The 55,782-nt window shown below is 65.9% G+C and carries 56 protein-coding genes and 1 pseudogene; 34 read left to right on the forward strand and 23 right to left on the reverse strand.

The features are described from left to right. Positions 1-463 precede the first annotated feature (463 nt). The 5 genes from QM685_RS21875 (at position 464) to QM685_RS21895 (ending at position 4,351) form a co-directional block, all read left to right on the forward strand. Positions 464-1,078, forward strand: a complete 615-nt coding sequence (locus tag QM685_RS21875; RefSeq protein ID WP_415119232.1) for a copper-binding protein — start codon at positions 464-466, stop codon at positions 1,076-1,078. A gap of 40 nt (positions 1,079-1,118) precedes the next feature. After that, positions 1,119-1,355, forward strand: coding sequence for a DUF2964 family protein (locus tag QM685_RS21880; RefSeq protein ID WP_415119234.1), 237 nt, complete (start codon positions 1,119-1,121; stop codon positions 1,353-1,355). A gap of 173 nt (positions 1,356-1,528) precedes the next feature. Then, complete coding sequence (locus QM685_RS21885; RefSeq protein ID WP_415119236.1) at positions 1,529-2,281, forward strand: SDR family NAD(P)-dependent oxidoreductase; 753 nt, start codon at positions 1,529-1,531, stop codon at positions 2,279-2,281. Positions 2,282-2,332: 51 nt separating this feature from the next. Beyond that, positions 2,333-3,511, forward strand: coding sequence for an L-rhamnonate dehydratase (rhmD, locus tag QM685_RS21890; protein ID WP_415119238.1), 1,179 nt, complete (start codon positions 2,333-2,335; stop codon positions 3,509-3,511). Positions 3,512-3,568: 57 nt separating this feature from the next. Next, a complete protein-coding gene (locus tag QM685_RS21895) occupies positions 3,569-4,351 on the forward strand; it encodes an SDR family NAD(P)-dependent oxidoreductase (protein WP_415119240.1) in 783 nt (260 codons plus the stop codon). Positions 4,352-4,370: 19 nt separating this feature from the next. Here the strand turns inward: QM685_RS21895 and QM685_RS21900 are convergent, their stop codons facing one another. Next, positions 4,371-5,372: a LysR family transcriptional regulator gene (locus tag QM685_RS21900; RefSeq protein ID WP_415119242.1), complete on the reverse strand. Its 1,002-nt coding sequence runs from the start codon at positions 5,370-5,372 to the stop codon at positions 4,371-4,373. A 142-nt stretch (positions 5,373-5,514) separates the two neighbouring features. On the opposite strand from QM685_RS21900, the gene rhaM reads away from it, so the two are divergent. The 6 genes from rhaM (at position 5,515) to rhaS (ending at position 11,631) form a co-directional block, all read left to right on the forward strand. Then, complete coding sequence (rhaM, locus tag QM685_RS21905) at positions 5,515-5,838, forward strand: L-rhamnose mutarotase (protein ID WP_415119244.1); 324 nt, start codon at positions 5,515-5,517, stop codon at positions 5,836-5,838. 114 nt (positions 5,839-5,952) lie between these two features. Then, the gene (locus tag QM685_RS21910; protein ID WP_415119246.1) at positions 5,953-6,846 is read left to right on the forward strand and encodes an amidohydrolase family protein; all 894 of its coding nucleotides are present in this window, start codon (positions 5,953-5,955) and stop codon (positions 6,844-6,846) included. Positions 6,847-6,951: 105 nt separating this feature from the next. Next, positions 6,952-8,481, forward strand: a complete 1,530-nt coding sequence (locus tag QM685_RS21915; RefSeq protein ID WP_415119248.1) for a sugar ABC transporter ATP-binding protein — start codon at positions 6,952-6,954, stop codon at positions 8,479-8,481. After that, positions 8,478-9,536 carry an ABC transporter permease gene (locus QM685_RS21920; RefSeq protein WP_415119250.1) on the forward strand — a complete coding sequence of 353 codons (1,059 nt, stop codon included), beginning with the start codon at positions 8,478-8,480 and terminating at the stop codon, positions 9,534-9,536. The genes QM685_RS21915 and QM685_RS21920 overlap by 4 nt, the downstream gene beginning before the upstream one ends. Next, positions 9,529-10,560, forward strand: a complete 1,032-nt coding sequence (locus QM685_RS21925; protein WP_415119252.1) for an ABC transporter permease — start codon at positions 9,529-9,531, stop codon at positions 10,558-10,560. The genes QM685_RS21920 and QM685_RS21925 overlap by 8 nt, the downstream gene beginning before the upstream one ends. 60 nt (positions 10,561-10,620) lie before the next feature. After that, a complete protein-coding gene (gene rhaS / locus QM685_RS21930; protein ID WP_415119254.1) occupies positions 10,621-11,631 on the forward strand; it encodes a rhamnose ABC transporter substrate-binding protein in 1,011 nt (336 codons plus the stop codon). A 1-nt stretch (position 11,632) separates the two neighbouring features. Here rhaS and QM685_RS21935 read toward each other — a convergent pair whose 3' ends face one another. The 3 genes from QM685_RS21935 to QM685_RS21945 form a co-directional block, all read right to left on the reverse strand. Continuing rightward, positions 11,633-12,832, reverse strand: a complete 1,200-nt coding sequence (locus QM685_RS21935) for a CmpA/NrtA family ABC transporter substrate-binding protein (protein WP_415119256.1) — start codon at positions 12,830-12,832, stop codon at positions 11,633-11,635. A gap of 7 nt (positions 12,833-12,839) precedes the next feature. Beyond that, positions 12,840-13,415 (reverse strand): ANTAR domain-containing response regulator, encoded by a 576-nt coding sequence (locus QM685_RS21940; RefSeq protein ID WP_415119258.1) that lies wholly within the window; start codon positions 13,413-13,415, stop codon positions 12,840-12,842. A gap of 211 nt (positions 13,416-13,626) precedes the next feature. Further along, on the reverse strand, positions 13,627-14,877 hold the full coding sequence (locus tag QM685_RS21945) for a cyanate transporter (protein ID WP_415119260.1): 1,251 nt from the start codon (positions 14,875-14,877) through the stop codon (positions 13,627-13,629). Positions 14,878-15,207: 330 nt separating this feature from the next. Here QM685_RS21945 and QM685_RS21950 point away from each other — a divergent pair, with 330 nt between their 5' ends. Beyond that, a complete protein-coding gene (locus QM685_RS21950) occupies positions 15,208-15,951 on the forward strand; it encodes a GntR family transcriptional regulator (RefSeq protein ID WP_415119262.1) in 744 nt (247 codons plus the stop codon). 118 nt (positions 15,952-16,069) lie between these two features. After that, a complete protein-coding gene (locus tag QM685_RS21955) occupies positions 16,070-16,198 on the forward strand; it encodes a hypothetical protein (RefSeq protein WP_415119264.1) in 129 nt (42 codons plus the stop codon). A 211-nt stretch (positions 16,199-16,409) separates the two neighbouring features. Here the strand turns inward: QM685_RS21955 and infA are convergent, their stop codons facing one another. The 3 genes from infA to QM685_RS21970 all read right to left on the reverse strand — a co-directional run bounded on the left by infA (position 16,410) and on the right by QM685_RS21970 (position 17,914). After that, positions 16,410-16,688, reverse strand: coding sequence for a translation initiation factor IF-1 (gene infA / locus QM685_RS21960; protein ID WP_415119266.1), 279 nt, complete (start codon positions 16,686-16,688; stop codon positions 16,410-16,412). A 147-nt stretch (positions 16,689-16,835) separates the two neighbouring features. Then, positions 16,836-17,117, reverse strand: a complete 282-nt coding sequence (locus QM685_RS21965) for a hypothetical protein (protein ID WP_415119268.1) — start codon at positions 17,115-17,117, stop codon at positions 16,836-16,838. A 578-nt stretch (positions 17,118-17,695) separates the two neighbouring features. Then, positions 17,696-17,914, reverse strand: a complete 219-nt coding sequence (locus QM685_RS21970) for a hypothetical protein (protein ID WP_415119270.1) — start codon at positions 17,912-17,914, stop codon at positions 17,696-17,698. 293 nt (positions 17,915-18,207) lie between these two features. Here QM685_RS21970 and QM685_RS21975 point away from each other — a divergent pair, with 293 nt between their 5' ends. The 3 genes from QM685_RS21975 to QM685_RS21985 all read left to right on the forward strand — a co-directional run bounded on the left by QM685_RS21975 (position 18,208) and on the right by QM685_RS21985 (position 19,360). Further along, entirely contained in the window at positions 18,208-18,852 is a 645-nt protein-coding gene (locus tag QM685_RS21975) for a helix-turn-helix transcriptional regulator (protein WP_415119272.1), read from the forward strand. 32 nt (positions 18,853-18,884) lie between these two features. After that, positions 18,885-19,094: a DUF1653 domain-containing protein gene (locus QM685_RS21980; RefSeq protein ID WP_415119274.1), complete on the forward strand. Its 210-nt coding sequence runs from the start codon at positions 18,885-18,887 to the stop codon at positions 19,092-19,094. A 71-nt stretch (positions 19,095-19,165) separates the two neighbouring features. Continuing rightward, a complete protein-coding gene (locus tag QM685_RS21985; RefSeq protein WP_415119276.1) occupies positions 19,166-19,360 on the forward strand; it encodes a YqaE/Pmp3 family membrane protein in 195 nt (64 codons plus the stop codon). Positions 19,361-19,397: 37 nt separating this feature from the next. Here the strand turns inward: QM685_RS21985 and QM685_RS21990 are convergent, their stop codons facing one another. The 3 genes from QM685_RS21990 to QM685_RS22000 are packed head-to-tail and all read right to left on the reverse strand — an operon-like array spanning position 19,398 to position 20,758. Next, positions 19,398-19,697 (reverse strand): 2Fe-2S iron-sulfur cluster-binding protein, encoded by a 300-nt coding sequence (locus QM685_RS21990; RefSeq protein ID WP_415119278.1) that lies wholly within the window; start codon positions 19,695-19,697, stop codon positions 19,398-19,400. Positions 19,698-19,704: 7 nt separating this feature from the next. After that, on the reverse strand, positions 19,705-20,286 hold the full coding sequence (locus QM685_RS21995) for a PIN domain-containing protein (protein WP_415119280.1): 582 nt from the start codon (positions 20,284-20,286) through the stop codon (positions 19,705-19,707). Between the two features lies 1 nt (position 20,287). Further along, positions 20,288-20,758: a helix-turn-helix domain-containing protein gene (locus QM685_RS22000; RefSeq protein WP_415119282.1), complete on the reverse strand. Its 471-nt coding sequence runs from the start codon at positions 20,756-20,758 to the stop codon at positions 20,288-20,290. A gap of 440 nt (positions 20,759-21,198) precedes the next feature. Here QM685_RS22000 and QM685_RS22005 point away from each other — a divergent pair, with 440 nt between their 5' ends. Beyond that, positions 21,199-21,489: a DUF1488 domain-containing protein gene (locus tag QM685_RS22005; RefSeq protein WP_415119422.1), complete on the forward strand. Its 291-nt coding sequence runs from the start codon at positions 21,199-21,201 to the stop codon at positions 21,487-21,489. Positions 21,490-21,689: 200 nt separating this feature from the next. On the opposite strand, the gene QM685_RS22010 is transcribed toward QM685_RS22005, so the two are convergent. From QM685_RS22010 to QM685_RS22040, 7 genes and pseudogenes are all read right to left on the reverse strand, one after another. Next, positions 21,690-22,223: a cytochrome b gene (locus QM685_RS22010; RefSeq protein WP_415119284.1), complete on the reverse strand. Its 534-nt coding sequence runs from the start codon at positions 22,221-22,223 to the stop codon at positions 21,690-21,692. A gap of 149 nt (positions 22,224-22,372) precedes the next feature. Continuing rightward, positions 22,373-23,674: an NCS2 family permease gene (locus tag QM685_RS22015; RefSeq protein ID WP_415119286.1), complete on the reverse strand. Its 1,302-nt coding sequence runs from the start codon at positions 23,672-23,674 to the stop codon at positions 22,373-22,375. A 174-nt stretch (positions 23,675-23,848) separates the two neighbouring features. Further along, complete coding sequence (locus QM685_RS22020; protein WP_415119288.1) at positions 23,849-24,343, reverse strand: YaiI/YqxD family protein; 495 nt, start codon at positions 24,341-24,343, stop codon at positions 23,849-23,851. Positions 24,344-24,549: 206 nt separating this feature from the next. Continuing rightward, positions 24,550-24,810 carry a DUF4148 domain-containing protein gene (locus QM685_RS22025; protein ID WP_415119290.1) on the reverse strand — a complete coding sequence of 87 codons (261 nt, stop codon included), beginning with the start codon at positions 24,808-24,810 and terminating at the stop codon, positions 24,550-24,552. Positions 24,811-24,995: 185 nt separating this feature from the next. Next, a complete protein-coding gene (locus QM685_RS22030) occupies positions 24,996-25,769 on the reverse strand; it encodes a slipin family protein (protein ID WP_415119292.1) in 774 nt (257 codons plus the stop codon). Beyond that, a pseudogene (locus QM685_RS22035) lies at positions 25,766-27,407 on the reverse strand (NfeD family protein). The gene QM685_RS22030 and the pseudogene QM685_RS22035 overlap by 4 nt, the downstream one beginning before the upstream one ends. Positions 27,408-27,491: 84 nt before the next feature. Further along, complete coding sequence (locus tag QM685_RS22040; RefSeq protein WP_415119294.1) at positions 27,492-28,550, reverse strand: AraC family transcriptional regulator; 1,059 nt, start codon at positions 28,548-28,550, stop codon at positions 27,492-27,494. A 234-nt stretch (positions 28,551-28,784) separates the two neighbouring features. Between QM685_RS22040 and QM685_RS22045 the strand changes: the two genes are divergently transcribed. From QM685_RS22045 to QM685_RS22080, 8 genes are all read left to right on the forward strand, one after another. Continuing rightward, positions 28,785-29,918, forward strand: a complete 1,134-nt coding sequence (locus tag QM685_RS22045) for an acyl-CoA dehydrogenase family protein (RefSeq protein ID WP_415119296.1) — start codon at positions 28,785-28,787, stop codon at positions 29,916-29,918. A gap of 181 nt (positions 29,919-30,099) precedes the next feature. Beyond that, complete coding sequence (locus QM685_RS22050; RefSeq protein WP_415119298.1) at positions 30,100-31,788, forward strand: AMP-binding protein; 1,689 nt, start codon at positions 30,100-30,102, stop codon at positions 31,786-31,788. A gap of 106 nt (positions 31,789-31,894) precedes the next feature. Beyond that, positions 31,895-33,424 carry a CoA-acylating methylmalonate-semialdehyde dehydrogenase gene (locus QM685_RS22055; RefSeq protein ID WP_415119300.1) on the forward strand — a complete coding sequence of 510 codons (1,530 nt, stop codon included), beginning with the start codon at positions 31,895-31,897 and terminating at the stop codon, positions 33,422-33,424. 46 nt (positions 33,425-33,470) lie between these two features. Next, positions 33,471-34,385 (forward strand): 3-hydroxyisobutyrate dehydrogenase, encoded by a 915-nt coding sequence (gene mmsB / locus QM685_RS22060; RefSeq protein ID WP_415119302.1) that lies wholly within the window; start codon positions 33,471-33,473, stop codon positions 34,383-34,385. Next, a complete protein-coding gene (locus tag QM685_RS22065; RefSeq protein WP_415119304.1) occupies positions 34,382-35,179 on the forward strand; it encodes an enoyl-CoA hydratase in 798 nt (265 codons plus the stop codon). Before mmsB ends, QM685_RS22065 begins: the two co-directional genes overlap by 4 nt. Beyond that, complete coding sequence (locus tag QM685_RS22070; RefSeq protein ID WP_415119306.1) at positions 35,176-36,336, forward strand: enoyl-CoA hydratase/isomerase family protein; 1,161 nt, start codon at positions 35,176-35,178, stop codon at positions 36,334-36,336. Before QM685_RS22065 ends, QM685_RS22070 begins: the two co-directional genes overlap by 4 nt. 198 nt (positions 36,337-36,534) lie before the next feature. Next, on the forward strand, positions 36,535-36,717 hold the full coding sequence (locus QM685_RS22075) for a CsbD family protein (protein ID WP_415119424.1): 183 nt from the start codon (positions 36,535-36,537) through the stop codon (positions 36,715-36,717). A 223-nt stretch (positions 36,718-36,940) separates the two neighbouring features. Next, positions 36,941-38,035, forward strand: a complete 1,095-nt coding sequence (locus QM685_RS22080) for an AI-2E family transporter (protein WP_415119308.1) — start codon at positions 36,941-36,943, stop codon at positions 38,033-38,035. A 34-nt stretch (positions 38,036-38,069) separates the two neighbouring features. Here QM685_RS22080 and QM685_RS22085 read toward each other — a convergent pair whose 3' ends face one another. The 4 genes from QM685_RS22085 to QM685_RS22100 form a co-directional block, all read right to left on the reverse strand. After that, a complete protein-coding gene (locus QM685_RS22085; protein WP_415119310.1) occupies positions 38,070-39,353 on the reverse strand; it encodes an MFS transporter in 1,284 nt (427 codons plus the stop codon). An 80-nt stretch (positions 39,354-39,433) separates the two neighbouring features. Next, the gene (locus tag QM685_RS22090) at positions 39,434-40,270 is read right to left on the reverse strand and encodes a siderophore-interacting protein (protein WP_415119312.1); all 837 of its coding nucleotides are present in this window, start codon (positions 40,268-40,270) and stop codon (positions 39,434-39,436) included. 64 nt (positions 40,271-40,334) lie between these two features. Next, positions 40,335-41,261, reverse strand: coding sequence for a PadR family transcriptional regulator (locus tag QM685_RS22095; RefSeq protein WP_415119313.1), 927 nt, complete (start codon positions 41,259-41,261; stop codon positions 40,335-40,337). 104 nt (positions 41,262-41,365) lie between these two features. After that, positions 41,366-42,292, reverse strand: a complete 927-nt coding sequence (locus QM685_RS22100) for a LysR family transcriptional regulator (protein WP_415119315.1) — start codon at positions 42,290-42,292, stop codon at positions 41,366-41,368. A 207-nt stretch (positions 42,293-42,499) separates the two neighbouring features. Between QM685_RS22100 and QM685_RS22105 the strand changes: the two genes are divergently transcribed. The 5 genes from QM685_RS22105 to QM685_RS22125 all read left to right on the forward strand — a co-directional run bounded on the left by QM685_RS22105 (position 42,500) and on the right by QM685_RS22125 (position 48,250). After that, positions 42,500-43,618 carry a porin gene (locus tag QM685_RS22105; protein WP_415119317.1) on the forward strand — a complete coding sequence of 373 codons (1,119 nt, stop codon included), beginning with the start codon at positions 42,500-42,502 and terminating at the stop codon, positions 43,616-43,618. A gap of 79 nt (positions 43,619-43,697) precedes the next feature. After that, positions 43,698-44,849, forward strand: a complete 1,152-nt coding sequence (locus tag QM685_RS22110; protein ID WP_415119319.1) for an alpha/beta hydrolase — start codon at positions 43,698-43,700, stop codon at positions 44,847-44,849. Positions 44,850-44,893: 44 nt separating this feature from the next. After that, a complete protein-coding gene (locus QM685_RS22115; protein ID WP_415119426.1) occupies positions 44,894-46,264 on the forward strand; it encodes an MFS transporter in 1,371 nt (456 codons plus the stop codon). Further along, positions 46,261-47,337, forward strand: a complete 1,077-nt coding sequence (locus tag QM685_RS22120; protein WP_415119321.1) for an alpha/beta hydrolase — start codon at positions 46,261-46,263, stop codon at positions 47,335-47,337. The genes QM685_RS22115 and QM685_RS22120 overlap by 4 nt, the downstream gene beginning before the upstream one ends. Before the next feature lie 154 nt (positions 47,338-47,491). Next, positions 47,492-48,250 (forward strand): AraC family transcriptional regulator, encoded by a 759-nt coding sequence (locus QM685_RS22125; protein WP_415119323.1) that lies wholly within the window; start codon positions 47,492-47,494, stop codon positions 48,248-48,250. 151 nt (positions 48,251-48,401) lie between these two features. Here QM685_RS22125 and QM685_RS22130 read toward each other — a convergent pair whose 3' ends face one another. Beyond that, positions 48,402-50,012, reverse strand: a complete 1,611-nt coding sequence (locus QM685_RS22130; RefSeq protein ID WP_415119325.1) for a DHA2 family efflux MFS transporter permease subunit — start codon at positions 50,010-50,012, stop codon at positions 48,402-48,404. Positions 50,013-50,343: 331 nt separating this feature from the next. Between QM685_RS22130 and QM685_RS22135 the strand changes: the two genes are divergently transcribed. From QM685_RS22135 to QM685_RS22145, 3 genes are all read left to right on the forward strand, one after another. Then, on the forward strand, positions 50,344-51,006 hold the full coding sequence (locus QM685_RS22135) for an alpha/beta hydrolase (protein WP_415119327.1): 663 nt from the start codon (positions 50,344-50,346) through the stop codon (positions 51,004-51,006). A 187-nt stretch (positions 51,007-51,193) separates the two neighbouring features. Next, positions 51,194-52,246 carry a rod shape-determining protein gene (locus tag QM685_RS22140; RefSeq protein WP_415119329.1) on the forward strand — a complete coding sequence of 351 codons (1,053 nt, stop codon included), beginning with the start codon at positions 51,194-51,196 and terminating at the stop codon, positions 52,244-52,246. Positions 52,247-52,500: 254 nt separating this feature from the next. Beyond that, positions 52,501-53,289 (forward strand): alpha/beta fold hydrolase, encoded by a 789-nt coding sequence (locus QM685_RS22145; protein ID WP_415119428.1) that lies wholly within the window; start codon positions 52,501-52,503, stop codon positions 53,287-53,289. 59 nt (positions 53,290-53,348) lie between these two features. Here QM685_RS22145 and QM685_RS22150 read toward each other — a convergent pair whose 3' ends face one another. Then, complete coding sequence (locus tag QM685_RS22150; RefSeq protein ID WP_415119331.1) at positions 53,349-53,750, reverse strand: hypothetical protein; 402 nt, start codon at positions 53,748-53,750, stop codon at positions 53,349-53,351. A gap of 465 nt (positions 53,751-54,215) precedes the next feature. Between QM685_RS22150 and gltA the strand changes: the two genes are divergently transcribed. Continuing rightward, a complete protein-coding gene (gene gltA, locus QM685_RS22155) occupies positions 54,216-55,514 on the forward strand; it encodes a citrate synthase (RefSeq protein ID WP_415119333.1) in 1,299 nt (432 codons plus the stop codon). Positions 55,515-55,782: the final 268 nt, after the last annotated feature.

Below are 55,782 nucleotides of genomic sequence, written 5' to 3' on the forward strand. Positions count from 1 at the left end.
GGCCCATCGTGGCTTCCCTTGCCATTCCTTTACACGTTTGCTAGCATCCCCGAGACAGTTCGAAATAGCCATAACGTCGTCAATTTCCGGGCTTGCATCACGCGGGCCGTGCGGTACATATCCTTGCGAGGAACGTGTTATGGCGAGTCACCTACCCGTCCACTGAACATCACTGAACATCCATCCAGGGTCGTTCACGGCCAGTCCGCTCAGCTATTGCAGCGGGCATCAGAGCATGCGTTTTCAAGTTTTTTCATCACGATTATCCGGCACGTCATGCAAAACCCGCCTTTGTGTTTTGGGTTCAAAGCGAAGGCGGATTCGATAAAAACGATTAGCTGGCCGTTCCTTTCCTGATAGCAGTACTGTGCCGTTTTCCGAGTCATTGTTTTAAGCCGTCCGGTTTCCGGGAGGCGGGCGCGCGGCCCGCCAATACCAACGACGCAATCAAAAGGAGAATTCCATGGCTTGCAATACATCGGGTTCGGGGCGCGTGCGAATGAAGGCCATCACGATGGCGCTGGGGATTCTCGTCGCGGCGGCGGGTCCGGCCGTCGCGCAGGTGAGCGCCGCGCCGGCCTCGGAACCGCAGGCGATCGGCGCGGCGGCATTGCTGCACGTGCGGGCGCGCGTCGTCGCCATCGATCCCGCGACGAACAGCGTGACGCTGCGCGGTCCCCGGGGCGGCGAGGAAACCTTCGACGTGAACCCGCAGGCCGCGGACGTAAGCAAGCTGCACATCGGCGATATCGTGACGATCGCATACAAGAAGGCGGTGTTGATCGGGGTCGACAAACTTGCGCCGAATGGTATCCGTCAGCGCGTCGATACTGAAGTGACGCAGCCGGCGTCCAACGGCGTCGTTGCATCGGCGCGTCGCGTCGAGGTGGTGGCGACGGTGCGCAAGATCGACCGGAAGAATCGCACGGTCACGCTGCGCGGTCCGACGCGCACCGAAACGCTCGACGTGGCGCCTGAGATTCCGTTGGAAAAGCTCAAGGTGGGCGACTCGGTTCGGGCCGTGTTCGTTTCCGCGGCGGCGTCGTCGGTGTCGCGGGGCGGCGCCGAGGTCAAGTGAAGTTCCAGCGCGGTCACTGCGTCGCGCGAAGGAGCAGGGAATGGAACAGAAGGAATCGAAATCCACTGCCGAATCGGAGCGCAGGAGACTCATTCGCAGCAAGATCCACGTCGGCCTCGCCGCGTTAGGCACATTATCGGCGGTCGCGGGAATCGGCGTGGTGATCAACGGCGGCCTGTACTTCAACCGGACCAAGGTGCTGGTCGGTGTCGGCATCATCGTCGTGTCGACCATTCTTTATATCTCGATGCTTTTCGTTGCGGCCGATGATGATTGATGGCGGCCTGCGAGGCCAGCCAGATCAATCGATCCACTTTTGCTATCGCCTCCTCCGATACTCGAATTGTTGGCGCATCGCAGCGCCCGTATATTGACTGGACAGTCAGCACGGACAGCAGCGATACAACAACCCGATGGCGCGCCGCAACGGCCGTCCACAGGAGCACAGCAATGAATCGGATCGATCTGGAGGGGCGCACGGTCGTCATTACCGGCGGCGCGCGCGGCATCGGCTACGCGGTCGCGCAGCGCGCGTTGAACTCGGGTGCGTCGGTTGCGTTATGGGACGTCGATGGCGAACGCCTCGCGCGCAGCCAGCGCGAGCTCGGCGAACTCGGCAAGGTCAGCGCCGTCACGGTCGAGCTGACCAGCGAAGCCGCGGTCGCGCAGGCGACCGCGCAAACCGTCGCCGGGCATGGCGCGATCGACGTGCTGATCAACTGCGCGGGCATTACCGGCGGCAACGGCACGACGTGGGAGCTCGAGCCCGACGTGTGGCGCCGCGTGATCGACGTGAACCTGATCGGCCCTTATCTGACCTGTCGGGCAGTCGTGCCGCAGATGCTGAAGCAGGGCTATGGCCGCATCGTCAATATCGCGTCGGTGGCGGGCAAGGAGGGCAATCCGAATGCCTCGCACTACAGCGCCTCGAAAGCGGGCTTGATCGGCCTGACCAAATCGCTCGGCAAGGAACTCGCGACGAAGAACATTCTCGTCAATGCGGTCACGCCGGCCGCGGCCAAAACCGAGATCTTCGATTCGATGTCGCAGCAGCATATCGACTACATGCTGTCGAAGATTCCGATGAATCGTTTTCTTCTGCCGGAAGAAGCGGCGTCGCTGATTCTGTGGCTGGCTTCCGAAGACTGCGCGTTCAGCACCGGTTCGGTGTTCGACCTGTCCGGCGGTCGCGCCACCTATTGAGCGACCGCGCATAGTCGAGCTGCTTCGACGCATCCTTCACGGAGCCCATTCATGGCCATGCCTACCATCCGGCACGTGCGTGCCTTCATCGTTCGCGGCGGCGGCGCGGACTATCACGACCAGCCCGGCGGACACTGGATCGACGATCACATCGCGACGCCGATGGCGCGTTATCCCGAGTATCGCCAGAGCCGCCAGTCGTTCGGCATCAACGTGCTCGGCACGCTGGTCGTCGAGATCGAGGCGAGCGACGGCACGGTCGGCTTTGCGGTGACGACCGGCGGCGAAATCGGCGCGTTCATCGTCGAGAAGCATCTCGCGCGCTTTCTCGAAGGGCAGCTCGTGACCGACATCGAGAAGATGTGGGATCAGATGTACTTTGCGACGCTCTACTATGGGCGCAAGGGCGTCGTGCTCAATACGATTTCCGGTGTCGATCTCGCGCTGTGGGATCTGCTCGCGAAAGTGCGCAAGGAACCCGTGTACCAGCTATTGGGCGGTCCCGTGCGCGACGAGCTGGAGTTCTATGCGACCGGCGCGCGCCCCGATCTCGCGAAGAAAATGGGCTTCATCGGCGGCAAGCTGCCGTTGCGGCACGGTCCCGCCGAGGGCGACGCCGGCCTGCGGCAGAACCTCGACAGGCTTGCCGACATGCGCGGCCGCGTCGGCGACGACTTCTGGCTGATGTACGACTGCTGGATGAGCCTCGACGTGCGCTATGCGACGCGGCTCGCGCAAGGCGCGCATGAATACGGCCTCAAGTGGATCGAGGAATGCCTGCCGCCCGACGATTACTGGGGTTACGCCGAACTGCGCCGCAACGTGCCGCGCGGCATGATGGTGTCCACCGGCGAGCACGAGGCGACGCGCTGGGGCTTCAGGCTGCTGCTCGAAATGCAGTGCTGCGATCTGATCCAGCCGGACGTGGGCTGGTGCGGCGGCATCACCGAGCTGATCAAGATTTCCGCGCTCGCCGATGCGCACAATGTGATGGTGGTGCCGCACGGATCGTCGGTGTACAGCTATCACTTCGTCGTGACGCGTCACAACTCGCCGTTCTCCGAGTTCCTGATGATGGCGCCGAACGCCGACCAGGTCGTGCCGATGTTCAATCCGCTGCTGCTCGATGAACCGGTGCCGGTGAACGGCCGGATGAAGGTGCCGGACACGCCGGGTTTCGGCGTGCGGCTCAATCCCGAATGCACGCTGATGCGGCCGTATCAGCACTGAACACGTCGAGCGCATCGACCCTGCGCCGAACGGCGAACCCCCGCAAAGGAGAATGACGTGCTGCTCAAGGACAAGGTCGTGATCGTCACCGGCGGCTCGCGCGGCATCGGCCGCGCAATCGCGGTGGCCTGCGCGCGCGAGGGCGCGGACGTGGCGATCAACTACTGGGGCGATAACGACGCATCCTATGGACGCCGCCCGGCCATCGCGGAAGTGGTCGGCGAAATCGAGGCGTTGGGGCGGCGCGTGATCGCGGTGGAAGGCAACGTCGCCGCGCGCGACACGGGTCAGGAACTGGTGCGCCGCGCGGTCGACGCGTTCGGCAAGGTCGACGTGCTCGCGAGCAATGCCGGCATCTGTCCGTTTCACGCGTTTCTCGACATGCCGCCGGACGTGCTCGAATCGACGGTGGCGGTCAATCTGAACGGCGCGTTCTACGTGACGCAGGCCGCCGCGCAGCAGATGAAAAAACAGGGCACCGGCGGTGCGATCGTCGCGACGAGTTCGATCAGCGCGCTGGTTGGCGGCGCGATGCAGACGCATTACACGCCGACCAAGGCCGGCGTGCATTCGCTGATGCAGTCGTGCGCGATTGCCTTGGGGCCGTTCGGCATCCGCTGCAATTCGGTAATGCCGGGCACGATCGCGACGGACCTCAATGCCGAAGATCTCGCCGACGAGGCGAAGAAAGCCTACTTCGAGAAGCGCATTCCGCTCGGCCGCCTGGGCCGGCCGGACGACGTCGCCGATTGCGTGGTGTTTCTCGCGTCGGACCGTGCGCGCTATGTAACAGGCGCCGCGCTGCTGGTGGACGGCGGCCTGTTCGTGAACCTGCAATAAGCGGCGCGCGATGCCGCCGTCAATTGATCGTTGCGGGCGAGGCCGGCGTATCCGGCGTGGAAGTGTCGATCAGGTTGTCGCGCGTGAGATTGCGCGAGAAGCCGCGCAGCAGTTCGATCAGACGCAGCGCCGGTTCGGCGAGCGGTTCTTCCTTGCGCGTGAGAATGCCGAACCCCGCGAGGCTCTTGCCGATTTCGAGCGGCAATGCGACGAGCAATCCGCCGCGCACGTGATCGCGCACGACCGATTCCGGCAGCATCGCAACCGCATCGTAATTTTCGAGCAGTTGCAGCGTCGCGAAGATCGACGCGCATTCGGTCAGATTGACCGGCGTCGCGAGCCCCGCGCGTGCGAGTTCTTCCTCGAACAGCACGCGCGCCGGACTCGTCACCGGTTGCGCGACCCACGGCCAGTCGACCAGTTCGCGCAACGTGATGCGTGTGCGCCGCGTGAGCGGATGCACGGCGCGTACGACGAGCAGCAGCGTTTCGCGCGCGAGCGGTTCGAAACTGAAATCGTTGTGCTGGAGGGGACTGGTCAGGCGCCCGAGCGCGAGATCCACTTCGCGGCGATGCAGCAATTGCACGACCTGATCGCTGGTTTCGCCGAGAATGCGCACGTTGAGCAGCGGGCTTTCGGTCTTCAATGCGGCGACGGACATCGCGAGCAGATCGGGTGCGGCGCCCATGATCGCGCCGACGGTCAACTGACCATGCCCGCCGCGGCGCTTGACTTCGAGGTCTTCGGCGAAGCGCGTCAGCTCGGCCAGCGCGCGCCGCGCGTAAGCGAGCGTAACGACGCCGAGCGGCGTGGGTGTCATGCCGCGCGCATTGCGCTCGAACAGCAGGAAGCCGAAGGCTTCCTCGATATCGCCGAGCATGCGGCTCGCGCTGGGCTGCGCGACGTTGACGGCCTCGGCGGCCTGGTGGAGATTGCGGGTGTCGTCGAGCGCGACGAGCAGGGCGAGGTGCTTGAACTTGAGCCGGTTGACGAGTGCGACGGCGGCTGAATGTTGGCTCATGGTCCCGGTGCGATTCGGTTTGTGGATCGCCCAATCCCAACAACGGATTGAGATGCTATCGATGGCGGAATTATAGTCATTCCAGCCGCTTCACCGGGAAAGCGACGAATAGTCAGAACTACCATCTTGGAGACAGGCCGCAATGGAGACAATCGCTTTCCGGATGGTGCTCAACCCCGGCATGCGCGAGGAATACGAACGGCGTCACGCGCAGATCTGGCCCGAGCTCGTTGACGCGTTGCACAACGCCGGGGTGCGCGATTACAGGATCTTCTTCGACCCGGACACCCACCATCTTTTCGCGGTGCTCGCGCGCACCAGCAATCACACAATGGACCAGTTGCCGCAACTCGAGGTAATGCGCAAATGGTGGGATTACATGGCCGACATCATGCAGACCGCGCCGGATCATACGCCGCTCTCGCAGACGCTCGAACCGGTCTTTCATCTGAAGTCGCTGCGCTGACGGATTGCCGGCGGTTGGCTGACAGCCGCCGAATGGCGGTCCGCGAGGCGCCGCAAGAACGAACAAATCTCACGAACAAAGCTCGAAACGCTTTTCACCCGACGAAGGTGCCGCATGCAGGTTGTCGATTCGCATATCCATTTGTGGGATCTGAAAACGCATCGCTATCCGTGGCTGGAGAACCCCGGTGTGTCGTTCGTCGGCGATGCGCGCGATCTGCAGCACGACTATCTGCTCGACGATCTGCTTGGTGAAGCGGGCGATATCGACGTGCTGAAACTCGTGCATGTCGAGGCGAATCACGATCCCGCCGACCCAGTCGAGGAAACACGCTGGCTGCAATCGATTGCCGATCGCGATGGAGCGCGCGGCATGCCGAATGCAATCGTCGCCGCGGTGGATCTTGCCGCGCCGAATGCGCCCGCGCTGCTCGAAGCGCACGCGTCGTTCGCGAATACGCGCGGCATCCGGCAGATCCTCAACGTGCACGAGAACAAACTGTTCGATTACGTCGGCCGCCATTTCATGCGCGAGCCGCAATGGCGCGAGCATTTCGCGCTGCTGCGCCGCCATGACCTGTCGTTCGATCTGCAACTGTATCCGTCGCAGATGGACGAGGCGGCCGCGCTCGCGCGCGAGCATGCCGACACGCTTTTCATCGTCAACCATGCAGGCATGTTCGTCGACCGCAATAGCGTCGCCGGTTATCGCGCGTGGCGCGACGGCATGCGCACGCTCGCGGCTTGCCCTAACGTCGTGGTGAAGATCAGCGGCCTCGCGATGTTCGATCATCGCTGGACTGTCGAAAGCTTGCGGCCCTATGTGCTCGAAACGATCGACACGTTCGGCGTGGAGCGTGCAATGTTCGCGTCGAACTTTCCGGTCGACCGGCTGTTCGGCTCGTACACGGACTTGTGGCGCGCGTATGCGGCGATCGTCGGCGATGCGAGCGACGCCGAGAAAGAAGCGCTGTTTCGCCGCAACGCGGAACGTTATTACCGCATCTGACGCGGCACGCGAACGTGGACCGACAAGCAACCGCATAAGAGAGACCGCAAGCGCTAACCCGGATCGGCATCTGAAATATTCACTCCGACCGACAGGAGACAGGCAGTGCAGCAATCCCCATCCGCGACGCCGAGACTCGAATTACGGCACGCGAGCAAATCATTCGGCCGCGTGCGCGCGCTGTCCGACGGCGACCTCATCCTGTGGCCGGGCGAAGTGCATGCGCTGCTCGGCGAGAACGGCGCCGGTAAATCGACCGTCGTGAAAATTCTCGCCGGCGTGCATCAACCCGATGCCGGCGAACTGCTCGTGGACGGCACGCCGCGCCGCTTCGCGACACCGGCCGAGGCGCGCGATGCCGGACTCGCCGTGATCTATCAGGAACCGACGCTGTTCTTCGATCTGTCGATCGCGGAAAACATCTTCATGGGCAGGCAGCCGGTCGATCGCTTCGGCCGCATCCAGTACGACGCGATGCATCGCGAAGTGGACGGGCTGCTTTCATCGCTCGGCGTCGAGTTGCACGCCGGTCAACTGGTGCGCGGTCTGTCGATTGCGGACCAGCAGGTGATCGAAATCGCGAAGGCGCTGTCGCTGAACGCGAACGTGCTGATCATGGACGAGCCGACCGCCGCGTTGTCGCTGCCCGAAGTGGAGCGGCTCTTCGCGATCGTGCGCAAGCTGCGCGAGCGCGACGTCGCGATTCTCTTCATCACGCATCGGCTCGACGAAGTGTTCGCGCTGACGCAGCGCGTGACGATCATGCGCGACGGCGCAAAGGTATTCGACGCATTGACCGCCGATCTGAGCACCGATGCGATCGTCGCGAAGATGGTCGGCCGCGATCTGGAAACGTTCTATCCGAAGGCTGATTGCGCGCCGGGCGACGTGCGTCTGTCGGTGCGGGGCCTCACCCGCATCGGCGTGTTCAAGGACGTGTCGTTCGATGTGCGCGCGGGCGAGATCGTCGCGCTTGCGGGCCTCGTCGGCGCGGGGCGCAGCGAAGTCGCGCGCGCGATCTTCGGTATCGATCCGCTCGATGCCGGCGAAGTCTGGCTGGCCGGCAAGCGTCTCGAAACCGGCAAGCCCGCCGCCGCGGTGCGCGCGGGACTCGCGCTGGTGCCGGAGGATCGCCGCCAGCAGGGGCTTGCGCTCGAGCTGAGCATCGCGCGCAACGCGTCGATGACGGTGCTCGGCCGGCTCGTCAGGCACGGCCTGATTTCGACGCGCAGCGAAACGCAGCTCGCGAATCAATGGGGCACGCGCCTGCGCCTGAAGGCGGGCGATCCGAACGCGCCGGTCGGCACGCTCTCGGGCGGCAATCAGCAGAAGGTCGTGCTCGGCAAGTGGCTCGCGACCGGTCCGAAAGTGCTGATCATCGACGAACCGACGCGCGGCATCGACGTCGGCGCGAAAGCCGAGCTGTACAGCGCGCTCGCCGAACTCGTGCGCGAAGGCATGGCGGTGCTGATGATTTCGAGCGAGCTGCCTGAAGTGCTCGGCATGGCCGATCGCGTGCTCGTGATGCACGAAGGCCGTATCAGCGCGGAGATCGCGCGCGCCGACGCGAACGAGGAGCGCATCATGGGCGCCGCGCTCGGTCAATCGCTTTCATCGTTGGGACGGGCAGCATGATGCGCCATTCGTCGACCCATCCCGCGCCGGTCCAGCAGTCGCTCGTGAAGCGCTCCACCGGCGCATCGGGCGGTCTCGTCGCGAGCATCGCGAAGAGCCGCGAGACCACGTTGTTCGTCGTGCTGATTCTGCTGATCGCCGGCACGGGGCTCGCGAAACCGCAGTTCCTGAATCTGCAGAATCTGCGCGACGTGCTGCTGAACGTGTCGATCATCAGCCTGCTGACGGCCGGCATGACGGTCGTGATTCTGATGCGGCACATCGATCTGTCGGTCGGCTCGACGGTCGGTATCAGCGCGTATGCGGTGGGCAGCCTGTATGTCGCGTTTCCGCATATGCCGGTGCCCGTCGCCCTGGTAGCCGGGCTCGCAATCGGACTCGTCGCGGGCGGCATCAATGCGCTGCTCGTCGCGGTGGGGCGCGTGCCGTCGCTGGTCGCGACGCTCTCCACGCTGTACATCTTTCGCGGCGCCGACTACGCGTGGGTGCACGGCGGCCAGATCAACGCGACCAGCCTGCCCGACGCGTATTCGCGCCTGGCGACCGGCACGCTGCTCGGTATCCCGACGCTCGCGCTGATGGCCGTCGTCGTGCTCGCGGGTCTATCGGTGTATCTCAGGCAGTTTCGCGCCGGCCGCGAGCACTACGCGATCGGTTCGAACCCGGAGGCCGCGCGGCTCGCGGGCGTGAACGTCGAGCGTCGCGTGATGGCGGGCTTTCTGCTGTCGGGCGCGATTGCGGGTTTCGCGGGCGCGTTGTGGCTCGCGCGCTTCGGCACCGTCGACGCGAGCACCGCGAAGGGCATCGAATTGCAGGTGGTCGCGGCGGCCGTGGTCGGCAGCGTCGCGATCACCGGCGGCGTCGGCACGATTCTCGGCGCGACGCTCGGCGCGCTGGTGCTCGGCGTGATCAGCATCGCGCTCGTCGTGCTGCACGTGTCGCCGTTCTGGGAGCAGGCGATTCAGGGCGCGCTGATCGTCGCCGCGATCGCCGCCGATACGTTGCTCGCCCGCTCCGTCGCCAAACGCATGATGAGGAAACGCGATCATGGCTAAACCCGATTCCGCGCTGCTCACGCGCAAACGCGAAACGCCGCTGCAATGGGAAGCATTGCTCGTGATCGTGCTGATCGTGTCGCTCGTGCTCGGGCGCTGGCTGTCGCCGGTGTTTCTGAGCGGCGCGAATCTGAGCAACGTGCTCGCCGATCTGACTGAAATCGCGTTGATGGCGCTGCCGATGACGCTGATCATCGTCGCCGCCGAAATCGATCTGTCGGTGGCGTCGGTGCTCGGTGCGTCCAGTGCGTTGATGGGCGTGCTGTGGCACATGGGCCTGCCGATGCCGGTCGTGCTCGTGCTCGTGCTGATCGCCGGCGCACTGGCCGGCTTGCTGAACGGGCTCGTGATCGTCAAGCTCCATCTGCCTTCGCTTGCGGTCACGATCGGTACGCTCGCGCTGTTTCGCGGCCTCGCCTACGTGTTGCTCGGCGATCAGGCGGTCGCGGATTTTCCGGCCGGGTATACGGCGTTCGGCATGAACACGCTCGGCGCGAGCTTCATTCCGTTGCCGTTCGTGATCGTGATCGTCGCGGCGGTGCTGTTCACGGTGCTGCTGCAAGCCACCGCGTTTGGCCGCAGCCTCTACGCGATCGGCGCGAATCCGACCGCCGCCGCGTTTTCCGGCATCGAGGTCGCGAAGATCCGGCTGCGTCTGTTTGTACTGTCGGGCTTCATGAGCGCGCTCGCGGGCATCGTCTACACGCTGCGTTTCACCAGCGCGCGCGGCGATAACGGCGAGGGCTTCGAGCTGTCGGTGATTGCCGCGGTGCTGTTCGGCGGCGTGAGCATTTTCGGCGGACGCGGCTCGATGATCGGCGTGCTGCTGTCGCTGCTGATTATCGGCGTGCTGAAAAACGCGTTGACGCTCGACGACGTGTCGAGCGAAACGCTGACCATCGTGACCGGCGCGCTGCTGCTCGCATCGGTGCTGATACCGAATCTCGTCGCGCGCTGGCGCGCGGCGCGTGACCGGCGTTTCATCGCGAAGTCCGCCGCGGCTTCTTCCTCGTCACCTTCCTGAGTTTCCAACGACCGGCAAGCCGGACCACTCTCTGTCCAACAACAACGCAGGAGACACGTCATGTTCAAACCTCTACGTCACACCGGCACGGTTGCGCTTTGCGCCGCGTTGCTCGCGATAAGCTGCGGCGGCGCGTTCGCCGCGGACCTCAAGAGCGGCCTGAAGATCGCGTTCGTGCCGAAACAGATCAACAACCCGTATGAAGTGATCGCCGACGACGGCGGGCTCGCCGCGATCAAGGAGTTCGGCGGCGTGGGCAAGGCGGTGGGGCCGTCGGATGCGGGCGCGTCGTCGCAGGTGTCGTACATCAACACGCTGATTACGCAGCACCAGGACGCGATCGTGATCGCCGCGAACGACGCGAATGCCGTGGTGCCGTATCTGAAGAAGGCGATGAGCCAAGGCATCAAGGTCGTGACGTTCGACTCGGATACCGCGCCTGAAGGCCGGCAACTGTTCGTCAATCAGGCGAACGCCGAGGGCATCGGCCGGGGCCAGGTGCAACTGGTTTCGAAGCTGATGGGCGGCGAGGGCGAATTCGCGATCCTGTCGGCGACGCCGAATGCAACCAACCAGAACACGTGGATCAAGTGGATGCAGGAGGAACTGAAAAAGCCCGAGTACTCGAAGATCAAGCTCGTCAAGATCGCGTACGGCAACGATGACGATCAGAAGTCGTTCGTCGAAACGCAGGGGCTGTTGCAGGCGTATCCGAATCTGAAGGCGATCGTCGCGCCGACCACGGTCGGGATCGCGGCGGCGGCGCGCTATATCTCGTCGTCGTCGAGCAAGGGCAAGGTCGTGGTGACCGGTCTCGGTACGCCGAACCAGATGCGCGCGTTCGTGAAGAACGGCACCGTGCAGGCGTTCCAGTTGTGGGATCCGAACCAGCTCGGCTATCTCGCCGCGTATGCGGCGGCCGCGCTCGCGTCGGGCCAGATCACGGGTAAGGAGGGTGAAACGTTCGATGCCGGCAAGCTCGGCAAACGCACGATCGGCGCGCAGGGCGAAATCATTCTCGGACCGCCGACCACCTTCGATGCGAGCAATATCGACAAATTCAACTTCTAGGCTATCTCCTGATCGCAAAGCGCCGCGCATAAGCGGCGGACTGCGAACCGCTGCCCCACGTTTCGCCGTCGATCAACCTGCGTTCGATATCCTCGCGAGGCACCGCCACGTTCACCCGCGCGGCGGCCTCGCGATACAACTGCGTCTGATTGATGCGCGCGGCAATCTCGTCGTAATCGCCGCGTGCGTCGATCATCCCCCAGCGCTCGAACTGCGTGAGAAACCACGCGCCTTCGAACGGATGCGGATAGTTGACCGCGCCGCCGTCGAAGAAGCGCATCGGCAGGCGGCGCGGATTCTCCGCATCGGTCTGGTCGCCAAGCCGCGCCGCAATCAGCTTTGCGTCGATGTCGATGTAGTCTGGCCGCGCGAGCCAGTGCGCAATCTCTTCCCGATGTCCCGCGCCGTCGAGCCAGCGGCACGCTTCGAGCACGGTCTGCACGAGCGCGCGCGTCGCGTGCGGATGCGCGTCGACGAAATCGCGCCGGCACGCGAGCACCTTCTCCGGATGCTCGGGCCACACCTCGCTCGTATAAGCGACCGTTCTGCCGACGCCGTGCGCCTCGGCCATCGCATTCCACGGTTCGCCGACACACAGACCGTCGAGCCGGTCGCCGGCGAGCGCGGCGACCATCTGCGGCGGCGGAATCGCGACGCTCTCGACGTCGCGCAGCGGATCGACGCCGTGCGCGGCGAGCCAGTAGTACAGCCACATCGCGTGCGTGCCGGTCGGGAAGGTCTGCGCGAACACCGGCTTGCGGCCGAGCGTCGCGAGCGCGGCGCGTAATGACGCACCTGCGGACCCACCTGCGGACCCGCCTGCGGAATCACCCGCGGCGCCCCGTTCGGCGAGCGCATCGGCGAGACGGTTCGATAGCGTGATCGCCTGGCCGTTGCGGTTGAGCACCATCAGCACGGCCATGTCGGTGCGCGGGCCGCCGAGGCCGAGCTGCACGCCGTAGACGAGACCGTACAGCGTGTGCGCCGCGTCGAGATCGCCGGACAGCAGCTTGTCGCGCACGGCGGCCCATGACGGTTGGCGGCACAGCTCGAGCGTGAGCCCGTGCGCGTGGCCGAATTCGAGCAGCTTCGCGGCGACGAGCGGCGCGGCATCGGCGAGCGCGACGAAGCCGAGCCGCAGATGGGTCTTTTCAGGCGGCCTCGCCAGGGTCGGCGCGGTGACGGAAGTGGCTGGGTTCATGAGCGCTTCATTTGAGCGAGCCGGCCGACGCGACGACCGCGCGCGCGACCTCGGCGAGTTTGACGCCCTGGTTCATCGCGCGTTTGCGCAGACTGGCATAGGCGGCGGGTTCGGTGAGTTTCTGCTGATCCATCAGCAGGCGTTTCGCGCGATCGATCAGCTTGCGCTCCGCGAGCTCGTTCTCCGCTTGCGCGAGGCGCTCGCGCAATTGCGATTCCTGCGCGAAGCGCGCGAGCGCGACTTCGAGGATCGGCGCGAGCCGTCCGATCGCGAGTCCTTCGACGAGATACGCGGTGACGCCCGCGTTGACCGCGTCGCGGATCAACTGCTGGTTCGCGTCGTGGCTGAACATCAGCACGGGACGCGGCGCGGTCGCGTTCATCACCGCAAGCTGTTCGAGCGTGTCGCGCGACGGCGATTCGGTGTCGATGATGATCACGTCGGGCCGCTCGTCCTGCACCGCGCGATGCAGCGCGTCCGGCGTCGCCGTGCCGGCGAGCATCTCGCAGCCTAGCCGGGCGAGGGCGTCGCGCAGATCGCCGATGGGTTTGTCGGTGTCGGTGACAAGGAGAACACGCAGCATGGAGTAAGGGGGAGCGGCAACCGGCTGAGGTAAAGCAATGGCTGTGCCAGTCGGTGTGTTGCAGTGCCTGCCCTGTGGTTGCGATGCTGCTGGCGGGCGCCGCTCGGTCGCACTCGTGGCGCTGCACCGGCACGGGGCACGCAAGTCCTGCGCCGCCCGATGCACCGAAGCGGCGCATCGGGCGATGATGCTTGCCACACTTCCCCGCCCCTCAATGCCCGCGAAGCCAGCGTGAATAACTCCGCGGCGAAAACAGCAGCGTCACCGCGATCATCGCGGCGATGCAACCCGCGAGCATGATCCACGCGGCAACGAAGCCGCCGCTCCAGCTGCGCACGCCGCCGGCCACGAGCGGCGCGACGGCCGCGACGACGAAGCCGATGCCTTGCGTGAACGCAACCAGTTGACCGGTCACGCGATGGTCGGCCGAGTGATCCATCGCGGTCACGAGCGTCAGCGAAAACACGCCGCCGAGCCCCGCGCCCGCGACGCCGACCCACAGCAGCGGCGCGGCATCGGGCAAAACGATCAGACCGAGTACGCCGGCGAGTTGCGCGAGCAACCCGAGCATCAGCCACGGCCGGCGATCGCGGAACGGCGCCGCGGCAAGCGGCAGCAGCAACGCCGAGGCGGCCTGAAATACCGTCATCGCCGCGAGCAGCGAGCCGCTGGCCTCGACGCTCGCGCCGCGCTGCTGATAGAACGCCGGCAGCCACGCGACGAGACTCGTATAGCCGCCGTTGACGATGCCGAAGTACAGGCCGAGCGTCCACGCGCGCCGCGTGATCCACGGCGAGAAAGCCGGCGCGGGCGACACGGCGGAGCCGCCCGTCGCACGGCTATCCGGATGCCGGCGCACCAGCAGCCACCAGCATGCGAGCGCGGCGCAGGCCGGCAGCGCCCACACCGCGAGCCCCGCATGCCACGAATTCGCCGCGCGGCTTACCCACGGACTGAGCCTCGCGCCGAGGCCGCCGCCGCCCATGATCGACGCGGAAAACACGCCCATCGCGAGCGGCACGCGCGCGGGAAAGCGCTGCTTGATGACGGCGGGCAGCAGCGCCTGGATCGCGGCGACGCCGGCGCCCGCGAGCAGCGCCGTCGCGAGCAGCGTGAAGCCGCTCGACGCAACCCAGCGCGCCGCGCAGGCGAGCGCGATCGCGAGCAGGCCGATCGCGACGCCACGCTTTTCGCCGACGCCGCGCGTGAGCGCCGCCGCGCCGAATGCCCCGACGCCCATCGCGACGACCGGCAGACTGGTCAACAGCGACGCGCCGTAGAAGCTGAGGCCGGTGGCGTTGCGAATCGTCGGCATCAGGGGACTGATCGACGTCAGCAACGGGCGCAGATTGATGCCGATCACGACGATCGCGCCGAGCCACACGACGTCGTGCCACGTCAGCGCGGAGCGGACGTGGTCCGCGGAGGGATGGGACGGGCTGGCACTGGGAGGCGAATTCACGGGGGACCTGAAAGTGAAAGAGGGATGCCGTTTTGCGGAGGCGTTGGCGCGGACGTCGAATGAACCGGCGCGCGGAGAACCGGCACTCGCGCTTCCGGATGCCCGACAGACGCGCGGGACATGGACCGGGAAACTTTGCGCAGCCCTTTGCATAACTGGTTTTGGTCAACCATAATAACTTAAAATGGTTAACCATTTTCTCGAATGACCAGTATAAGCGCTGGCGCGCGCGGATTGGCGCCGTGCGCGGGCCGTCGCTAGAATGCTGCGGCGCCGCGCCGTTTTTGCTCGTTTCGTTCTGTTTCCACCCGCTTTCCGGTCACCGAATTCATGGCTTCACGTTCCCGCCGTCCGTCGCCCGTCGAACCCGGTACGTCCGCTTCCATTGCAAGCGACGACACCTCGCCCAGCGTCGAAGACCGCCTTTACGCGTCGATCACCGCGGCCTTGCTGCAAGGCCGCTTGCGGCCGGGCGCGCAACTGGTCGAGCGCGATCTCGCGGCCGCGTTCGGCTGCACGCGCGGCGCGCTGCGCAAGGTGCTCGCGCGACTAGGCTTCGAGGGCAAGCTCGTGCTCGAGGCGAATCGCGGCGCGTTCGTGCCGTCGCCGTCGGAGGAGGACATTCGTCAGGTGTATCGCGCGCGGCAGATCGTCGAGGCGGGCATCGTCGCGTCGCTGTGCGGCAAGTTGAGCGCCGCGCACAAACGGCGCCTGCGCGCGCACGTGCGCGGCGAGGAGAAGGCGCTGCGCGCGGGCGCCATCGACGAGTCCGTGCGCCTCGCCGGCCAGTTTCACGTGCTGCTGACGGAACTGGCGGGCGGCACCGAACTGCTTGGCCTCGTCGGGCAACTGGTCGCGAAGACCGAGCTGTACAAGGCGCTGTTCGATCCGTCGAAAGGTTCGAGCTGTTCCGCCGACGAGCACGCGCGGATCATCGACGCGCTCGATGCCGGCGACCTGCAGGCGGCTTTGACGACGATGCGCGAACATCTGTCCGAGCTCGAGGAGCGGGTCGTCGGGCAGGTGCGGAAAAGCGCGGACGGGGAGGATTTGGGAGCGGTGTTCGGGGGGTAGGAGAGCGGCGCCTGCGCAGGCCATCTGACCGTTCGACAAGGTGTGATAGCATCCCTCGCCGAAAGGAACTGGCTCGCGCCGGTCGTATCAAAAAATAATGGAATTGAGGTTAGAAACCATGTTTAAACGTGCCACAGCGGTGCTGTTGCTGGCAGGAAGCCTGGTCATGCTGGCGGGCTGCAATACGGTTGCCGGCGCGGGTAAGGACATTTCCGACTCGGCGCACGCCGTGCAACGCGCGCTGTAATCGAGCGAGCCGCCGTCGCGGCGGCGCAGCCGTCGGAAATCGAGACTATGGCACCGGCTCGGGTGACATGGATGTCGTCACCGTACGAGCGGGTCCAGACGGACTATGCACCACCGCCCGCCTTCTCAATACGTTCCACGAAAGTAGTGGCCGGGCGCTCCACATTCCACATTGCAATGCACGCCCAGCTTCGCCGAAACGCGCGCTTGTCTTAACGGCGCCGCGCGCCTTGTGACGCCGGACGCGGAGCACCGCCGCCGCCTGGGCGTTCATCCTTATGGCGGAAATTGATCCGGCCTTTGGTCAGGTCGTAGACCGACATTTCGAGCGTCACACGATCGCCCGCGAGAATGCGGATATGGTTCTTGCGCATGCGTCCGGACGCATAGGCGCCGACCACGACGCCGTTGTCGAGCGTCACGCGGTAGCGGCTATCCGGAAGCACTTCGTCGACGATGCCGTCAAGTTCAATCAGTTCTTCTTTCGCCATGCATAACTCCTGGTCGATGGGATAAAGGGGATGCCGGCCGCCGGCGAAGCGGGCGGCGCGACAGTGGATTCAGTGATTGGCGGCGCCGATGAGCAGCGGCGCCTGCGAGCGCGCCGCGCGGCGCGGGTGACATGCCGATGACGCTGCTCAAAGATCGGCGATCGACTGGCCGTTCACCTGACCGTCGATCAGTCGTTCGGCATGCGCCATGCACGCGATGCGCGCCTTGCCCATGCCGTCGAACGGAAACAGATACTGCAGGCGGAATACCCGGCCTTCGGCCGCCGGATTCGCGCCGACGCGGCAGATGCGCACCGACGCGTCGTAGCCGGCGCCGGTATCGCGGGTCGTCTGCGCGCCCGGCGGACGGCGCGGATAAACGAGCGGGTGAATTTCGTAGCCTTTGTAGGTCTTGACTGCTGGATTCATAAAATACGTGTCCTGTATGGCATGGTCCGCGTATCGCTGATGGCGTTGCGCGTGTCGTGCGCGTCGACGCGGACCGGGCGGCGCGGCACCGAAGGGCGCGCCGCGATGAAAATGGTTGGCACAGGTCTGGCGGACCTGGCGGGCTCAATGGCAATGGCTCGAGCGGCCGCGCGAAAGCACGGATTCGACCGAAAACGCTGAAGCGGCGCGGGAATCGCGCAGCGGACGTATGAAGCTGAACCGCTCAGTTGTACCTCAGTTGTACAACTCGCGACGGCGAATGCATGCAGCGCATTGCCGGGGTGACGGGATCGCCGACGCGCGGCGGTCGAACAGTCGGGGGTGGTGCGGAGAAGCCGGTTTGAGACTGCCTGGTGCTGCCAGTGCTATATGAGTGCGGAATGCAACAATTGCAATATTTTGCCTTAAACGAGGCCGATTGGATAGTGCCTGGTTCCGCGCGTGGCTGAAACGCCCGGCTGGCGGGGCGTGGCGAGCAGGTGGGAGAGGGGGGATTACGCCCGCGCGGCGCGCTCAGCGCGACAGGTAAGGCAGGCGTGGGTGGAGGCGCGAGTGCTTCAGCGCGACGTTTCGGCGACGCGCTTGTGCAACTCCCGCGCGGCCGCGAGCGGCAGGCGCGCGTCGTTCCAGCCGGCCAGCCATTCGACTTCCTTCGCCGTGAAGACCTGCCCGTAGTTGCGCAGCGCGTATTGCAGCGAATCGATGATGTGATTGCGGATGATCTCCGGGGTGCGCGTATCGTCGAGCACGGCGCGAAACGCTTCGAGTGTGGCCATCGGTTTTGCTCCTTCGGTTGAATAAGCATTTATCGCACGAAAAAAATGGGCTCGCGAGGCGGACAAAAATCGTCGTGCGGCATCGCGTGGCGAGGTGGCCGCGTTGGGCGGAGGCTATCGGCGGCCGGCCGATCAGTGCACCAACCGGCCGCCCAGTCGCGACACCCGCCCCGTATCGCTACAATGCCGAGTTGCGCGGCCCGAGCGTGCGGGCTCGCGTGGTCATCGAACCGCATTGCCGTATCACCCGCATCGTGCACGACCGCCGCTCCTTCGAACTTCGCGTTTTTCCCATGCGCAACCCGAACGTGTCTCCTGTCAAAGACCTGCTGCTCAAGCGCTACGCGCCGATCGCCGACGGCATCGCGGCGCTGCTCTATCCGTGCGCCGAAGTGGTGATTCACGACCTGCGCGATCAGACCATCGCGTATCTGGTGAACAATCTGTCCAAGCTCGAAGTCGGCGGCCCGTCGGTGCTCGACGATGCGCACTTCGCGGCGCGCGGCCAGACCATCGGCCCGTACGAGAAGCTGAACTGGGACGGCCGCCGCATGCGCTGCGTGAGCAACATCCTGTTCGACGACGACGGCAAGCCGGCCGGCATGCTGTGCGTGAACTTCAACATCGCGGTGTTCGAGGACGTGCGCTCGACGCTCGATCTGTTCATCAAGGGCGGCTCGATGACGAACGCCCCCGCCGACGATCTGTTCCGCGACGACTGGCAGGACCGCATCAACACGTATCTGCACACGTGGTTGCGCGAGCGGCAGATCGGCATCAACGCGCTCACGCGTGAACACAAGCGCGAAATCGTCGAGGCGCTGCACGCGCAGGGCGCGTTTCGCGGCCGCAGCTCGGCGAACTACGTGGCCGCCGTGCTGACGATGGGCCGCGCGACCGTCTACAAGATCCTGAAGCAGATGAAAGAGGGCGGCTAACCGCGCTTGCAAACGCTTCGATGAAGCCCGACATGAGGACACCCACCGTGCGCTACCGGCACTACAAAGGCGGCATTTACGAATTGATCTGCGAGGCCACGCTCGAATCCGATCCGACGATCACGATGATCGTCTACAAGGCGGCCAATGGTACGATCTGGACCCGGCCGGCGACGGTGTTTTTCGAACTGGTCGAGTGTGAAGGCGTCGAGGTGCCGCGCTTCGCACCGATCACCGGCTAACGCTCAACGCGGCAGATGCGTCCCACGCGGATCGACGCAGGCTGCCGCAACGACAGGAACAGGAAAACCGAATGCGTCTATTGCTTGCCATCATTCTGCCGTGGTTGCAGTTCTTCACGATTGGCCGCCCGTTTGCCGGCATCATCTGCCTGATTTTGCAGGTGACGCTGATCGGCTGGATCCCGGCCGCGATCTGGTCGGTGTATGCGCTGAGCCAGTACAACACGGACAAGAAGATCGCCCGCGCGATGGGCAATCAGCGTTGACTCGCAGGCGTCAAAAGCTCATGCATTAGAGGCCGCATCAAACCTCGATCGCGTCCGGCACTTCGATCACCACGTCGGTTTCCGCGATCGCGACGCACGGCAGGATATAGCCCTGCGCTTTTTCCTCGCGGCTCACGCCCGGCCATTCGATCGTGTAGCGCACGCGGCCGGCCGTCATCCGGCACAGACAGGTGCGGCACGTGCCGTTGCGGCACGAGCGCGGCAAGCGCAGATTCGCGAAACCGGCGGCTTCGAGAATCGTCAGCGAATCGGGGGCATCGAAGGTGAGGCCGAGCGGTTCGACGCGGACCAGAGGCGGGCGGGTGGAATCGGACATTGACTGCTTATATGAGATCCGCCGCATCCAGGATGCGTTGAGCCGTCGCGGGAAGGCCACTGCGCTCCAGTGCCAGGGCGAAATCTTCGACCGAGGCTTCGGGCTTTTTCCGCCGGGCGCGCATGCGCTTGAACGCGGCCATCGTGACGAGCGGGTCCAGGTCCCATTGATTGATGATGAATCGGTCTGGATCGACGATTTCAATATCGTATCTGGCCACGATCTCGGCCGGGAAGTCACGACGGTTCGCCGTGACGATGCAATCCGCGTGACCCGCAATTGCGGCCGCAAGGACGTGTCGGTCGTCAGGATCGGGGAGAACGAAGCTTCCGGCAAAAGGCGTCCAGGCGGCCTCCTGAACTTCCCAGCCTGGGACGGCTTCACGCATGCAGTCCCTTCTCGTTCCAAGCTTGCCTTTGAGATCGGGACGTTGTTCCTCGAGCGCCGCTATCCATTCGCTCTCGATTTTGCGAGTCCATTTCGCGGCAAAAAGTCCCGCGGTGGCGAGACTCATCAACGCGTCGGTGATAGCGAGCGGAAACAGGACGCATGCATCGAGCAGAGCTGTATAGCGTGCGTATCCCGCCATCTCAGTAATCCAGACCTAGTTCGCGAGCATTGTCGGCCATGCGATCCAGCGCGCTGGTCTGCTTCTCTCGCATACGGTTCGCGTAGGCGACCAGATCGTCGAAAGAGATTCGTCGATGTGTTCCGACCATGCGATGCGGCAATCGTCCTTCCTCGATTTCCTTTATGACGAACGGACGCGAGACGTTCAGGAAATGAGCCGCCTCCACGGTAGTAAATTCGCGATTTGCCGGAGTAACCAGAATCGAGCGGCCTTCGCTCATTGCCCCCAGCAACTGGCCGATGAGTTTTAATGCCGCAGGAGGAACGTCGACGAACGGCTTTTCGCCCTTGTCGGTTGTGAGCATGATCGCCGCGGCGCGGGAGTGATCAAGTGCCTCCATGATGCAGCGCTGCGCAACGCGGGCCATTTCCATTTCACGCTCTGTCATCGGCGGAGGGGTGACCTCGCGGAATCGATCTACGGTTCGCATGTCAGTGTTTCCTTTTTAGAACGCGAAAGCGCCGTCAGCTAAGCGGCTGATGCCAGTCTAGCTGGTGGCATGATTAAATGCAATAAGTGCAACAAGTGAATTTAATGAATGGATAAAGGAAGGGCGTCTGGTTGATCGCCAGGCCTGACGCACCACAGCGGTACCGCGCGCGCACCGTAAAAACACATGGCGCGCAAGTTTCAGGAAAGCTCGAGTTACCCCCGCTCAGCCCACGGCGAAGTAAAACTTGCGCCTTGTCCGAACTCGTCTAAAGTGAATCAATTCACCTCCGCGCGGCGCGAACTCACGATGCTGCCGTGGGTGACGGCCCGCGTCGACTGCATGGGACAAGGAGGAACGAGCGGCGGACGCGGCAGGATGCAACCAGCGCGCGCATCACCCCGGTCACACCATGCGCGGCACTCTTCCAGGTGACTCCCATGCAGATCCTTTTTCCGAATGAAACCCCTGAATATTCAGGTCGCGAACTCACTCTGGCATTTCCGGCAATGATCGACGGGCAGAGGGTGGAGTGCATGATCACCGCGGAAGCACTTGAAGATCACTTCGGCGCCGCGTCGCCGCGTCTGGAAGACATGATCGTCGCGTTCGACGCGCATCGTCCCCGCATCGAGGCCGCCACACGTCGGCTGCTGTCGGAAACGGGCGCGCAGTGTCTCGTGCTCAGAAGCGGCTACGTGCGCTTTTACGAGGCGAACTGGCGTAACTGATCGGGCGGCGCCGTTTGATGCGCCGGCAAATGCCGATCTGCCGAACGCCCGACGCGAATCTGTCCGGAACGCAGCAAGCAGCCGCGCAGGAAATCAGGTGCCGAAAACCTGAACGCGGCCGCTCGCAATACCGCCGTTCGCAAGCGCGGCGACGTTATCGCGCGCTGTCCTCGAAGCCAATATCCACCACGCCACCGCGTTCAGATCATCCGCTTCAGCGCCCGATCCTTGAAAATCACGTGATGCGCGATGGCGGCCAGCGCGTGCAGCCCGATCACCCAATAGAACACGTTGCCCAGCAACTCGTGCGCGTCCCTCAACAGCGGCCGCGCGATCGAATCCGCGCCGATCAGCGTAAAGCTGATATTCGTCCACGCGAGCGATACGGGCCGGCCGCCCGCGTTGACCATCAGCATGCCGAGCAGCGGCTGCGCGAAGATGAACACATAGAGCGCGAGATGCGCGGCGCGCGCGAGAAACGCGAGCAGCCGGTTGTTTTCGATTTCCGCCGGCGCGCCGGCCCACAACCGCCACAGCAGCCGCAATACGGACAGCCCGAGCACCAGCGTGCCCGCCCAGAAATGTACGCCGGTCCAGAATATGCGGCTGTCGGAGCCGCGCGGGCCGCGTATTTCGATCGCCAGATAGGCAAGCGCGACCAGCAGAAAAATAGCCCAGTGGAAAAAGATCGCGGGCTTCGTGTAACGGTCGGTCGCGCGGCTATATGAGGACATGGGGGTTCCTGTGAGCAGCTCAGTCGTTTTTCGAATCATCGGATGATAAACGGTGCCCGAGTGGAGCGGCACTTCCGATGTCTCACGCCCCCCGATATCGATACGGCGCCGCGCCCACGCCCCCCTGGCCGGGCCGGCGGCGCCCGCCTTCACTCGCTGCCGAGATAAAAATAGCGGAACAGGAAAATCGCCGCGATGATCCACACGACCAGCTTCACCTGACGCGCCTGACCGGTCAGCAGCTTGAGCCCCGCGTACGAGATGAAACCGAACGCGACGCCATTCGCGATCGAATAGGTGAACGGCATCAGCAGCGCGGTCAGCGCGGCCGGCACGACTTCGGTTGCGTCGTCCCACGGCAGGTCGAGCATTTCGCGCAGCATCAGGCACGACACGTACAGCAGCGCGGGCGCGGTCGCGTACGGCGGCACCACTTCGGCGAGCGGCGCGAAAAAGAGCGCCGCGATGAACAGCACGGCGACGGTGATCGCGGTCACGCCGGTGCGCCCGCCCGCCTGCACGCCGGACGCGCTTTCGATATACGCGGTCGTCGACGACGTGCCCAGCATCGAGCCGGCCAGGATCGCGGTGCTGTCCGCGAGCAGCGCTCGGTTCAGCCGGTGCATCTTGCCCTCGACGAGCAGCCCCGCGCGGTTCGCGACGCCCATCAGCGTGCCGGTCGCATCGAACAGCTCGACGAGGAAAAACACCAGCACCACGTTCAGGATGCCGGTCGACAGCGCGCTGCGGATGTCGAGCTGGAACAGCGTCGGCGCGATCGACGGCGGCGCGGACACGATGCCGTGAAACTCGTTGCCGCCGAAGAAAAAGCTCAGGATGGTCACGCCGACGATGCCGATCAGGATCGCGCCGCGCACGCGCAGATAGTCGAGCGTGACGATGCCGAAAAAGCCGATCGCGGCGAGCACGACGTGCGGATCGTGCAGATTGCCGAGCGTGACGAGCGTGGCCGGATTGCCGACCACGATGCCGGCCGATTTCAGCGAAATGATCGCGAGAAAGAGGCCGATACCGCCGGTGATCGCAATGCGGATCGAATGCGGGATGCCCTTGACGATCACCTCGCGCACGCGAAACAGCGTGACGATCAGGAACAGGCAGCCGGAGATGAACACCGCGCCGAGCGCGGCCTCCCACGTGTAACCGAGGCCCTTGACGACCGTGTACGCGAAGTACGCGTTCAGACCCATGCCGGGCGCGAGCGCGATCGGGTAGTTCGCGTACAGCCCCATGATCAGCGATGCGAGCGCGGCCACCAGACACGTCGCGACGAACACCGAGCCCTTCGGCATGCCGGCGTCGCCGAGAATCGCCGGATTGACGAAGATGATGTAGGCCATCGTCAGGAAGGTGGTGACGCCGGCGAGCACTTCGGTGCGCAGATTGGTGCCGACGGCGTCGAAGCCGAAGTAGTGTTTTATCGAGTCCATTGGACGGGTCTTCTCTCTTTTGTCGTTCGGAACGTGTTTGTTGTGATCGAGGCGGTCGATGCGCGGCGTCCCGGCAATGCGAGCACGGCGCCGACGTCGGCGTTACGGCGGAATTGTAAACACGAATGGCGGCGGTCCGGCGCTCGGGCCGCCGCTGCGGCGCGCCCGTGCCCGTCAGGCGGGCGGTTTGCCGGGGGAGTGTGGCGCCGGCGCATCACTGCGCGGCGCGTGACGCGCGAGCCAGCGATCGAGCTCGCCCGCGAACGTCTTGCCGTCGCGCGGGCTGAAGGCGGCCGGGCCGCCCGTGTCGACGCCGCTCGCGCGCAACTGGTCGAGCATCGAGCGCATGCGCAGCCGTTCCTCGATCGTGCCGGGCGTGTACCAGTTGCCGCGAGGATCGAGCGCGTGCGCGTTTTTGGCCAGCACGGCGGCGGCGAGCGGGATGTCGGCGGTGATCACGAGGTCGCCCGCGGTGACGCGCTCGATGATCAGCCGGTCGGCGGCATCGAAACCGGCGGGCACCTGGATCGCGCGGATCAGTGGCGACGGCGGCACGCGCAGGAACGCATTGGCGACCAGCGTGACCGGCATGCCAGTACGGCGCGCCGCGCGATAGAGCATGTCCTTGACGACGGCGGGGCAGGCGTCGGCATCGACCCAGATTGGCATGGTGCGGGCTCCGGCTGATGGGCGGCCGAGGGGCGGCGGCGTAGGTGTCGAAGCGGCGGATGATACCTTGCCGCGGCGCGCGACGCGGATTTATCGCGGTGAGGGAGCGGAAAGGGGGGAGCAGGGCGCGGAATTCAGATCGCGGCAAGCGAAACCCATGCCGCCCCCAAAGGACGGCAATCAGGTTTTGAGGCTACGGCAACCGCTTACTGCACGGCCGTCGCGCCAGGCTGGCGCGCGCGCTGTTCCGCGAGGATGCGGGCCGCTTGCTGCGCGTTGACCGGATAGTGGATCCAGTCGGACGGATCGTAGCCGGCGGCGCGCCAGGCGGCGAGGTCGGCGACGACCTGGGCGCGCGTTTTCGGCGCGGACGGATCGGTGGGCTGCGTGACGGTTTGCGCAAACACGGTGCTGATACTCACGGCCGCCAGCAGCGCGCCGAGTCCAGTTCGGGTAAGCATTTTCATGACAGGCTCCTACGGAGCGGTAAAAAACAGCGGCGCATTTTAATTTTTTGACTCGTACCCGGTAAGACGACGGCAGGCAATGGATTATTTCTTCCCGCGACCTGAAAGGTGGTCGCAACGGATGTTCCGCAATGCGCGGGATCGTCGTAAAAGCACGCGACCCGACCCGCCGCCGCCAACCGCCTTCACGGCGCCGAAGGCTTGCTGAACCGATCCATCACCGCGCTCACCAGATCGATCGGCAGCGGAAACACGATCGTCGAATTCTTGTCCGCGGCGATCGTCGTCAGCGTCTGCAGATAGCGCAACTGCATCGCCTGCGGCTGCCGCGCGAGCGTCTGCGCCGCTTCGAGCAACTGCCTCGACGCCTGCAATTCGCCCTCCGCGTGGATCACCTTCGCGCGCCGCTCGCGCTCCGCTTCGGCCTGACGGGCGATCGCGCGGATCATCGTTTCGTTGATGTCGACGTGCTTGATCTCGACGATCGATACCTTGATGCCCCATGCATCGGTCTGAGCATCGAGCACCTTCTGGATGTCGGCGTTCAGTTGCTCGCGCTCCGACAGCAACTGGTCGAGGTCATGCTTGCCGAGCACCGCGCGCAGCGTCGTCTGCGACAACTGGCTGGTCGCCTCGAAGTATTTGGCGACCTGGATCACCGCCTTCTCCGGATCGACGACGCGAAAGTACACGACCGCGTTGACCTTGACCGACACGTTGTCGCGCGTGATCACGTCCTGTGGCGGCACGTCGAACACGACGGTGCGCAGATCCATGCGCACCGCCTGCTGCACGACCGGAATGATCAGCACGAGCCCGGGTCCCTTGACCTTCCAGAAACGCCCGAGCATGAACACGACGCCGCGCTCGTATTCGCGGAAAATCCGGACCGACGAAGCAATCAGCGCGGCCACCAGCAGGATCAGGATGCTGCTGAAACCGAATGTGAAGCCGATCATGAGCGTTCTCCTTCCAGTGCGTCCGGTGGTGGTGCATCGACCGACGAGACGGGCACCACGGTCAGCGTCAGGCCGTGCCGCGCGGTCACGCGCACGGTTTCGCCCGCCGCGGCCGGCAGCGCGCTCGACACGCGCCAGCGCTCGCCGTGCACGCGCGCCCAGCCGGCCAGCGCGCCGCCCGTCGCGTTCTCGGGCAGCAAGCCGCCGTCCAGCACCACGCCGACGCAGCCGATCAGCGCCTCCGAGCCGGTCACCACCGGCCGCCGCCGCGCGCGCAATGCGAGCCGCGACACGCCGAGCACGAACGCGACGCTGAACACGACCACCGCCGCGATCAGCGGCAGCGGGATGCCGTAGCCGGGCACGTCGGTATCCATCAGCATCATGGCGCCGATCACGAACGCGACCACGCCGCCGAAGCCGAGCGAGCCGAAGGTCGGCAGGAATGCCTCGCCGATCAGGAACGCGATGCCGAGAAAGATCAGCCCGAGGCCGACGTAGCTGACGGGCAGCATCTGCATCGCGAACAGGCCGAGCAGCAGGCTGATCGCGCCGACCACGCCGGGCAGCACGAAACCGGGATTGGCGAATTCGAAAAAGAGGCCGTACATGCCGAGCATCAGCAGGACCAGCGCGACGCTCGGATCGGTGATGACGGCGAGAAAGCGGCTGCGCCAGTCCGGCTCGAGCGTAATGAGCGGCGCGTGCGCGGTGTGCAGCGTGACGCTGCCGGCGCTCGTCGTCACCGTGCGGCCGTCCACCTGGCGCAGCAGATCGGGCACGTCGCGCGCGACCAGGTCGACGACGTGCTGCGCGCGCTTCCTCGTCGGACAGGCTCACTGCCTCGCGGACCGCGCGTTCCGCCCAGTCGGCGTTGCGCCCGCGCATCTGCGCGAGGCCGCGGATATAGGCGGCCGCGTCGTGAACCTGCTTGCGCATTTCGGTCGATTGGGTGTCGAGCGGGAACGCGCTGGCGGCGTCGGGGGTAGAGGCTGAAGAGCCGGAGGACGGCCCCGACGCACCGCCCGGCAGGGTGCGCATATCCGGCAGCCCCGGCGTGCCGCCACCGCCGCTACCTCCACCCCCGCCGGGCGGCTCGGCCCCGCCGATTCCCATCTGGATCGGCGTTGCGGCGCCGAGGTTGGTGCCCGGCGCCATCGCCGCGATATGGCTTGCATAGACGATGTAGGTGCCGGCGCTCGCGGCGCGCGCGCCGCTCGGCGCGATGAAGGTCGCGACCGGCACCGGCGAGCTGAGGATCGCCTTGATGATCTGCCGCATCGACGTATCGAGGCCGCCCGGTGTGTCGAGTTGCAGCACCGCGAGCTGCGCGTGCTGGTTCGCCGCGCGTTGCAGGCCGCGCACGATGAAATCGGCGCTGCCCGGTCCGATCGCGCCGTTCACCGGAATTACGACGACGCTGTTCGCGGTAGCGGCGGCAACCTCGGCCGCGGCGTTTGCAGCAGGCGCCGCGCTTGCCGCCCGCAATGGCGCGATCGATTCGCGCGCCGCGAAGCCGAACGCCAACAGCACGCCGAGCCCGGCGATGCCGCGCATCAAACGGCCCACGATGCCGCCGCGGATAAGCGGTCTGCGCGGACCGGACTGCCGGAGCGGAAGACGCGGAGTCGTGTTCATCGCTGACGGCCGCCGCGCCGCGCCGGCGAAAGCCGGCCGGCGCGGGCCGATACCTCGATCAAGGCTGGCCTTGCCGCTTAAAGCTTAGTCCGATTCGGCGCGGCGCGTGAGATCGGCCCGGGCGGCCCGCGCGGGACGGTAGTCGGCCGGGCGCATGCCGGTCCATTTGTGGAACGCGCGATGAAACGCGCTCGGTTCCGCGAAGCCGACCGCGTTCGCGATGTCGGCGATCGTGCGGTTCGTGCGCTGCAATTCGGCGATTGCGATGTCGCGTCGCAGCGCGTCCTTGATCGACTGATACGTATGGCCTTCCTGCTTCAGATGCCGCCGCATCGTCGCCTCGGCGACATGCAGGCGCGCGGCCATCTGATCGGCGGCGGGCCAGTTCGACGTCGGCAGCGCGCGCAGCGTCTTGCGCACGCGCGCGGCGAGCGAGCCGGGATTGCGGTATTTGACGATGAAGTTGCCGGGCGCGTCGCGCAGAAACGTGCGTGCCGAGCGCGCGGTCTGGATCACCGGCAGTTCGAGAAAGGCGGGTTCGAGATCGACGTACGACTCGGGTGCGTCGAAATGCATCTGTTCGCAGAACATCAGCCGGTATTCGTGCGCGTCGGGTGGCGCGGCGCAGCGAAAGCGCGCTTCGATGAGCGGAATGCGCCGCCCGACCAGCCAGCACACGAGCCCGTACACGAGGATGAAATACGTCGCGTACGCGAACATCTTCGGTGCGCTGGCCCCCGCGCGTTCGACGAATCTGAGGCGCACACGCCGCGTACCGGTCGGCGCGGGCGTTTCGATCGCCGCGCCGAGGTCGTCGAGCACGAGCCGCATGAAGCCGACCGCGCGCGCGAGCGCCTGCGCGCCGTTGCGCGCGCCGAGCGCCATCTGCGTCATCGCGACGAAACTGCCGCTTTTCATCGGATGCGAGTCCTGGCCGAAGAATTCGTCGTCGAGCGCGCGTGCGATGGCGACCCACAGCGCGCCGTATTGCGCCGACGATACGCGGCTTTTCGGCGACGCGAGCATCGGCGCGGCGATGCCGGCCGCTTCGGCGAGCGGCCGCGCATCGAGGCCGCGCGCCTTCGCGAGCGCGAGTGTTTCCTCGACGAGACTGACGGAAATCGTGCCTTTGTCGCTTTTCATGGCGGTACGGTCGATCTGGCAAAAGCGCTCAGTGCCGGGCTGGCAGTGGTTTTGAAAGCCCTTGAAACAACGGAGCATGGGGGGTGTACATGGTAGCAGTATGGCAAATGCGCTCACTCAGATTGATCGGAGCGAGCATCGAGCGTCGTGGGCCGCTTGCCTACACTTGCGCTCAGGCGGTTCCGCATCGCCGACCGGCCCCCTGCACACAACAGGACGCAACAGGACGCAGTCATGGACAGCTTCTACACCGACGAACAACGGATGATCCGCGACGCCGCGCGCGACTTCGCAACCGAATGTCTCGCGCCGCACGCGGGGCAATGGGATCGCGACGCGCAACTGCCCGCCGGCGTCGTCGCGCAGATGGGCGAACTCGGTTTTCTCGGCATGATGGTGCCGCCCGAGTGGGGCGGCTCGTACACCGACTACGTCGCCTACGCGCTCGCGCTCGAGGAAATCGCGGCCGGCTGCGCGTCCTGCGCGACGCTGATGAGCGTGCACAACTCGGTCGGCTGCGGGCCGATCCTGAACTTCGGCAGCGCCGCGCAGAAAGACCGCTATCTGCGCGATCTGGCGACCGGCCGCACGATCGGCGCGTTCTGCCTGACCGAGCCGCAGGCCGGCTCCGAGGCGAACAATCTGCGCACCCGCGCGGTGCTGCGCGACGGTCGATGGATTCTCAACGGCAGCAAGCAGTTCGTGACCAACGGCGCGCGGGCCGGCCTCGCGATCGTGTTCGCGGTCACCGATCCCGAGCGCGGCAAGCGCGGCCTGTCCGCGTTTATCGTGGAGGCCGGCACGCCGGGTTTCGAGGTCGGCCCGCCTGAGCACAAGCTCGGCATTCGCGCGTCCGATACCTGCCCGATCTCGCTTACCGACTGCGCGGTGCCCGAAGTCAGTCTGCTCGGCGAGCCGGGCGAGGGGCTGCGCATCGCGCTGTCGAATCTCGAAGGCGGGCGCATCGGCATCGCCGCCCAGGCGGTCGGCATCGCGCGGGCCGCGTTCGATGCGGCGCGCCGCTACGCGAGCGAGCGCGAGCAGTTCGGCAAGCCGCTGAGGGAGCATCAGACGATCGCGAACATGCTCGCCGACATGGCGACGCGCCTGAACGCCGCGCGCCTGCTCGTGCATCACGCGGCGCGGCTGCGCTCGGCGGGGCGGCCTTGTCTGTCGGAGGCGTCGCAGGCGAAGCTGTTCGCGTCCGAACTGGCCGAGGAAATCTGCTCGAACGCGATCCAGATTCACGGCGGCTACGGTTATCTGGAGGACTACGCGGTGGAGCGCCACTACCGCGATGCCCGCATCACGCAGATCTACGAAGGCACGAGCGAGGTGCAGCGGATGGTGATCGCGCGTCATGTTTGACGGCGGAATTTGAGCGCACAATAGCCTGGCCGCCGATGCCGCGCGCCACGTAGTCCGCAAACGAAGACGACCCGGCGGCACCCCGGCGAAAACAACGAGCGCGCCACGCGCCGACCGCGATAAAACTGCATGGGACCGGAGTAAGCGCTAAAGCGCCAACTCCGGTCGACAGGAGACGACGATGACTGCAGCGAAAGCCTTTCTCGAAGCGCGCGATCTGCTGGTGCGCCATCGCACCGACTACGAACGCGCGTATCGCGAGTTCGCATGGCCGGTGCTCGGCGAGTTCAACTGGGCGCTCGACTACTTCGATGCGATCGCGCGCGACAACCACAACCCCGCGCTGTGGATCGTCGACGACCCGGCAAGCGACGGCCTGCGTCTGTCCTACGCGCAGATGTCCGAGCGCTCGTCGCGGATGGCGAACTTCCTGCGCGGCGCGGGCGTCGGCCGCGGCGACCGAGTGCTGCTGATGCTGCCGAACCGCGTCGAGCTGTGGGACGTGATGCTCGCGGCGATGAAGCTCGGCGCGATCGTGCTGCCCGCCACCACGCAACTGTCCGCCGACGACGTGCGCGACCGCGTGCAGATCGGCGGCGCGAAGTTCGCGGTGGTCGATAGCGCGGAGCTGGCCAAGTTCGATGCGCTCGACGTGCCGCTCACGCGCTTCTCGGCCGGCGCGCCGCGCGACGGCTGGATCGATCTGGCCGGGGCCTACGCGGCGTCGCCGCAATTCATGCCCGACGGTGTTACCCGCGCAACCGATCCGCTGCTGCTGTACTTCACGTCCGGCACGACGTCGAAGCCGAAGCTCGTCGAGCATACGCATCAGAGCTATCCGGTCGGGCATCTGTCCACGATGTACTGGATCGGCCTGCAACCGGGCGACATCCACTGGAACATCAGCTCGCCGGGCTGGGCCAAGCACGCGTGGAGCTGCTTCTACGCGCCGTGGAACGCGCAGGCCTGCGTGTTCGTGTTCAACGGGCGCTTCGTGCCGAAAGACACGCTCGCCGCGCTCGTGCGCTTCAACGTGACCACGCTGTGCGCGCCGCCGACCGTCTGGCGCATGCTCGTGCAGGAGCATCTGAGCGACTATCCGGTGAAGCTGCGCGAGATCGTCGGCGCGGGCGAGCCGCTGAATCCCGAGATCATCGAGCGGGTCAGGCATGCGTGGGGCATCACGATTCGCGATGGCTTCGGCCAGACCGAGACCACCTGCCAGATCGGCAATCCGCCGGGCCAGCCGGTCGTGGCCGGCTCGATGGGGCGTCCGCTGCCGGGCTACAGGATCGAACTGCTCGACGCCGACGATCAGCCGGTCAGCGAAGGCGAAATCGCGCTGCCGCTGGCCGAGCGGCCGCTCGGCCTGATGACCGGCTACGCGAACAACGCGACGGCGACCGCGCAGGCGATGCGCAACGGCTTTTACCGCACGTCCGATGTCGCGCTGCGCCGCGACGACGGTTATTACGTATACGTCGGCCGCGCGGACGACGTCTTCAAATCGTCCGACTACCGGCTGAGTCCGTTCGAACTCGAAAGCGTGCTGATCGAACACGAGGCGATCGGCGAAGCGGCCGTCGTGCCGAGCGCCGATCCGGTGCGGCTGTCGGTGCCGAAGGCATTCGTCACGGTGCGCCAGGGCTACGAGGCCGGCCCGGAACTGGCGCGCGCGGTGTTCGCGTTTTCGCGCGAAAAACTCGCGCCGTATAAGCGGATTCGGCGCCTGCAATTCAGCGAACTGCCGAAGACGATCTCCGGCAAGATCCGCCGCGTCGAATTGCGGCGCCGCGAAATGGAGCGCGCGGCCGAGCCCGCGCGTCTGCCCGACGAGTACTGGGAAGAGGATTTTCCGGAACTGCGCTAATTGCCTTTATCCGTTGCTTCCTGGCCCGGCTTTGAACGAAGGTCCCGGCGCTTTTAATTTTCATCGCTGTCCGGCCGCCGCGCGGCCACCGCACAGGAGTTTCATCATGAGCGCAATGGTTTCGAACGAGACCCGCCGCGACGTCGCGAGCGTCCGGCTGCTGATCAACGGAGAGTTCGTCGAATCGAAGACGACCGAGTGGCGCGATATCGTGAACCCGGCCACCCAGGCCGTGCTCGCGCGCGTGCCGTTCGCGACCGTCGACGAGGTCGACGAGGCGGTGCGCAGCGCGCACGCCGCGTTCAGCACGTGGAAGGACACGCCGGTCGGCGCGCGCATGCGCATCATGCTGAAGTATCAGGCACTGATTCGCGAGCATATGCCGCGCATCGCGAAGACGCTCTCCGCCGAGCAGGGCAAGACGATTCCCGATGCCGAGGGCGATATCTTCCGTGGGCTCGAAGTGGTCGAGCACGCATGTTCGATCGGCACCTTGCAGCAGGGCGAATTCGTCGAGAACGTCGCCGGCGGCGTGGACACCTACACGCTGCGTCAGCCGCTCGGCGTGTGCGCCGGCATCACGCCGTTCAACTTCCCCGCGATGATCCCGCTGTGGATGTTTCCGATGGCGCTCGTGTGCGGCAACACGTTCGTGCTGAAGCCCTCGGAGCAGGATCCGCTGTCGACGATGCAACTGGTCGAACTCGCGCTCGAAGCCGGGGTGCCGAAAGGCGTGCTCAATGTCGTGCACGGCGGCAAGGAAGTCGTCGACGCGCTCTGCACGCATGAACTCGTGAAGGCGATCTCGTTCGTCGGTTCGACGGCGGTCGGCACGCACGTGTACCGCCTCGGCAGCGAGCACGGCAAGCGCGTGCAAGCGATGATGGGCGCGAAGAATCACGCGGTCGTGCTGCCCGACGCGAACCGCGAGCAGACGCTCAACGCGCTCGCCGGCGCGGCGTTCGGCGCGGCCGGGCAGCGCTGCATGGCGACCTCGGTGGCGGTGCTGGTCGGCGCCGCGCGGGAGTGGCTGCCCGATCTGGTCGCGAAAGCGAAGACGCTGAAGGTCAATGCGGGCAACGAGCCGGGCACGGATGTCGGTCCGGTCGTATCGCGCGCGGCGAAGCAACGCATTCTCGGCTTGATCGACGCGGGCGTGAAGGAGGGCGCGACGCTCGCGCTCGACGGCCGAGGCGTGAGCGTGCCGGGTTACGAGCAGGGCAACTTCATCGGCCCGACGGTGTTCGCCGACGTGACGACCGGGATGGAAATCTACCGCACCGAAATCTTCGGGCCGGTGCTTGTCGTGCTGAACGTCGACACGCTCGACGACGCGATCGCGCTCGTCAACCGCAATCCGTTCGGCAACGGCGTGGGTCTTTTCACGCAAAGCGGCGCGGCGGCGCGCAAGTTCCAGAGCGAGATCGATATCGGCCAGGTCGGCATCAACATTCCGATTCCCGTGCCGGTGCCGTTTTTCAGCTTCACCGGTTCGCGCGGCTCGAAGCTCGGCGATCTCGGCCCGTACGGCAAGCAGGTCGTGCAGTTCTATACGCAGACCAAGACGGTCACCGCGCGCTGGTTCGACGACGACACCGTGAACGACGGCGTCAACACGACGATCCGGCTGCGTTGAGCCGGCGCCGCAAAGCGTAGAACGTAGCCAATACGGAGACGACACCATGAAAGTAGGCTTTATCGGACTCGGCAACATGGGCGCGCCGATGGCGCTGAACCTGCTGAAAGCGGGCCACGCGCTCAGCGTGTTCGACCTCAGCGCGCAGGCGCTGCGCACGCTCGTCGACGCGGGCGCGCATGCCGCCGGTTCACCGAAGGCGGCCGCGAGCGACGTCGAATACGTGATCACGATGCTGCCCGCCGCGGCTCACGTGCGCAGCGTGCTCACCGCGGACGACGGCATTCTCGCCGGCATCGCGAAGGGCGTGCCGATCGTCGATTCCAGCACGATCGATCCCGCGAGCGTGAAGGCGTTTGCCGAACTCGCGGCGCGCCACGGCAATACGTTCGTCGATGCGCCGGTATCCGGCGGCACCGGCGGCGCGGCGGCGGGCACGCTGACCTTCATGGTCGGCGGCAGCGCGAGTGCTTATGAGCAGGTGAAGCCGGTGCTGTCGGCGATGGGGAAAAACATCGTGCATTGCGGCGATACCGGCACGGGCCAGGTCGCGAAGATCTGCAACAACCTCGTGCTCGGCATTTCGATGGCGGGCGTCGCCGAGGCGATGTCGCTCGGGGAAGCGCTCGGCATCGACACCAAGGTGCTCGGCAGCATCATCAATACGTCGACCGGGCGCTGCTGGAGTTCGGACACGTATAACCCGATGCCGGGTGTGATCGAAACGGCCCCGTCGTCGCGCGGTTACACCGGCGGCTTCGGCACGGACCTGATGCTGAAGGACCTCGGCCTCGCCACCGATGCCGCGCGCGGTGTACGTCAGCCGGTCTATCTCGGCGCGCTCGCGCAGCAGCTTTATCAGACGATGAGCACGAACGGCGCGGGGCGTCTGGACTTTTCGGCGGTCATCAAACTTTATCGCCAGCAGGGTCGCGGCGGCGGCGAAGGAGGCACGCAATGATCGAGCTCGACTACGTGCAGGACGGCGCCGTCGCGCTGATCACGCTCAAGCGGCCACCCGCCAACGCCTTCACGCCCGACGGCCTGCTGCAACTGCAACGCACCGTCGAGCGGCTCAACGCCGACGCGCGCGTGCGCGCGCTCGTCGTGACCGGCGACGGCCCGAAGTTCTTCAGCGCGGGCGCCGATCTGAACACGTTCGCCGACGGCAATCGCGAAGTCGCGCGCACCGCGGCGGCGCGTTTCGGCGCGGCGTTCGAAACCTTGCAGAATGCACGGCCCGTCGTGATCGCGGCGCTCAATGGCTATGCGATGGGCGGTGGCCTCGAATGCGCGCTCGCGTGCGACATCCGCATCGCCGAGCAGCATGCGGTGCTGGCCTTGCCCGAGACCGCGGTCGGTCTGCTGCCGTGCGGCTGCGGCACGCAGACGCTGCCGTGGCTCGTCGGCGAAGGCTGGGCCAAGCGGATGATTCTGACCGGCGAGCGCGTCGATGCGGCGAGCGCGCTGCGCATCGGGCTGGTCGAGGAAGTCGTGGAGCGCGGCGCGGCCCGCGAGGCCGCGCTGGCGATGGCCACGCGCGTCGTCGGCCTGAGCCCGGAGGCGGTGAGCTTCAGCAAGGAATTGATCCATCAGGCGCGCCAGGGCGTGCCGCGCGCGGCGGCGCTCGCGCTCGAACGCGAACGTTTCGTCGATCTGTTCGACGGCGCCGATCAGCGCGAGGGCGTCAACGCGTTCCTCGAAAAACGCGCGCCGCGCTGGCAGACGGATGTCCAGCAGGAGAGGCATCGATGAGTGCTGTGCCGAACGCCGCGTTCGACGCGAGCCGTCATGCAAATACGGAAGCCGAACCGGAGATCCTGTTTCGCGTCGTCAACCGCGTCGCGATCATCACGCTGAACCGGCCGGCCGCGCTCAATGCGCTGTCGCATGCGATGGTGCGCGAACTCGCGGTACGGGTCGAGCATTGCCGCGCCGACAGCGGCATCGTCGCGCTGGTGCTGAAGGGCGCGGGCGACAAGGGCTTTTGCGCGGGCGGCGACGTGCGCGAGGTGCATCGGCTCGCGACGCAGGGCGACCCGCGCTGGCTCGCGTTCTTCGTCGACGAATACCGGCTCGACTATGCGCTGCATACGTTTCCGAAGCCGGTGGTCGCGCTGCTCGACGGCATCGCGATGGGCGGCGGCATGGGGCTCGGCCAGGCGGCGCGGCTGCGTATCGTCACGGAGCGCAGCCGCATTGCGATGCCGGAGACGCGTATCGGCTTCGTGCCCGACGTCGGCGCGAGCCGTTTCCTGAGCGTGATGCCGGCGGAATTCGCGCTGTATGCCGGCATGACCGGCGCGACGCTGTCCGGCGCCGACGCGGTGCGCCTGCAACTCGCCGACCTGTGCGTACCGGCCGACTGGCTCGCGAGCTTCGAGGAACGCCTGCAGCGCATGCCGCATGACGGCAGCCGGATCGACGCATTGCGCGCGGTGTTCGAGCCGCCGTGCAACATCGTGCCGCACGCGCCGCTGGATGCGCTGACGCCGCTGATTTTGCGGCACTTCGACCGGCGCTCGGGCGTCGAGCGGATCGTCGCGACGCTGCGCCAGGATCTCGAGCGCGAGCCGCCACGCGAGGCGCGGCAGTGGTTGCAGGCCACCTGTGACGCGCTGACCGGTCTTTCGCCGACGATGCTGCACGTGACACGCGAGGCGCTGTTGCGCGGTCGGCAGATGACGCTTGCCGAATGTTTCCGCATGGAGCTCGGCATCGTGAAGCGGGCGATCGAGGAGGGCGACTTCCGCGAAGGCGTGCGCGCGCAACTGATCGACAAGGATCGTCGGCCGCGCTGGTCGCCCGCGACGCTGGCCGAGGTGCGGCCGGAGCGGGTTCGGCATTTTCTGACGTCGCCGTGGGCGAGTGAAGCGCATCCGCTGGCCGCGCTGGGCGCGCGGCAGGAGTGACGTTCGGCAGGCCGCGCGTAAATAAATGACGCGGCGCATGTCCGGGAACGGTACGTGCTACACAGGTGAGGTTGCACAGGCGCGGATCGCATCATGCGAAGCGGTCCGCGCGATGACGCGGCGCGTCGCGTCGTCCGTTTGCTGTCTCGTTGCAACGCCGGCGGGCAACTCCACAGCCAAACTCACCAGGAAAGCGTCATGGACAAGAATCGGGTAGAAGGTACCGCGAAGGAACTGAAGGGCTCGGTCAAGGAAGCGATCGGCAAAGTGACCCACAACCGTGCAAAACAGGCCGAAGGGGCGGCCGAAAAACTCGCCGGCCGGATGCAGGCGAAAATCGGCGAAGCGGCCGATGCGGTGCGCGAGCGTCTGAAGCAGTAGAGTTTTCCTGCTGCCGCGGGCGCGTCACGTCGGCCATGTAATTTCAGGCGCATCACCGCGGCACACAATCCGTGCGTCGACGCAACAGCGGCGTGAGGCCACGCACGCCGCCGGTGCTCGCGACCCTGGCGCCGCGGCGGCGAAGGCGCAAGTCCGCGCGCACAGCCCGATGCCGGTGGCGTGTTCCGGCCACCACAGCGCATCGTCCATTCGAGGAAGCTTCATGCTGGGATTCGACGTCGGCACGGCCAGAAAAGTCTGGACCGCGTTCCTGATCGCGCTGCTGTTCTTCATCATCTATATCGCGTCGACCACGGTGCTCGTCATCGTGTTCGCGGTGTTCTTCAGCTATCTGATCTATCCGATGGTGGAGCTCGTCGAGCGCGTGAGGCCGCGCCGCCTGCCGCGCGTGGCGTCGATCGCGCTCGTGTTCGTCGTCGTGGTCGCGCTGATCGCGGTGGTCGGCTCGCTGTTCGGCGTGCAGTTGCAGGATCAGGCGACGCACCTGCTCACGCAACTGCCGGCGCTGATGCGCACCGATGTGCCGAACCGTCTGCCGTTGCCGCATTTTCTCGAGCCGCTGCGCGAACGGATCGTCGATTTCGTGCGCAGCCAGATCGAAACCGGCTCCGACAAGGCCGTGCCGATGGCGCGCAGTCTCGGGCTCGGCGTCGTGCATGCGGCGAGCAACCTGATCTATCTGGTGCTGATTCCGATCCTGAGCTTTCTGCTGATCAAGGACGGCGAGCAGATGCGCGACGCGTTTCTCGCGCTGCTGTCGAAGCGGCATCGCACGCTGTGGAGCGATATCGTCGACGACGTGAACGTGCTGCTGTCGAAGTACGTGCGCGCGCTGCTGTTTCTGTCGCTTGCGACGCTGTTCTGCTACGGCATCGCGTTTTCGCTGCTCGGCATGCCGTATGCGTTTCTGCTCGCGGTCAGCGCGGGCCTGCTGGAATTCGTGCCGTTCGCCGGACCGCTCGCCGCGATTGCCATCACGCTCGTGGTCGCGGTGTTCAGCGGTTTTCCGCACTGGGTATGGCTGCTGGTTTTTATCGGGCTGTACCGGTTGTTCCAGGACTACGTGCTCAATCCGTATCTGATGAGCGAAGGCGTCGAGGTCAGTCCGTTTCTCGTGATCGTCGGTTTGCTCGCGGGCGATCAGCTCGGCGGCGTGGCGGGAATTTTTCTCGCGGTGCCGGTGATCGCGACGCTGAAGATCGTGATCGGCAGGGCGCGGGTGTTTTACGCGGGCCAGCACGCCGAGGGTGAAGCCGCGCGGCGGGCGTTGACGGGGGAGGTGGATGAACCAGGGTAAGGAAGGCAGGCCCCGTGCGGGGCCCGCGGGGGGTTTAACTTTCGCCGACGATGTTCGCCTCGATACCGCCGCCGATGCCGTTGGACGCGCTGCCCGGCGCGCCCCCTGTCTCTCGCGGCGCACTCTTCACACGCGACACCCACAGCACGGCCGCGAACGCGACCGCCACCGCGACCCATCCGACGGTCCCATAACCGGTGATGCGCCCGTTTGCCGACGTGCCGAGCATCAGACCGCCGAGCCATGCGCCGGTGCCCGTGCCGAGCGCCTGCAACGCGCTGTTCGCGCTCAGGAACGCGCCGCGCCGCGCAGGTTCGGGAACGGTGGTCAGCAGCGTCTGCATCGGCACCATGCGGCCGTTCATCAGCACCATGAAGCACGGGAAGAACAGCACGAGCGCATAGAACGGCAGATCCGGCAGATGCGTGACGAACAGCACCGGCACGAACGACAGCAGCGCCGCGCAGCGGAACACGCGCTGCGTGCCGAAGCGGTCGGCCAGCTTGCCGACGAGGCGGGACGTGAAGAACGTCGCCGCGCCGCCCGCCATGTAGAGCCACGACAACTGCCGCGGCGCGACACCGTGATTGGCGACCAGCATCGGCGAAATAAACGGAATCACCAGCATGTGCGCGATCATCATCATCGACGTGAGCACGAACGCGCTCAGATGCCGCGGATTGACGAGGAGCCGCCACAGATCGGGCAGCACCTCGGCGAGCGGCGGCTGACGGCGGCTCAGATGCGCGGCGAGCGACGGCACGAGCCGCGCGCCCGCGCCCCACACGAGGAGCGACAGCGCGACCAGCAGGAAAAACGGCGCGGCCCAGCCGAAATGCGCGCCGAGCATCACGCCGGCCGGCACGCCGGCGATCGCGGCGAGCGAGAACGCGGTCATGATCGTGCCGGTCGCGGCGCCGCGCCGCTGCACCGGAATCACGTCGCCGACGATCGCCATGATCACCGAGCCGAGCACGCCGCCGGTGATGCCCGCGAACGCGCGCGCGACGAGCAGCAGCGCGAAGCTCGACGCGAGCGCGCACGCGAGGTTCGACAGCGCGAACAGCGCGTAGATCGTGAGCAGCAGACGGCGCCGGTCGAAGCGGTCGATATAGGTCGCCGCGAACAGGCCCGACAGGCCCGAACACCACGAATACGCGGACACCGCGGTCGCGAACGCGGCCGGTGCGATCCGGAACGCGCTCATGATCTGCGGGCCGAGCGGCATCATCACCATGAAGTCCATGATGATCGTGAACTGCGTGAGCGCGAGCAGCCACAGCAGACGGCGCTCGTGCCGCGGGGTGAGTGAGTACATCGGTTGATTTCCTGTTGCTGTTATGCGCGTGCGCCGGCGCGCCTGCCCGTCATGCATTCAGGGCGGCACGGGAAGCGCGCTCAGTCGTCGAGCGTTTCGTGGACCGCGACGGCGCCCTGTTTCCAGTAGCTCGCCGCGCGGATCCGCGACTTGTCGACGCCACGCTCGCCGCACAGATGCTGGCGCACCGCGCGGATCGTCGCCGCTTCGCCGGCGGCCCACACGTAGCCTTCGCCGTTCTCCGGCAGCCAGGTTTCGCGCACCGCCCGCAGCAGCGCTTCGCCGCGCACGTCCGTCGGCGCCTTGGCATCGTTGCGATAGCACCAGACGAGGTGCAGCTCGGCCTGCGTCGTGAATTCGATACGCGCCGACGGATCGGCTACCTCGATCACCGCGGCGACGCGCGCGCCCGGCGGCAGCTCTTCGAGACGGCGCGCGATCGCGGGCAGCGCGGTGTCGTCGCCGACCAGCAGATGCCAGTCGAAGCCGGTCGGAATCACCAGCGAGCCACGCGGGCCGCCGACGCCGAGATACTGGCCGACTTGCGCCTGCGCGGCCCACGCCGCCGCGGGACCGGCTTCGTGCATCGCGAATTCGATGTCGAGTTCGCGCGCGTCGCGGTCGAAACGGCGCGGCGTGAAATCGCGCGCGGTCGGGCGCTTGCCGTCCGGAAATATCGGGCCGTCGGGACCGGCTTGCGGCAGCGTCGGCTTGTCGGCGCCGGGCTCGGGGAAGAAGACCTTGATGTGGTCGTCGAACGATGCGGACACGAAGTCGTGCAGATCGTCGCCCGTGAAGGTGACGCGAATCAGATGCGGGGTCAGCGCGCGCACCTGCTTGACTTGCAGCAGCCGGAATTTCAACGGATGCCGTACGCGATATACGGCGAGATCGGGGCGGTTGTCGTGGTTCGGCATAAGGGTAGGGCTCCTGTTCGGTTCGAACGCGCGCCGGTCGGCGCGCTGTCAGGTGGTCGGGTGGTCAGGCGGTGGGTTCGGCGCCGTTGTCCGTGTCTTCCTTCCCCGTACCTTCGATTTCCCGCGCGGCGCGCATCAGGATCGCGGCAATGCGGCGCTGCTCGTCGGCCGGCGCGTTGTCACGGCGCAGCAGCGCGTTCTTCAGCGTGCGGCGCGCTTCGTTCAGCTCGGGCACCCAGCCGCCTTCGCTGACGTCGGCCGGTTCCTCGCCGGCAAATGCGCGGCGCACCGAATCCATCTTGCGGGCGATATGCGTGAGTTTGGCGAGCATCAGCTCGACGCGCTCGCGATTCGTGGCCAGATAGGCGCGGCCCGCGTCCGACAGCGCGTAGCGCTTGCGGTTGCCTTCGAGCTGCACCGTCACGTAGCCGAGTTCTTCCAGGTACGTGAGCGCCGGATAGACCATGCCGGGGCTCGGACTGTAGAAACCGTTCGAGCGCGTCTCCAGCGCCTTGATCAGTTCGTAGCCGTGGCTCGGCTGCGCGTCGATCATCGACAGCAGCAGCAATTGCAGATCGTCGGAGGTGAATTTACGGCCGCGCGGGAAGCCTTCGCCATCGCCGCCGAAACCGCCGGGGCCGCCGCCGAAGCGCCCGCCACGGCCGCCGAAGCGGTGGTCGTGATGACGGCCGATCGCGTGCCATAGCGCGTCCGCATAAAACTCCCGATGGCGGCGACGGTCTTGCCCGTTGCCGTGGAACGGGTGCCAGTCGCGATGCCAGCCGTGCTGGAAACGCGGATCGCGCGCGGCTTCCGTGCGCTGATCGGCTTGCGCGCCGGCGGCGCGCTCGAAGTCCGCGCCGCGCTCGCCGCGATGCCCGTGCTGGTGTACGAACGCATGCCAGAGCGCATGCAGGGAAGGACGGCCGAAGCCCGTGTGGAAACCGTCGCGCGTGCCGCGCGAGCCGGAAAAACGATGGGGATGACGCATCTGGGAGACTCCCGTTAATGTCGTAAGATGCATCGTAAGATATATATCTAAAGATAGTCTGTCAAATTTTTTTGCGAATCGGGACGCCGCCGTCGGTTGCTTCTTTACTCGCTCACGTATTCGCCCGGCCATCCGCGTTGTCTCACGAACTCGACGAAGCGCGCGGCGGCCGGATCCCGCATCACGGCCGGATACGCAAGATGCAGCGGCGCGGACAGGCCGGCATCGCTCGCCAATGGGCAAAACACCGCGCTTTTGTGGTCGTAGCGCTGCATCGAGGCCGGCACCAGCGTCACCCCCAACCCGGCCGCGACCATGTGAATGCCCGTGAGCATTCGCGGTACCTCCCGCGCGACGTGCGGCTCGAACCCCTGGCGGCGGCACGCGGCCAGAAAGTCCGCATACATGCCCGGCGCGCCCGGACGCCGCACGAGGATGAATTCCTCATGGGCGAGCGCCTTCAACGATATCGCCGGACGGGATTCGTTGGTCGCGGCGAGCAGCGGATGCCCAATCGGTAGCACCGCCATCATCGGCTCATCGAGCAACTGCTCGAACGCGACGCCGGAAGGCGTTTCGACCGGCTTGCGGAGAAACGCGACGTGGAGCTGGCCCGTCAATAGCCGCTCGATCAGCTCGGCGGCATTCAGTTCCGAAAGCGTGATTTCGATGCCGGGATGCTCCGCGTTGAACGCGCGTATCGCGTCGGTCGTGATTGGATGAAAGCCGGCGGAACTCGTGAGGCCAATCGCGAGCGAGCCAAGCTCGCCGCGCGAGATGCGGCGGGCGTGAGCGATGCCTTGCTGCAGCATGCCCAGCACCTGCTCCGCGCTCTGCGCGAACGCCTTGCCGGCCGGCGTCAGTTCGACGCCACGCGGCAGGCGCGCGAAGAGTTCAAAGCCGATCTCCTCTTCGAGCAGGCGTATCTGTTGCGACAGCGGCGGCTGCTGCATCGCGAGGCGCTCGGCGGCGCGGGTGAATTGTCCTTCCTCGGCAACCGCGAGGAAATAACGAAGGTGACGTAGTTCCATGGACGGCTCCGGCGGCGAAAAGCGATCGGGACAGAGATTCGCGCACGGCGGCGCGAGGTCCTGTAATTCATATTTATAAAATATGGAGATACCATTAAATAGATATTTTACATCTGCATCGTCGTTCCTTACGATGGGCTCAGGTTTCATCAGCCCGCGCGTCGCGGGAAACCGCAACGCGACGAAAACAACATCAAGGAGACTGCTTTGAACAAGCACCATGCCGCAGCCATCGCGCTGCTTGCCGGTTGTGTATCGGCGCCCGCTTTCGCGCAACAGGACGACGTCGACGAAGCGATGCAACTGGCAACCGCCCCCGCCGCCGCGGGCGGCAGTTCGGTCACGCTGTACGGCGTGATCGATGCGAACGTGGAGTATCTGACGCACGCCGGCAAGAACGGCGGCTCGCTGGTGCGGATGAATTCCGGCGGTATCCATAATTCGCGCTTCGGTGTGCGCGGCACGGAATCGCTCGGCGGCGGCAATTCGGCGTGGTTCGTGCTCGAGGCCGGTTTCAACGCGAACGACGGCACACAGGCGACCGCCGGCACCCTGTTCAATCGCACCGCGGCCGTCGGCCTGACGAATCAGACCTACGGCTCGCTGTCGTTCGGGCTGCAATACACGCCGATGTACGACATTCTGCTGCGCTACGATCCGATGTCGTTCTCGCCGCAATACACGTGGTTCCCGACCACCGGATCGGAGAACAGCTTTTCGTTTCGCGCGCGCGACAGCAACATGGTCAAGTACGTCGGCCACTTCGCCGGCCTGACCGCGATCGCGGGCTACAGCTTCGGCGGGGACGCGGCTTCGTTCCAGAGCAGCGCCGCATACGGCGGCGGCCTCGACTACGACGGCGGCTCGTTCGGCGCCGCCCTTGCATACGACTACCGTAACGGCGCGATCAATTCCAGCAACACATGGACGAAGTCGCGCAACCTGAGCCTGACGTTCCGGCAGGATATCGGCGCGAGCACGCTGAAGATGGGCTATGAGCACTATCTGTACAACCCGACGAAGGGTTCCTCGGAATCTCAGGCGCTGTGGTTCGCCGGCGTGCGCTATCCGGTGATGCGCCGCGTGAAGGTGACCGCCGCCTATTACTACGTTCAGGACAAGACGCCCGGCAATTCCAATACGTGGATGGGCGTGCTGAGCACGCAGTACTCGCTGTCGAAGCGCACGGCGTTGTATGCGACCGTCGGGTACGCTCAGGCCACGCGTGGCGCGAATGGCGTCTTTACGCCGGTAGGGACGACCGACGAGACCGCGTTCGGGCCGAACCAGACCGGCGTCACGATCGGCATGTTCCACCAGTTCTAGTCGTTTCACCCGTTGATGTCAGGGCCGCGCCGCGTCATGCGGATAGCGCGCGGCCGTGTATCCCCGAGGAGCCGTACGAATGAGTTTTGATCCGATTCCCCGTCGCGCGCGGCGCAGTACTGATGATCGTCGCGAGGTGGCCCACGCATGGGCGCGTGTCGTCCGCGCGGCCGCCGTTGCCGTTCTGGCGCTGGGCGCCAGCACGCATGCCGGCGCCGCGGACGTCGCCGGAACCCACGCATACAACCCGCATCTTCGAGCGGTCTCGCATATCTCCGATACGCGGATGCGGATCGACACCCCGGCGGGCGCCGCCGAATTGCCGCTGTATATTTCGCGCGACTGGAATCAGCCGCTGCCGGGCATCGTCCGCGCGGTGATCGTGATTCACGGCAAGCTGCGCAATGCGGACCGCTATTTCCGGAGCGCGGAGAAGGGCCGCGATGCCGCGCACGAGCAGGGCGTGTCAGACGCCGATGCGAACGGCACGTTGCTGATTGCGCCGCAGTTTCTCGCCACACTCGATTTCGGCGGCCGTTCGGAGCCCGGCGATCTGCTGCGCTGGGATGCGAACGGCTGGATGGCCGGCGACGCCGCCGTCGCGCCGGTGCCGCTGAGTTCGTACGCGGCGCTCGACGCGATCGTCGAACGGCTCGCGGACCGCAAGCGCTTCCCCGATCTGCGGGAAGTCGTGTTCGCCGGCCATTCCGGCGGCGCTCAGGTGGTGCAGCGCTATGCGGTCGCCGCGCGCGAGACGGGGGCGCTGGCCCGCGAAGGGATTGCGCTGCGCTACGTGGTGTCGAGCCCGTCGTCGTATGCGTATTTCGACGCGCAGCGGCCCACCGACGACGGCAAGCCGTTCGACCCGGCCGCCTGTCCGGGCTTCGACGACTGGAAATACGGAATGCGGAAGCGGCCGGCGTATCTGGCGGAGCGCACGCCCGCGCAGCTCGAAGCCGCGTATGTCGCGCGCCGCGTCGACTATCTGGTCGGCGGCAACGACGACGATCCCCAACAGAAGGCGCTCGACCAGAGCTGCCCGGCCGAGGCGCAGGGTCCGCAACGCGTCGCGCGCGCCCAGGCCTATTTCGCTTATTTGCGCGCGCGTCATCCGCAGGGGCTGAATCAGCAGTTGCACATCGTGCCGGGCGTCGGACACGACGGCGCGCGGATGCTGACGTCCGCCTGCGCGTTGAATGCGATGTACGGCGTGCCGGGGTGCGCATCATGAGCATGACCCGGGAGACCTCATCGTCCGCCGCGCGGCGCGCCTCCATGCAATCGGCGGCAGGCGACGCGCCTCGCCAGCCGCCGGTTGCCGCTGCCGGGAAGCCGCAACTGTCGCCTTCGATGGTGCGCCGTGCGATCTTTGCGTCGGTGCTCGGCAACGGCCTCGAATGGTTCGATTTTCTGATCTACGGTTACTTCTCGAAGATCATCGCGCAGGTGTTTTTCCCGGCGGGCAGCGGATTCGTCTCGCTGATGCTGACGCTCGCGACATTCGCGATCGGCTTCGTCGTGCGTCCGCTCGGCGGCATCCTGCTCGGAATCTATGCGGACCGCGTGGGCCGCAGCCGCGCGCTGTCGCTGCTGATCATGTCGATGGCGGCCAGCACGCTGCTGATGGGCCTGACTCCCGGCTTCGCACGGATCGGCTATCTCGCGCCCGCGCTCGTCATCCTTGCGCGGGTGTTGCAAGGGCTCTCGGTCGGCGGTCAGTTCGCGACCGCGTCGGCGATGCTCGTCGAATATGCGCCGCCGGGCCGCAAGATGTTCTATGGCAGCTTCAATATGACCGCGCAGTCGTTCGCGCTGCTGCTGTCGTCGGGCACCGGCTATCTGCTGACCACGTATCTGTCGCATGCGTCGCTGGTTGCGTGGGGATGGCGGCTGCCGTTCCTGTGCGGCGCGCTCGCCGGGCCGATCGGCTTCTATATTCGCCACAAGGTTGCCGATTCGCCGGAATTCGTGGAGCTGCGCGAGCGCGCGGGCAAGCCGCCGCGCGTCTCGTTGCGCGAGTTCTTCCGCACCAACGGCCGCGCCGCGTTCTGCGCGATGGGCGTGATCGCCGTCGGCGCCGCGACGAACTACGTGTGGCATTCGTATCTCGCGGTGTATGTCGAGCGTCAATTGCATCTGCCGCTCGCGGTCGCGCTGCGCGGCGCGTTCTTCTGCGGCGTGCTGAACCTGTTCCTGTTCCCGCTGTCCGGGCGGCTCGCGGACAGATATGGCGCGTACCGGCTGTTCTATCCGGTCACGCTCGCGTGGATGCTCTGCGCGTATCCATTGTTCGTGTATGTCGTGTCCGCGCCGTCGGCCGAGCGCCTGTTCGTCGCGCAGGTCGTATCGACCGTCTTTCTCGCCGCGATGTCCGGCGCGCATCCGGGGATGCTCGCGACGCTGTTCCCGGTGCAGAGCCGCTCGGCCGGTGTCGCGCTGTCGTACAACGTGGCCGTCACGTTGTTCGGCGGCCTCGCGCCGTTCACGATCACGGGTCTCACGAGGCTGAGCGGCAGCAGCCTCACGCCCGCGTTCTACCTGATCTTTGCCGGATTCGTATCGCTCGCGCTGGTGGCCCTGTCCCGCAGGGGACACCCCGGCCTGGGCATCGACGGCACACACACCACGAGGATTTCCGCTTCATGACCGTGCCCGACTCCGCACACGACGAACGCGCGCCGAACGAACGGCCCGTCGGCGTGATCGCACCGCACCACCTGACTGTCTCCACGCCACGCGGCGGCGGCACCGTGCCGTTGTTCGCGAGCGGCGACTGGGATGCGCCGCAACCGCGCGTCGAGCGCGCCGTGATCCTGCTTCACGGACGGCTGCGCAACGCGGACGTGTACTTCGAATTGGCGCGCCGCGCGCGCGCGTCGGCTCGCCTCGATTCGGACGACACGCTGCTCGTCGTGCCGCAATTTCTCGCCGCCGCGGACGTCGAAGCGCACCAGGCGCCGGCTTCGACGCTGCACTGGGAATGGACGGGCTGGATGGGCGGCGACGAGGCGCTTGCTCCGGCGCCTGTCAGTTCGTTCGCGGTGCTGGATGCGCTGTTTGCAGTGCTCGCCGACATCGCGCGGTTTCCGGCGCTGCGCGAGGTGGTGGTGGCCGGCCATTCCGGCGGCGCGCAGGTCGCGCAGCGCTACGCGGTCGTCGCGCAGGGCGAGGCGCCGCTGACCGGACGCGGGATCGGCGTGCGGTACGTGATCGCCAATCCCTCGTCATATGTCTATTTCGACATACTGCGGCCCGCTGCCGACGGCGGCTTTTCGCCGTACGACGCGGCGCGCTGCGCGGGCTTCAACGACTGGAAGTACGGCCTCGGCGCGCTGCCGGCCTACGCGCTCGACAGCGCGGCGGCACGGGGCGAACGGGGGCTCGAGCGGGCGTATCTGTCCCGTGACGTGACGCTGCTGCTGGGGGAGCAGGACTGCGATCCGGAACATCCGGCGCTCGACCGTTCGTGCGCCGCGATGGCGCAAGGGCAGCACCGGCTCGCGCGCGGCCTCGCGTATGCGCGCTATATCGACGCGCGCGGTATCGCGGGGCGCGCGCATCCGATGCACCGGATTCCAGGCGCGGGCCACGATGCCGACGCGGTGTTCAGCTCGCCGGCCGGGCTCGCCGCGCTGTTCGGCGAGCGTGGCCGGGCCGGGTCGACACTTTCATCTGGGCAGCGGCAGGACGGTGCGGAGGTAGCGAAGTCGTCCCGCTAATGCGCCGGCGCTGGTTCGTGTCCGTGGCCGGTCGAATCGACGCAACGCCGGCGCGTCTCGGCTTCCGCTTCCTTTCCCGCGTCGCTGGCCCGCTCCCGTGCGCGTGCTAATCTTGCTCCCTTCGCGGACGCCACGCGGCGAAAGAGCAGACACCATGATGGAAGCCTTCGATCCGGACGGCATCGAGCAAGCGGTCTTCGTGGTCGGCGAGCGCCATGAGACGCTGGACGAACCGTGGCGCGCGTATCGGCGCGCGCGGCTGATTCACGTGAGCGACGGCGTGCTGACGGTGCGCACCGAAACCGGCCGCTGGGTCGTGCCGCCCGCCCGCGCGCTATGGATCGTCGCGAATACGCTGCACTGTCTGCACGCGACGCGTCCCGTTCAACTGTATTCGCTGTACGTCGCAACGGATGCCGGCGCCACGCCGCTGCCCGCGCAAACCGGCGCGCTGATCCCCGACACACTGGTGCAGGCGCTCCTCGCCGCCGCAGCCGATCTGCCGCATGACCGTCCTCCCGACGAACCCGCCCGCCGTCTTCTGCAAGTGCTGCTGGATCGCCTCGCCACCTTGCCCGCGACGCCGTTGGGCCTGACCTGGCCGCGCGATCCGCGCGCGCGGCGCATCGCCGACGCGCTCACTGACAATCCCGCGCAATCGCTGATACTCGAGGAACTCGCGACGGCAGCCGGCGTGACCGCCCGCACGGCGGCGCGTCTGTTCGCGAAGGAAACAGGGCAGACTTTCGGCCAATGGCGGCAGCAGTTGCGCCTGCTCGCCGCGCTCGAACATCTCGGCGCCGGGGAAAGCGTCACGCAGGTGGCGCTCGAGGTCGGCTATAGCGACGTGTCGTCGTTTATCGCGGTGTTCCGCGATGCATTCGGCGACACGCCCGCGCGGTATTTCCGCTGACGCGACGTTGCCACCACTACCGCGTCACTGCTTCGCACTACTGTGACGTCCCGCGCACACGGTCCATGCCGTCTTTGCAGGCCATCGGCACGCTGTCCCGACCGTGTTTCAGCGCCGCAAACAAGCCGGACACCACGTTTCGCCGTCCCCCTCAATGCGCGCCCGCCGCATCCGACCCGCCACCGCCCTTGACGGGCCGCGTGATCCAGATCAGCGGGATGATCAGCACGAAGATGATCGCCGAGATAAAGAAGATGTCGTTCAAGCCCATCATCGCCGCTTGCGTGTTCACGGTGAAATCGAACAGCGCGCGCGCCGACTGCGTGTTCAACTGCAGTAGCGACTGCGTCGTGTCGATCTGCTGCGCGAACGCCGGGTTATTGACGGAGGCCTGCTCCGTGAGCCGTACGTGATGCAGCACCGTGCGGTCGTTCCACGCGGTGCCCGCGATCGAGGTGCCCACCGCGCCGCAGAACACCCGCACGAAATTGGACAGACCGGCCGCCGCCGGAATCCGGGCCGGCGGCTGGCCCGACAGGATGATCGAGGTGAGCGGCACGAAGAACAGTGCCATCGGAATGCCTTGCAGCAGCGTCGGCAGCACGAGGTGCCACGTGTCGATCTCGATCACGTATTTCGAGCGCATATAGAACACGATCGCGAAGCCGACGAACGCGAGCGTCGTGATCACGCGCGCGTCCGAGCGCGGCAGCACGCGGCCCATCACCGGCGCGAGGATCACCGCGAAGACGCCGAGCGGCGCGGTGACGAGACCGGCGTCGACCGAGCGGTAGTTCAGGTACTCCTGCATCCATTGCGGCAGCAGCACGAGGTTGCCGAAGAACACGCCGTACGCGACCGAAATCGCAATCGTGCCGCCCAGAAAATTGCGCTGCTGGAACAGGCGCAGATCGACGATCGGATGCTCTTCGGTCAGCTCCCACACGAGGAAGAACGCGAAGCTGATCAGCGCGACGAGGCCGAGAATCGAGATCACCGGCGACGAAAACCAGTCGAGGTCCTTGCCCTTGTCGAGCATGATCTGCAGCGACGCGACCCACGTGATCAGCAGCCCGAGACCGATCACGTCGATCGGCGGCCTGCGGGTGGGCGACTCGCGGGTGCGGTAGATCATCCACGTGACGCCGGCCGCGAACAGGCCGACCGGAATGTTGATGTAGAAGATCCACGACCAGCTATAACTATCCGTGATCCAGCCGCCGAGCGCCGGGCCCGCGATCGGACCGACGGTCGCGGTCATCGCCCACAGCGCGAGCGCGGTCGACGCCTTCTCCTTCGGATACGAGCCCAGCAGAATCGCCTGCGACAGCGGAATCAGCGGGCCGGCCACCGCGCCCTGGAAAACCCGCGCGAGCAGCAGGATCGGCAGTGTCGGCGCGATGCCGCACAGCCATGACGCGAGCACGAAGCCGAGGATCGCGCCGACGAACAGCTTGACCTGGCCGATGCGCTGCGTGAGCCAGCCGGTCAGCGGAATCGACACCGCGTTGGCCGCCGCGAACACGGTGATGACCCACGTGCCTTCGTCGACCGATACGCCGAGGTTGCCCGAAATCGTCGGAATCGCAACGTTCGCGATCGACGTGTCCAGCACGTTCATGAACGTGGCGAGCGCGACCGCGATGGTGGCGAGGATCAGCTTGCCGCCTTCGAGCGGCGCCGGCGCGGGTGGCGGCGAAGGCGGTTGCGAGGGTGGCCGGGTAGGCGGCGCGGAAGCGGGCGCGTCGTTGGGCTGGCTCAAGCGGTTTCTCCGGATGCGGTGCGGCGAATCAGGCGCACGGACGCGCTGGATGTGCTGGACGCACGGTGCGCCGCGGGCGGAAGAGCCGCGGCGGCGGGTCCGTCGGGTGCTCGCAAGAGCATACCTGCATTCGGATCCGGGCGTCGGCGAGGGGCCCGGCGGATGCGGCTCCCGACGGCACGAGCACCGCACGGATGGCAGCGCGAGCCGGGCGCGCGGCGTATGCTCGCGGCTGGGGCCGCATGGTGCCGCCCACGTGATGCGTTGCCTGCGGCGGCTGGAACCACCGCGAAAACCGCCAACCACGAACCTACGGAAAAGGAAACCCGCTATGAGCTGGCAGCAATTCGAACACGGCTGGCGGCGCGCGCCGCTGAACGCGCCCGCGACGGGCCTCGTCGTGCTGTTGCACGGCGTCGGCAGCAATGCGCGCGATCTGATGCCGCTCGCGGACATCTGGAGCGAGAGCCTGCCCGACACGGCGTTCGTGTCGCTCGACGGCACCGATCCGTTCGACGGCGGCTTTGGCGGCCGCCAGTGGTTCAGCCTGAGCGACATCAGCGAGGCGAACCGCGAAGCACGCGTGAGCGCCGCCTATCGGGCGCTGCGCAGTGTGCTCGAGGCCGAACTCGCGCATTGGCGGCTGTCGTTCGACCGGCTTGCGCTAGTCGGCTTTTCGCAAGGTTCGATGATGGCGCTGCATCACGTCGCAACGAGCGCGGAGGGCGCGGCCGGCGTCGTCGCGTATTCGGGGCGGCTCGCATCGCCGATCGTCTCGCCCAGCCGCACGACGCCGCTCACGCTGATTCACGGCGAGGACGACGAAGTGATCCCGGTGCGCGAGCTCGAAAATGCGGCCGACGCGCTCAGCCAGGCCGGCTTCCCGCTCGACGCGTACGTGCTGCCCGGCGTCGGCCACACGATCACCGCCGACGGCGTCGAGCTCGGCCGCGCCGCGCTGCAACGCGCGCTGGGCGCGGTGTCGCGCGATTGACACAGCCGCAATCGAAAGAGGGCCTAAAGATTCTGATCTGCTTGCCGTTATACGGGCATGAGCTTGAAAATCACCCCCGCCGCGCGCACAGCGCAACGCCCAGCCGGGCGTGACGCGCGGTTCGGGGTACGGGGGCGCATTTTCAGACCGCCCGAGACGGCGGATAACGACATATCAGAGCCTGCTTATGGCCAGACCGACGCCGCATTACCCGCTTTTTGATCGCCTGTTCCGTCATTCCGTGGTAGTGGATCTCGGCACGGCCAACACCCTTATCTATACCGACCACGACGGCATCGTGCTGAACCAGCCGTCGGTCGTGTGCTTCGAGAAAGAACCCGCGAGCGGGCCCAAACGCATTGCCGCGGTCGGCACCGAGGCGCGCCAGTTGCTCGGCCGCGCGCCGCTCAACTTGGAAGCGGTGCGGCCGATGCGTCACGGCGTGATCGCCGATTTCTCCGCGGCCGAACACATGATCCGGCAATTCGTCGATATGGCGCGCCCGCGTTCGCTGTTTAGCCGGCGCGCCGCGTTTATCGTTTGCGTGCCCGAAGGCGCGACCCAGGTCGAGCGCCGCGCGATCCGCGAAGCCGCCGAGGCGGCCGGCGCGTGGAAGGTCAGCCTGATTGGCGAATCGCTTGCGTCCGCACTCGGCGCGGGCCTGCCGGTGGGCGAGGCGACCGGTTCGATGGTGGTCGACATCGGCGGCGGCACCACCGAAGTCGGCGTAATCGCGCTCGGCGGCACCGCGTATAGCGGCTCGGTGCGGGTCGGCGGCGACAATTTCGACGCGGCGATCGTCAGCTATGTGCGCAATCTGTACGGCGTGCTGCTCGGCGAGCAGACCGCCGAGCACGTGAAGAAGAACATCGGCTCGGCCGTGCACGACGTGCCGCTCGAGCACATGAACGCGACCGGCCGCAGCGTCGACGACGGGCTGCCGCGCACGGTGCAACTGAGCAACCGCGACATCGCCGAGGCGATCGAAGGGCCGCTGCGCGAGGTGATCGATGCGGTCAAGCGCGGGCTTGAAATGGCGCCCGCCGAACTCGTGACGGACATCGCGCATAACGGCATCGTGCTGACGGGTGGCGGCGCGCTGCTCGGCAATCTCGGGCGGCGCCTCACCGATGAAATCGGCCTCGATGTGCACGTCGCCGACGAGCCGCTGACCTGCGCGGTGCGCGGCGCGGGCGTGGCGGCCGCGGCGGGCCTGGTCGGGGAAGCCGCGTACGAGTAAGCGGTGTTGGGGAGCGGCGAGTAGAGCACGCAGGTCCGGCGTCCGTCTGACGCTTATGTGACCGTCTATGTAACAATACGCATCGCGTCCCACTTTCAGGGATGCCAACGCGCTCCATTCCCCATGCTTTTTTGCCGACGCCTCGCATATCCGCGTGCCGCCGCGCTGTCCTCGAACCATCCGTGAATCGATCCGCCTTCGCTTCGTCCCTGTTGTCATCGCCATCCTTCATCGAACTGCATAACGGTTTGCGCATGCCTTACGTCGAGGCAGGCGAGGGCGAACTGCTGCTGTTCGTGCATGGCTCGCTGTGCGATTACCGCTACTGGGAGCCGCAACTGACCGGGTTGTCGAAGCGCTATCGCTGTGTCGCGGTGAGTCTCACGCACTACTGGCCGGTGACCGACAGCGGCGCGGATCTGCCGTTCAGTTGGAGCGCGCATGCGGACGAAGTCGCGGAATTCATCGATCGTTTCGGCGCGGGGCCGGCACACGTGGTCGGACATTCGCGCGGCGGGTGCGTGGCCTTTCATTTCGCGCGACGTCATGGCGAGAGCGTGCGCACGCTGACGCTCGCCGATCCGGGCGGCCCGCTGCAGATCGCCGGACGCCCGCCCGCGCGCCTGCCGGAGACGGTCAATGCATTGCGCGCGAAAGCGGCGCAACTGATCGAAACGGGCGAAGTGGACGCGGGGCTGCAACTATTCGTCGATTCGGTGAGCCGCCCCGGTTTCTGGGCGATGAGCACGCCGGGCTTTCGCCGCATGGCGACCGACAACGCGCACACGCTCGCGCCGCAGCTCCGCGATCCGCTGCCCGCGTATGATCCCGATGAGGCCGCCGACGTGCGCTGCCCGGTGCTGCTGATCGATGGCGAGAAGAGCCCTGACATGTTCCGGCGCACCGTGACCGCGTTGCAGTCGTGGTTGCCGGCTGGGTGCCGCGAGACGGTGCGCGGCGCGTCGCACGGGATGAACCTCGCGCATCCGGCCGCGTTCAATCGCTATGTCGACGGGTTCATTCAGGCGATGGGCGCGCGTTGAAGAGATAGTGACGCGGAGAATCAGCGGGCGCGTGCTTCGCTGAGCGCCGCTTCAAAGCCTCAAGCCTTGCGATGCGCGTCCTTGTCGAGCGCATGTTCGGCCGCTTCGCCGACGAGGCCGTGGTAATACAGATGCACGCCGATCGCGAGCGAGTCGTTGCGGATTTCATGGAAGGCTTTCCATGCCTTCACCGGATCCTTGAACAGCAGATAGTGCGCTTCCTGCGCGACCAGATCGGCGACTTCATGCAGGCCGTGTCCGTGCAAGACGTTCACGAGCGTGTCGAGACTGCGATGCGTGCGCGCGTCGGTGCGCGGGTAGAGCATGTGCAGCACCGCGACGTCCTGCGTTTTCAGCGCGGCGGACAATGCGACGACGATGTCCTGATGGTTGAGTGCGGTGACGGTGTTGTCTTCGGTATGGACATGATCCGGAAACAGCATTTCGAGCGAAGCGTTCATTGCATCCTTCCTGTTTTTCTTTGACCAGAAAAGCCCGCTTCGGAAGCGGGCCGTAAGCATCACTGCATGGATCGAGTATCGCAGATGCGGGTGGGACGACGCAGTTCGCTGCCGGCAAAACATTGTTGCGACAGTTGCTCCAGCTTTCATCTGGCTGGCAATGTACTCATGTGTGTCACGCGGCTCAGCGAGCATGCGGGGAAGGGTGCGCGCGCAAGCTTCGCGGGCCGTTCGTAAGCGATGCGTAGGCAACGCGAAGCGGCTGTGCGCGAACAACGAATGTTGCGCGTACGGAGATGGACTGTTGCCATCAATCGACGCAATCGGCGACATATGGGCCCGTAGAATGCGGGGCGGAGCCTGCGCATGCCAGTACTTCACCCAGCGCGCGCGGATATCGCGTCTCGCTGTACGACCTCATGCATGCCGGCACGTATGCGGTATCAAAGCAAAAGGAAGATATAGATGAACTCGAAGACACACGCAACGCTAAGCTTCTCCGACAGCGATCAGACCGTCGATCTGCCGGTCTACGAGGGCACGCTGGGCCCGGACGTCATCGACATTCGCAAGCTGTATAGCGAGACCGGCAAGTTCACGTACGATCCGGGCTTCATGTCGACCGCGTCGTGCAATTCCGAAATCACGTATATCGACGGCGACAAGGGCGAGCTGCTGTATCGCGGCTATCCGATCGACAACCTCGCGCAGAACGCCGACTTCCTCGAAACCTGCTACCTGCTGCTGAACGGCGAACTGCCGAACGCCGCCCAGAAGACCGAGTTCGTCGAGACCGTCACGAAGCACACGATGGTGCACGAGCAGATGCAGTTCTTCTTCCGTGGCTTCCGCCGCGACGCGCACCCGATGGCGATTCTGGTCGCCGCGGTCGGCGCGCTGTCCGCGTTCTATCACGACTCGCTCGACATCACCAATCCGCGTCATCGTGAAGTGTCGGCGACCCGCATGATCGCCAAGCTGCCGACGCTGGTCGCGATGGCGTACAAGTACAGCATCGGCCAGCCGTTCGTTTATCCGAAGAACGACCTGTCGTACAGCGCGAACTTCATGCACATGATGTTCTCGAACCCGTGCGAAGAGTACAAGGTCAACGACGTGCTGGTGCGCGCGCTCGACCGCATCCTGATCCTGCACGCGGACCACGAGCAGAACGCGTCGACGTCGACCGTGCGTCTGGCCGGTTCGTCGGGGGCGAACCCGTTCGCGTGTATCGCGGCCGGTATCGCGTGTCTGTGGGGCCCGGCGCACGGCGGCGCGAACGAAGCCGCGCTGAACATGCTGGAAGAAATCGGCTCGGTCGATAACATTCCCGAGTTCATCAGGCAGGTGAAGGACAAGAATTCGGGCGTGAAGCTGATGGGCTTCGGTCACCGTGTCTACAAGAACTACGACCCGCGCGCGAAGCTGATGCGCGAGACCTGCCACGAAGTGCTCGAGGAGCTGGGCCTGCACGACGACCCGCTGTTCAAGCTGGCGATGGCGCTCGAGAAAATCGCGCTGGAAGACGAATACTTCGTGTCGCGCAAGCTGTACCCGAACGTCGACTTCTACTCGGGCATCGTGCAGCGCGCGCTGGGCATCCCGACCTCGATGTTCACGTGCATCTTCGCGATGGCGCGCACGGTCGGCTGGATCGCGCAGTGGAACGAAATGATCGCCGATCCCGAGCAGAAGATCGGCCGTCCGCGGCAGTTGTTTATCGGCGAGACGCTGCGCGAGGCGAAACCGATCGCGCAACGCTGACGCATACCGGATCGCCGGCCCGCGAGGGCGGCGGTCCTCTTTCCGCTCCGCGCTGTCCACGCGGCGCTTCGGCAAGGATCCGACGCGGATTCACCGCGGATCCAACGCAAAAGCGCCGTGCATTTCCCTGCACGTCCTGTGCCACCGAAAACCGATAAAAAAATCCCGGTAAAAAAGCCGAAACTCCAATGCGATAAGTTCGTCTCACGCGCACAGACCTTCTACAATCGGAAGCGACCGGGCAACCCCGGCGGCAACGCCCCAGGCG

Source organism: Paraburkholderia sp. (genome assembly GCF_047605525.1).
GTDB lineage: Bacteria > Pseudomonadota > Gammaproteobacteria > Burkholderiales > Burkholderiaceae > Paraburkholderia.

What these genes read in the sequence shown, in the direction of transcription:
- QM685_RS21875 (WP_415119232.1), top strand. Translation starts at nt 464, where the DNA reads ATGGCTTGCAATACATCGGGTTCGGGGCGCGTGCGAATGAAGGCCATC.
- QM685_RS21880 (WP_415119234.1), top strand. Translation starts at nt 1,119, where the DNA reads ATGGAACAGAAGGAATCGAAATCCACTGCCGAATCGGAGCGCAGGAGA.
- QM685_RS21885 (WP_415119236.1), top strand. Translation starts at nt 1,529, where the DNA reads ATGAATCGGATCGATCTGGAGGGGCGCACGGTCGTCATTACCGGCGGC.
- rhmD (WP_415119238.1), top strand. Translation starts at nt 2,333, where the DNA reads ATGGCCATGCCTACCATCCGGCACGTGCGTGCCTTCATCGTTCGCGGC.
- QM685_RS21900 (WP_415119242.1), bottom strand. Translation starts at nt 5,372, where the DNA reads ATGAGCCAACATTCAGCCGCCGTCGCACTCGTCAACCGGCTCAAGTTC.
- rhaM (WP_415119244.1), top strand. Translation starts at nt 5,515, where the DNA reads ATGGAGACAATCGCTTTCCGGATGGTGCTCAACCCCGGCATGCGCGAG.
- QM685_RS21910 (WP_415119246.1), top strand. Translation starts at nt 5,953, where the DNA reads ATGCAGGTTGTCGATTCGCATATCCATTTGTGGGATCTGAAAACGCAT.
- QM685_RS21920 (WP_415119250.1), top strand. Translation starts at nt 8,478, where the DNA reads ATGATGCGCCATTCGTCGACCCATCCCGCGCCGGTCCAGCAGTCGCTC.
- QM685_RS21925 (WP_415119252.1), top strand. Translation starts at nt 9,529, where the DNA reads ATGGCTAAACCCGATTCCGCGCTGCTCACGCGCAAACGCGAAACGCCG.
- rhaS (WP_415119254.1), top strand. Translation starts at nt 10,621, where the DNA reads ATGTTCAAACCTCTACGTCACACCGGCACGGTTGCGCTTTGCGCCGCG.
- QM685_RS21935 (WP_415119256.1), bottom strand. Translation starts at nt 12,832, where the DNA reads ATGAACCCAGCCACTTCCGTCACCGCGCCGACCCTGGCGAGGCCGCCT.
- QM685_RS21940 (WP_415119258.1), bottom strand. Translation starts at nt 13,415, where the DNA reads ATGCTGCGTGTTCTCCTTGTCACCGACACCGACAAACCCATCGGCGAT.
- QM685_RS21950 (WP_415119262.1), top strand. Translation starts at nt 15,208, where the DNA reads ATGGCTTCACGTTCCCGCCGTCCGTCGCCCGTCGAACCCGGTACGTCC.
- QM685_RS21955 (WP_415119264.1), top strand. Translation starts at nt 16,070, where the DNA reads ATGTTTAAACGTGCCACAGCGGTGCTGTTGCTGGCAGGAAGCCTGGTC.
- infA (WP_415119266.1), bottom strand. Translation starts at nt 16,688, where the DNA reads ATGGCGAAAGAAGAACTGATTGAACTTGACGGCATCGTCGACGAAGTG.
- QM685_RS21965 (WP_415119268.1), bottom strand. Translation starts at nt 17,117, where the DNA reads ATGAATCCAGCAGTCAAGACCTACAAAGGCTACGAAATTCACCCGCTC.
- QM685_RS21970 (WP_415119270.1), bottom strand. Translation starts at nt 17,914, where the DNA reads ATGGCCACACTCGAAGCGTTTCGCGCCGTGCTCGACGATACGCGCACC.
- QM685_RS21975 (WP_415119272.1), top strand. Translation starts at nt 18,208, where the DNA reads ATGCGCAACCCGAACGTGTCTCCTGTCAAAGACCTGCTGCTCAAGCGC.
- QM685_RS21980 (WP_415119274.1), top strand. Translation starts at nt 18,885, where the DNA reads ATGAGGACACCCACCGTGCGCTACCGGCACTACAAAGGCGGCATTTAC.
- QM685_RS21985 (WP_415119276.1), top strand. Translation starts at nt 19,166, where the DNA reads ATGCGTCTATTGCTTGCCATCATTCTGCCGTGGTTGCAGTTCTTCACG.
- QM685_RS21990 (WP_415119278.1), bottom strand. Translation starts at nt 19,697, where the DNA reads ATGTCCGATTCCACCCGCCCGCCTCTGGTCCGCGTCGAACCGCTCGGC.
- QM685_RS21995 (WP_415119280.1), bottom strand. Translation starts at nt 20,286, where the DNA reads ATGGCGGGATACGCACGCTATACAGCTCTGCTCGATGCATGCGTCCTG.
- QM685_RS22000 (WP_415119282.1), bottom strand. Translation starts at nt 20,758, where the DNA reads ATGCGAACCGTAGATCGATTCCGCGAGGTCACCCCTCCGCCGATGACA.
- QM685_RS22005 (WP_415119422.1), top strand. Translation starts at nt 21,199, where the DNA reads ATGCAGATCCTTTTTCCGAATGAAACCCCTGAATATTCAGGTCGCGAA.
- QM685_RS22010 (WP_415119284.1), bottom strand. Translation starts at nt 22,223, where the DNA reads ATGTCCTCATATAGCCGCGCGACCGACCGTTACACGAAGCCCGCGATC.
- QM685_RS22015 (WP_415119286.1), bottom strand. Translation starts at nt 23,674, where the DNA reads ATGGACTCGATAAAACACTACTTCGGCTTCGACGCCGTCGGCACCAAT.
- QM685_RS22020 (WP_415119288.1), bottom strand. Translation starts at nt 24,343, where the DNA reads ATGCCAATCTGGGTCGATGCCGACGCCTGCCCCGCCGTCGTCAAGGAC.
- QM685_RS22025 (WP_415119290.1), bottom strand. Translation starts at nt 24,810, where the DNA reads ATGAAAATGCTTACCCGAACTGGACTCGGCGCGCTGCTGGCGGCCGTG.
- QM685_RS22030 (WP_415119292.1), bottom strand. Translation starts at nt 25,769, where the DNA reads ATGATCGGCTTCACATTCGGTTTCAGCAGCATCCTGATCCTGCTGGTG.
- QM685_RS22040 (WP_415119294.1), bottom strand. Translation starts at nt 28,550, where the DNA reads ATGAAAAGCGACAAAGGCACGATTTCCGTCAGTCTCGTCGAGGAAACA.
- QM685_RS22045 (WP_415119296.1), top strand. Translation starts at nt 28,785, where the DNA reads ATGGACAGCTTCTACACCGACGAACAACGGATGATCCGCGACGCCGCG.
- QM685_RS22050 (WP_415119298.1), top strand. Translation starts at nt 30,100, where the DNA reads ATGACTGCAGCGAAAGCCTTTCTCGAAGCGCGCGATCTGCTGGTGCGC.
- QM685_RS22055 (WP_415119300.1), top strand. Translation starts at nt 31,895, where the DNA reads ATGAGCGCAATGGTTTCGAACGAGACCCGCCGCGACGTCGCGAGCGTC.
- mmsB (WP_415119302.1), top strand. Translation starts at nt 33,471, where the DNA reads ATGAAAGTAGGCTTTATCGGACTCGGCAACATGGGCGCGCCGATGGCG.
- QM685_RS22065 (WP_415119304.1), top strand. Translation starts at nt 34,382, where the DNA reads ATGATCGAGCTCGACTACGTGCAGGACGGCGCCGTCGCGCTGATCACG.
- QM685_RS22070 (WP_415119306.1), top strand. Translation starts at nt 35,176, where the DNA reads ATGAGTGCTGTGCCGAACGCCGCGTTCGACGCGAGCCGTCATGCAAAT.
- QM685_RS22075 (WP_415119424.1), top strand. Translation starts at nt 36,535, where the DNA reads ATGGACAAGAATCGGGTAGAAGGTACCGCGAAGGAACTGAAGGGCTCG.
- QM685_RS22080 (WP_415119308.1), top strand. Translation starts at nt 36,941, where the DNA reads ATGCTGGGATTCGACGTCGGCACGGCCAGAAAAGTCTGGACCGCGTTC.
- QM685_RS22085 (WP_415119310.1), bottom strand. Translation starts at nt 39,353, where the DNA reads ATGTACTCACTCACCCCGCGGCACGAGCGCCGTCTGCTGTGGCTGCTC.
- QM685_RS22090 (WP_415119312.1), bottom strand. Translation starts at nt 40,270, where the DNA reads ATGCCGAACCACGACAACCGCCCCGATCTCGCCGTATATCGCGTACGG.
- QM685_RS22095 (WP_415119313.1), bottom strand. Translation starts at nt 41,261, where the DNA reads ATGCGTCATCCCCATCGTTTTTCCGGCTCGCGCGGCACGCGCGACGGT.
- QM685_RS22100 (WP_415119315.1), bottom strand. Translation starts at nt 42,292, where the DNA reads ATGGAACTACGTCACCTTCGTTATTTCCTCGCGGTTGCCGAGGAAGGA.
- QM685_RS22110 (WP_415119319.1), top strand. Translation starts at nt 43,698, where the DNA reads ATGAGTTTTGATCCGATTCCCCGTCGCGCGCGGCGCAGTACTGATGAT.
- QM685_RS22115 (WP_415119426.1), top strand. Translation starts at nt 44,894, where the DNA reads ATGCAATCGGCGGCAGGCGACGCGCCTCGCCAGCCGCCGGTTGCCGCT.
- QM685_RS22120 (WP_415119321.1), top strand. Translation starts at nt 46,261, where the DNA reads ATGACCGTGCCCGACTCCGCACACGACGAACGCGCGCCGAACGAACGG.
- QM685_RS22125 (WP_415119323.1), top strand. Translation starts at nt 47,492, where the DNA reads ATGATGGAAGCCTTCGATCCGGACGGCATCGAGCAAGCGGTCTTCGTG.
- QM685_RS22135 (WP_415119327.1), top strand. Translation starts at nt 50,344, where the DNA reads ATGAGCTGGCAGCAATTCGAACACGGCTGGCGGCGCGCGCCGCTGAAC.
- QM685_RS22140 (WP_415119329.1), top strand. Translation starts at nt 51,194, where the DNA reads ATGGCCAGACCGACGCCGCATTACCCGCTTTTTGATCGCCTGTTCCGT.
- QM685_RS22145 (WP_415119428.1), top strand. Translation starts at nt 52,501, where the DNA reads ATGCCTTACGTCGAGGCAGGCGAGGGCGAACTGCTGCTGTTCGTGCAT.
- QM685_RS22150 (WP_415119331.1), bottom strand. Translation starts at nt 53,750, where the DNA reads ATGAACGCTTCGCTCGAAATGCTGTTTCCGGATCATGTCCATACCGAA.
- gltA (WP_415119333.1), top strand. Translation starts at nt 54,216, where the DNA reads ATGAACTCGAAGACACACGCAACGCTAAGCTTCTCCGACAGCGATCAG.